The sequence below is a fragment of the Deefgea rivuli DSM 18356 genome (assembly GCF_000620145.1).
GTDB lineage: Bacteria > Pseudomonadota > Gammaproteobacteria > Burkholderiales > Chitinibacteraceae > Deefgea > Deefgea rivuli.
Map to the genome: position 1 here is coordinate 1 of NZ_KK211082.1, position 56,842 is coordinate 56,842.

Annotated in this window: 56 protein-coding genes and 1 tRNA gene; 29 read left to right on the forward strand and 28 right to left on the reverse strand. The window is 48.1% G+C overall.

Annotation, left to right across the window (positions count from 1 at the left end; translation table 11 throughout):
* Nucleotides 1-273 precede the first annotated feature (273 nt).
* The 4 genes from Q320_RS19780 to Q320_RS0112725 all read right to left on the reverse strand — a co-directional run bounded on the left by Q320_RS19780 (nt 274) and on the right by Q320_RS0112725 (nt 4,831).
* Nucleotides 274-1,428, reverse strand: coding sequence for a DUF4062 domain-containing protein (locus Q320_RS19780; protein ID WP_051534722.1), 1,155 nt, complete (start codon nt 1,426-1,428; stop codon nt 274-276).
* Nucleotides 1,429-1,666: 238 nt separating this feature from the next.
* Nucleotides 1,667-1,933 (reverse strand): site-specific integrase, encoded by a 267-nt coding sequence (locus Q320_RS0112700; RefSeq protein ID WP_027469313.1) that lies wholly within the window; start codon nt 1,931-1,933, stop codon nt 1,667-1,669.
* Nucleotides 1,934-3,242: 1,309 nt separating this feature from the next.
* Nucleotides 3,243-4,493 carry a type II toxin-antitoxin system HipA family toxin gene (locus tag Q320_RS19785; protein ID WP_051534723.1) on the reverse strand — a complete coding sequence of 417 codons (1,251 nt, stop codon included), beginning with the start codon at nt 4,491-4,493 and terminating at the stop codon, nt 3,243-3,245.
* Nucleotides 4,493-4,831 carry a helix-turn-helix transcriptional regulator gene (locus Q320_RS0112725; RefSeq protein ID WP_084282644.1) on the reverse strand — a complete coding sequence of 113 codons (339 nt, stop codon included), beginning with the start codon at nt 4,829-4,831 and terminating at the stop codon, nt 4,493-4,495. The genes Q320_RS19785 and Q320_RS0112725 overlap by 1 nt, the downstream gene beginning before the upstream one ends.
* A 736-nt stretch (nt 4,832-5,567) precedes the next feature.
* Here Q320_RS0112725 and dusA point away from each other — a divergent pair.
* From dusA to Q320_RS19800, 14 genes are all read left to right on the forward strand, one after another.
* On the forward strand, nt 5,568-6,581 hold the full coding sequence (dusA, locus tag Q320_RS0112735; protein WP_084282679.1) for a tRNA dihydrouridine(20/20a) synthase DusA: 1,014 nt from the start codon (nt 5,568-5,570) through the stop codon (nt 6,579-6,581).
* Entirely contained in the window at nt 6,562-7,218 is a 657-nt protein-coding gene (locus Q320_RS0112740; protein WP_027469319.1) for a retropepsin-like aspartic protease family protein, read from the forward strand. Before dusA ends, Q320_RS0112740 begins: the two co-directional genes overlap by 20 nt.
* Entirely contained in the window at nt 7,218-7,847 is a 630-nt protein-coding gene (rdgB, locus tag Q320_RS0112745; RefSeq protein ID WP_373277226.1) for an RdgB/HAM1 family non-canonical purine NTP pyrophosphatase, read from the forward strand. Before Q320_RS0112740 ends, rdgB begins: the two co-directional genes overlap by 1 nt.
* Nucleotides 7,848-7,878: 31 nt before the next feature.
* Nucleotides 7,879-8,106 carry a hypothetical protein gene (locus tag Q320_RS0112750; RefSeq protein ID WP_027469321.1) on the forward strand — a complete coding sequence of 76 codons (228 nt, stop codon included), beginning with the start codon at nt 7,879-7,881 and terminating at the stop codon, nt 8,104-8,106.
* A gap of 115 nt (nt 8,107-8,221) precedes the next feature.
* A complete protein-coding gene (locus Q320_RS0112755; RefSeq protein ID WP_027469322.1) occupies nt 8,222-8,764 on the forward strand; it encodes a hypothetical protein in 543 nt (180 codons plus the stop codon).
* A gap of 147 nt (nt 8,765-8,911) precedes the next feature.
* Nucleotides 8,912-10,084, forward strand: coding sequence for a radical SAM family heme chaperone HemW (hemW, locus tag Q320_RS0112765; RefSeq protein WP_027469323.1), 1,173 nt, complete (start codon nt 8,912-8,914; stop codon nt 10,082-10,084).
* 392 nt (nt 10,085-10,476) lie between these two features.
* On the forward strand, nt 10,477-11,046 hold the full coding sequence (locus Q320_RS19790; RefSeq protein WP_084282646.1) for a flavin reductase family protein: 570 nt from the start codon (nt 10,477-10,479) through the stop codon (nt 11,044-11,046).
* Nucleotides 11,047-11,075: 29 nt separating this feature from the next.
* Nucleotides 11,076-11,651, forward strand: coding sequence for a hypothetical protein (locus Q320_RS0112775; RefSeq protein WP_027469324.1), 576 nt, complete (start codon nt 11,076-11,078; stop codon nt 11,649-11,651).
* A 41-nt stretch (nt 11,652-11,692) separates the two neighbouring features.
* A complete protein-coding gene (locus tag Q320_RS0112780; RefSeq protein WP_027469325.1) occupies nt 11,693-12,073 on the forward strand; it encodes a Rid family detoxifying hydrolase in 381 nt (126 codons plus the stop codon).
* Nucleotides 12,074-12,075: 2 nt separating this feature from the next.
* The gene (locus tag Q320_RS0112785; protein ID WP_027469326.1) at nt 12,076-12,438 is read left to right on the forward strand and encodes a DUF3147 family protein; all 363 of its coding nucleotides are present in this window, start codon (nt 12,076-12,078) and stop codon (nt 12,436-12,438) included.
* A 433-nt stretch (nt 12,439-12,871) separates the two neighbouring features.
* The gene (locus tag Q320_RS0112790; protein WP_027469327.1) at nt 12,872-13,294 is read left to right on the forward strand and encodes a CoA-binding protein; all 423 of its coding nucleotides are present in this window, start codon (nt 12,872-12,874) and stop codon (nt 13,292-13,294) included.
* Between the two features lie 233 nt (nt 13,295-13,527).
* On the forward strand, nt 13,528-14,358 hold the full coding sequence (dapF, locus tag Q320_RS0112795; protein ID WP_027469328.1) for a diaminopimelate epimerase: 831 nt from the start codon (nt 13,528-13,530) through the stop codon (nt 14,356-14,358).
* 83 nt (nt 14,359-14,441) lie between these two features.
* Complete coding sequence (locus Q320_RS19795; RefSeq protein ID WP_035853712.1) at nt 14,442-15,125, forward strand: DUF484 family protein; 684 nt, start codon at nt 14,442-14,444, stop codon at nt 15,123-15,125.
* Nucleotides 15,122-16,123: a tyrosine recombinase XerC gene (locus Q320_RS19800; protein ID WP_211251229.1), complete on the forward strand. Its 1,002-nt coding sequence runs from the start codon at nt 15,122-15,124 to the stop codon at nt 16,121-16,123. Before Q320_RS19795 ends, Q320_RS19800 begins: the two co-directional genes overlap by 4 nt.
* Nucleotides 16,124-16,161: 38 nt before the next feature.
* On the opposite strand, the gene Q320_RS0112810 is transcribed toward Q320_RS19800, so the two are convergent.
* The 4 genes from Q320_RS0112810 to Q320_RS0112825 all read right to left on the reverse strand — a co-directional run bounded on the left by Q320_RS0112810 (nt 16,162) and on the right by Q320_RS0112825 (nt 22,638).
* A complete protein-coding gene (locus tag Q320_RS0112810; protein ID WP_027469329.1) occupies nt 16,162-17,001 on the reverse strand; it encodes a substrate-binding periplasmic protein in 840 nt (279 codons plus the stop codon).
* An 84-nt stretch (nt 17,002-17,085) separates the two neighbouring features.
* Nucleotides 17,086-18,642: a cyclic-di-GMP receptor FimW-related protein gene (locus Q320_RS0112815; protein ID WP_027469330.1), complete on the reverse strand. Its 1,557-nt coding sequence runs from the start codon at nt 18,640-18,642 to the stop codon at nt 17,086-17,088.
* Between the two features lie 16 nt (nt 18,643-18,658).
* On the reverse strand, nt 18,659-19,978 hold the full coding sequence (gene bioA, locus Q320_RS0112820; protein ID WP_027469331.1) for an adenosylmethionine--8-amino-7-oxononanoate transaminase: 1,320 nt from the start codon (nt 19,976-19,978) through the stop codon (nt 18,659-18,661).
* A gap of 59 nt (nt 19,979-20,037) precedes the next feature.
* Entirely contained in the window at nt 20,038-22,638 is a 2,601-nt protein-coding gene (locus Q320_RS0112825; protein WP_211251230.1) for a cation-translocating P-type ATPase, read from the reverse strand.
* Nucleotides 22,639-22,704: 66 nt separating this feature from the next.
* On the opposite strand from Q320_RS0112825, the gene Q320_RS0112830 reads away from it, so the two are divergent.
* From Q320_RS0112830 to Q320_RS0112840, 3 genes are all read left to right on the forward strand, one after another.
* Entirely contained in the window at nt 22,705-23,739 is a 1,035-nt protein-coding gene (locus Q320_RS0112830; RefSeq protein WP_027469333.1) for a threonine aldolase family protein, read from the forward strand.
* 236 nt (nt 23,740-23,975) lie between these two features.
* Entirely contained in the window at nt 23,976-24,494 is a 519-nt protein-coding gene (locus Q320_RS0112835) for a hypothetical protein (RefSeq protein ID WP_027469334.1), read from the forward strand.
* 102 nt (nt 24,495-24,596) lie between these two features.
* Nucleotides 24,597-25,388, forward strand: a complete 792-nt coding sequence (locus tag Q320_RS0112840) for a DUF4344 domain-containing metallopeptidase (RefSeq protein ID WP_027469335.1) — start codon at nt 24,597-24,599, stop codon at nt 25,386-25,388.
* A 104-nt stretch (nt 25,389-25,492) separates the two neighbouring features.
* On the opposite strand, the gene Q320_RS0112845 is transcribed toward Q320_RS0112840, so the two are convergent.
* Both Q320_RS0112845 and Q320_RS0112850 read right to left on the reverse strand, forming a co-directional pair.
* Nucleotides 25,493-25,984 (reverse strand): TlpA disulfide reductase family protein, encoded by a 492-nt coding sequence (locus Q320_RS0112845; RefSeq protein ID WP_027469336.1) that lies wholly within the window; start codon nt 25,982-25,984, stop codon nt 25,493-25,495.
* A 60-nt stretch (nt 25,985-26,044) separates the two neighbouring features.
* On the reverse strand, nt 26,045-27,580 hold the full coding sequence (locus Q320_RS0112850; RefSeq protein WP_027469337.1) for a methyl-accepting chemotaxis protein: 1,536 nt from the start codon (nt 27,578-27,580) through the stop codon (nt 26,045-26,047).
* 743 nt (nt 27,581-28,323) lie between these two features.
* On the opposite strand from Q320_RS0112850, the gene Q320_RS0112860 reads away from it, so the two are divergent.
* From Q320_RS0112860 to Q320_RS20940, 3 genes are all read left to right on the forward strand, one after another.
* Nucleotides 28,324-28,614 carry a co-chaperone GroES gene (locus Q320_RS0112860; protein ID WP_027469339.1) on the forward strand — a complete coding sequence of 97 codons (291 nt, stop codon included), beginning with the start codon at nt 28,324-28,326 and terminating at the stop codon, nt 28,612-28,614.
* Between the two features lie 73 nt (nt 28,615-28,687).
* Nucleotides 28,688-30,328: a chaperonin GroEL gene (gene groL / locus Q320_RS0112865; protein ID WP_027469340.1), complete on the forward strand. Its 1,641-nt coding sequence runs from the start codon at nt 28,688-28,690 to the stop codon at nt 30,326-30,328.
* Between the two features lie 298 nt (nt 30,329-30,626).
* On the forward strand, nt 30,627-31,526 hold the full coding sequence (locus tag Q320_RS20940; RefSeq protein ID WP_051534725.1) for an ankyrin repeat domain-containing protein: 900 nt from the start codon (nt 30,627-30,629) through the stop codon (nt 31,524-31,526).
* A gap of 52 nt (nt 31,527-31,578) precedes the next feature.
* Here Q320_RS20940 and Q320_RS0112875 read toward each other — a convergent pair whose 3' ends face one another.
* The 5 genes from Q320_RS0112875 to Q320_RS0112895 form a co-directional block, all read right to left on the reverse strand.
* Nucleotides 31,579-32,037, reverse strand: coding sequence for an acyl-CoA thioesterase (locus Q320_RS0112875; protein WP_027469341.1), 459 nt, complete (start codon nt 32,035-32,037; stop codon nt 31,579-31,581).
* Nucleotides 32,038-32,146: 109 nt separating this feature from the next.
* Nucleotides 32,147-33,154, reverse strand: a complete 1,008-nt coding sequence (gene lipA / locus Q320_RS0112880) for a lipoyl synthase (protein WP_027469342.1) — start codon at nt 33,152-33,154, stop codon at nt 32,147-32,149.
* An 18-nt stretch (nt 33,155-33,172) separates the two neighbouring features.
* A complete protein-coding gene (gene lipB, locus Q320_RS0112885) occupies nt 33,173-33,811 on the reverse strand; it encodes a lipoyl(octanoyl) transferase LipB (protein WP_027469343.1) in 639 nt (212 codons plus the stop codon).
* A gap of 45 nt (nt 33,812-33,856) precedes the next feature.
* The gene (locus Q320_RS0112890) at nt 33,857-34,156 is read right to left on the reverse strand and encodes a YbeD family protein (RefSeq protein ID WP_035853716.1); all 300 of its coding nucleotides are present in this window, start codon (nt 34,154-34,156) and stop codon (nt 33,857-33,859) included.
* Between the two features lie 6 nt (nt 34,157-34,162).
* Nucleotides 34,163-35,038, reverse strand: coding sequence for a D-amino acid aminotransferase (locus tag Q320_RS0112895; RefSeq protein ID WP_027469345.1), 876 nt, complete (start codon nt 35,036-35,038; stop codon nt 34,163-34,165).
* 151 nt (nt 35,039-35,189) lie between these two features.
* Here Q320_RS0112895 and Q320_RS0112900 point away from each other — a divergent pair, with 151 nt between their 5' ends.
* On the forward strand, nt 35,190-35,456 hold the full coding sequence (locus Q320_RS0112900) for an acyl-CoA-binding protein (protein WP_027469346.1): 267 nt from the start codon (nt 35,190-35,192) through the stop codon (nt 35,454-35,456).
* A gap of 159 nt (nt 35,457-35,615) precedes the next feature.
* On the opposite strand, the gene Q320_RS20945 is transcribed toward Q320_RS0112900, so the two are convergent.
* The 11 genes from Q320_RS20945 to gyrA form a co-directional block, all read right to left on the reverse strand.
* Nucleotides 35,616-38,678, reverse strand: a complete 3,063-nt coding sequence (locus tag Q320_RS20945) for a bifunctional diguanylate cyclase/phosphodiesterase (protein ID WP_051534726.1) — start codon at nt 38,676-38,678, stop codon at nt 35,616-35,618.
* A 391-nt stretch (nt 38,679-39,069) separates the two neighbouring features.
* Nucleotides 39,070-39,246: a DUF3460 family protein gene (locus Q320_RS21370; protein ID WP_211251231.1), complete on the reverse strand. Its 177-nt coding sequence runs from the start codon at nt 39,244-39,246 to the stop codon at nt 39,070-39,072.
* Between the two features lie 297 nt (nt 39,247-39,543).
* A complete protein-coding gene (hisC, locus tag Q320_RS0112920) occupies nt 39,544-40,641 on the reverse strand; it encodes a histidinol-phosphate transaminase (RefSeq protein ID WP_027469348.1) in 1,098 nt (365 codons plus the stop codon).
* Between the two features lie 36 nt (nt 40,642-40,677).
* Nucleotides 40,678-41,304 carry a GNAT family N-acetyltransferase gene (locus tag Q320_RS20950; RefSeq protein WP_156939065.1) on the reverse strand — a complete coding sequence of 209 codons (627 nt, stop codon included), beginning with the start codon at nt 41,302-41,304 and terminating at the stop codon, nt 40,678-40,680.
* On the reverse strand, nt 41,292-41,864 hold the full coding sequence (locus Q320_RS0112930) for an LOG family protein (RefSeq protein WP_027469349.1): 573 nt from the start codon (nt 41,862-41,864) through the stop codon (nt 41,292-41,294). Before Q320_RS0112930 ends, Q320_RS20950 begins: the two co-directional genes overlap by 13 nt.
* A gap of 243 nt (nt 41,865-42,107) precedes the next feature.
* Nucleotides 42,108-43,181 (reverse strand): prephenate dehydratase, encoded by a 1,074-nt coding sequence (gene pheA / locus Q320_RS0112935; RefSeq protein ID WP_027469350.1) that lies wholly within the window; start codon nt 43,179-43,181, stop codon nt 42,108-42,110.
* Between the two features lie 8 nt (nt 43,182-43,189).
* Nucleotides 43,190-43,393, reverse strand: coding sequence for a DUF6677 family protein (locus Q320_RS0112940; RefSeq protein ID WP_027469351.1), 204 nt, complete (start codon nt 43,391-43,393; stop codon nt 43,190-43,192).
* 4 nt (nt 43,394-43,397) lie between these two features.
* Nucleotides 43,398-44,483 carry a 3-phosphoserine/phosphohydroxythreonine transaminase gene (gene serC / locus Q320_RS0112945; RefSeq protein WP_027469352.1) on the reverse strand — a complete coding sequence of 362 codons (1,086 nt, stop codon included), beginning with the start codon at nt 44,481-44,483 and terminating at the stop codon, nt 43,398-43,400.
* A gap of 92 nt (nt 44,484-44,575) precedes the next feature.
* Nucleotides 44,576-44,992 carry a PaaI family thioesterase gene (locus Q320_RS0112950; protein WP_027469353.1) on the reverse strand — a complete coding sequence of 139 codons (417 nt, stop codon included), beginning with the start codon at nt 44,990-44,992 and terminating at the stop codon, nt 44,576-44,578.
* Nucleotides 44,992-45,456, reverse strand: a complete 465-nt coding sequence (locus Q320_RS0112955; protein ID WP_027469354.1) for a PaaI family thioesterase — start codon at nt 45,454-45,456, stop codon at nt 44,992-44,994. The genes Q320_RS0112950 and Q320_RS0112955 overlap by 1 nt, the downstream gene beginning before the upstream one ends.
* Nucleotides 45,457-45,464: 8 nt before the next feature.
* Nucleotides 45,465-48,131 carry a DNA gyrase subunit A gene (gene gyrA / locus Q320_RS0112960; RefSeq protein WP_027469355.1) on the reverse strand — a complete coding sequence of 889 codons (2,667 nt, stop codon included), beginning with the start codon at nt 48,129-48,131 and terminating at the stop codon, nt 45,465-45,467.
* Between the two features lie 358 nt (nt 48,132-48,489).
* Here gyrA and Q320_RS0112965 point away from each other — a divergent pair, with 358 nt between their 5' ends.
* The 7 genes from Q320_RS0112965 to Q320_RS0112995 all read left to right on the forward strand — a co-directional run bounded on the left by Q320_RS0112965 (nt 48,490) and on the right by Q320_RS0112995 (nt 55,104).
* Nucleotides 48,490-49,173 (forward strand): OmpA family protein, encoded by a 684-nt coding sequence (locus tag Q320_RS0112965; protein ID WP_027469356.1) that lies wholly within the window; start codon nt 48,490-48,492, stop codon nt 49,171-49,173.
* Nucleotides 49,174-49,249: 76 nt separating this feature from the next.
* The gene (gene lolA / locus Q320_RS0112970; protein ID WP_051534728.1) at nt 49,250-49,873 is read left to right on the forward strand and encodes an outer membrane lipoprotein periplasmic chaperone LolA; all 624 of its coding nucleotides are present in this window, start codon (nt 49,250-49,252) and stop codon (nt 49,871-49,873) included.
* The gene (locus tag Q320_RS0112975; RefSeq protein ID WP_027469358.1) at nt 49,866-51,182 is read left to right on the forward strand and encodes a replication-associated recombination protein A; all 1,317 of its coding nucleotides are present in this window, start codon (nt 49,866-49,868) and stop codon (nt 51,180-51,182) included. The genes lolA and Q320_RS0112975 overlap by 8 nt, the downstream gene beginning before the upstream one ends.
* Before the next feature lie 155 nt (nt 51,183-51,337).
* Entirely contained in the window at nt 51,338-52,627 is a 1,290-nt protein-coding gene (serS, locus tag Q320_RS0112980) for a serine--tRNA ligase (protein ID WP_027469359.1), read from the forward strand.
* Between the two features lie 113 nt (nt 52,628-52,740).
* A complete protein-coding gene (locus Q320_RS19820) occupies nt 52,741-53,166 on the forward strand; it encodes an NfeD family protein (protein ID WP_051534729.1) in 426 nt (141 codons plus the stop codon).
* A gap of 16 nt (nt 53,167-53,182) precedes the next feature.
* Nucleotides 53,183-54,142 (forward strand): SPFH domain-containing protein, encoded by a 960-nt coding sequence (locus tag Q320_RS0112990; protein WP_027469360.1) that lies wholly within the window; start codon nt 53,183-53,185, stop codon nt 54,140-54,142.
* A 29-nt stretch (nt 54,143-54,171) separates the two neighbouring features.
* A complete protein-coding gene (locus tag Q320_RS0112995; protein WP_027469361.1) occupies nt 54,172-55,104 on the forward strand; it encodes a DHH family phosphoesterase in 933 nt (310 codons plus the stop codon).
* A gap of 47 nt (nt 55,105-55,151) precedes the next feature.
* Here the strand turns inward: Q320_RS0112995 and Q320_RS0113000 are convergent, their stop codons facing one another.
* Nucleotides 55,152-56,048 (reverse strand): polysaccharide deacetylase family protein, encoded by an 897-nt coding sequence (locus Q320_RS0113000; protein ID WP_027469362.1) that lies wholly within the window; start codon nt 56,046-56,048, stop codon nt 55,152-55,154.
* Between the two features lie 142 nt (nt 56,049-56,190).
* The gene (locus tag Q320_RS0113005) at nt 56,191-56,553 is read right to left on the reverse strand and encodes a hypothetical protein (RefSeq protein WP_156939066.1); all 363 of its coding nucleotides are present in this window, start codon (nt 56,551-56,553) and stop codon (nt 56,191-56,193) included.
* 213 nt (nt 56,554-56,766) lie between these two features.
* Here Q320_RS0113005 and Q320_RS0113010 point away from each other — a divergent pair.
* A tRNA-Val gene (locus Q320_RS0113010) sits at nt 56,767-56,842 on the forward strand.

The window sequence follows — 56,842 nt, forward strand, 5'->3', positions numbered from 1 at the left end:
CCCTCAAACATTGATCGCAAAAACCCCGCCCCGTTTGTTCCTCGCTCGGCTTGACACAAGGGATCTCACGCAGCTCAACGATTTTTGTTCTTTTATCGATATATTGCCAGTTAGGCATTGTAGATAAAGGGCTGCAATCAAATACATCAATGCCGTAGGGCGGGTTAGCCGAAGGCGTAACCCGCCAATCTGATTCCAGCGTCACAAATTGCAATCAGCGCGGGTTGATAAAACTAACCCGGCCTACAAGGCTTACCCATTACCTAAATAGCGTTATGCAAACTCTTCGTCATCAGCCCTATCAGTGGAAACTTCTAAATTGTCACTTCCATAAGCTTCTTCGAACGTTCTCATAGATTTTCGGGCATACATAGGTCCTCTAGACGAACTTTCTGTAACAGCTTCGAAAATTGCACTTCGAGACTCTCGGCTTAATTCAATAAATGATGACCATTCCGCCATAAAATCTTGATATGTTGAATATGAAAATCTGGCCTCGTAAAAGGTGCGATCAGATAAGATTAGAATTAAGGCTGTTCCTCTAAGACCCTGCTTCGTTATAACCTCTTTAATCTCAACGATATCAGCAGCAATTAAAAGTTCTTCCCAGCTACTACCTGATAAGATCATTTGGTGCAAATCTATAAATCGAATCGAATTTAGAAAATCAATCACGCGTCTAAATCTTATCGCACCACTAGCTGTTTGGCGCAAATCAGGCGTTTGAATAGAACTCATTACCGCAGCCTTTAAATCTGCTATTTGACTTGCAAAATAGTCAATTTTCTTACTTTCAGATTCTATATTTCTCTGCTCATGAAGTAAGCGTTGAAATAACGATGACCATTGGGTACTTAAGTAATCATTAATATCTTCAACTTTAGAGAATGCATTAACACTATTCCCCTCAGTTCTGTGCCTGAGAAAGTTAATAAACTCAAATATAAATTTTGCTGTTTCTGGCTTCTCAATTGATGGAAATTTAATTTTATCAATTGCGTCACTAGCTTTATTAGCCTCATAAACTAAGTGATCGTGCATTACCCTGTCATCTACAAATGTAAATACTGGGATGCCATCTGATATTGCTTTACATATTTCCAACTGTGTTACAGAAAGCTTATCCTGACTTTGTAAAATGGCAGGACTTGCACTTTTCCCTTCAAGACCTAAAAAATCAATATCATTGAAAGCAGCAGGAACACCTTTACCGCCAAATCTTGAGCCAATAATTAAAATAGCAACGTCGCAACCTGATATTTCTTGTACACAACTTTTATGAGTATGTTCTCTCGGGTCATAAAGGACTTCCATATAATCACTCATTACAGGATCATGGCCCAGTAGTTTTATGTAACCCCTTACTTGAGATCTAACTGTGCTGAGGTCATAACAAGTAGAAGAAACGAATACTTTCAATTTTGCCATTTATTTATCCTTAATACTGAGGTGTACTACTAAATATGAACGCTAAACATGGGACAAAATCTACTAAAAATAAATTTTTAGATATCTGTCATTACCAAATTCCATAATTTTTTTAAGAAATCATCTTCTATCGGTCCGAGCCAAAATATCCGACATAGTTTTTTCAGAAACAATATCCCGATGTAAATCCGCCGCCCTTAGCTGCGTATACCTTGCCAAGTTTTTCCAGCTCTTATGCCTAGATACGAAGGCCACTTCTTGAATCTAGCTGCCCTTCAAACAAGCCACTAATGCCTTGATGGCGCAGATCGTGAAAAGTTAGGTCGGTAATCCCTGCCAACACACACAGCCGCTCAAAACGTGCCCTTACAATATCGCCATGATAAGGGAATATTCTCGCGTCAGCTCTAGGCTGCGCCTGAATAATCGCAAATGACTCACCCAATAAGGGAACTGTTTGATTATTGCCAAGCTTTTCTTGTGGGTCTTTGCGATCGCGGATCAACTCGTAAGCCGCAATCGTTCCGAATCCGATGCTATCGTAGGGGGCAATGAGCTTTAGCGAATTGCACCGGCTTTTGCGTAAATTGCACCTATCTTTTATCTAAATTGCACAATGCGTGAATTGAATCGTCTGCGGTGGCTGCTCCACGTTGGTTCGGCGCAATTCGCTTCGCTCATTGTCGCCCTACGGTTTGATGTATTTGATTGCAGCCCTTTATCTATAAAGCCTAGCTGGCAATACATCCACTTAATGACAAACCTCGTTGAGATGCGCGAGATCCCTTGTGTCAAGCCGAGCGAGGAACAAGCGGGGCGGGGTTTTTGCGATCAATGTTTGAGGGCGGCCGATGACTTTGCTTTTGAGGCCAACCGAGTTTTGAGCGCAACCGCCTCGATTGTCCGCAGCGAGGTGACGCCAAAGCTTAGCGGGGATGATTTTTTCGCCGCTTAGCGACGCGGGATGCAGAGCGCATCCGACGAAGTCGGACGCAGATACTAGGGCGGCCTTCTTTTGCTTACTTTTCTTGGCCGTTCAAGAAAAGTCAGTGCCGCGCGGCATTAGCGCGACTCAGCGTAAAAACATCTTGCAGTATCAATCGCTCGCTTCAGCAGTTTCGATAAGGTTTTTAGCGCATTTGACCTACGCAATCGAAATTTTGTCGAAGGCTAAAAGTGCTGCAAATGACCAACTCTTGAGCGAAACGGTGCAATTCGCGTAGCTTTTTACACCCTACGACACTGACGTATTTGATTACAGCCCTTTATCTACAATGCTTAGCTGGCAATACATCGACTTAATTGCAAACCTCGTTGAGCTGCGCGAGATCCCTTGTGTCAAACTGAGCGAGGAACAAGCGGGTCGGGATTTTTGCGATCAATGTTTGAGGGCGGCCGATGATTTTGCTTTTGAGGCCGACCGAGTTTTGAGCGCAACCGACCCGATTGTCCGCAGCGAGGTGACGCCAAAGCTTAGCGGGGATGATTTTTTCGCCGCTTAGCGACGCGGGATGCAGAGCTCATCCGGCGTAGCCGGACGCAGATACTAGGGTCGCCTTTCTTTTGCCTACTTTATCTTTGGCGAAGCAAAGAAAAGTAGGTGCCGCGCGGCATTAGCGCCGATCCCGCATTAAAAAATCACATCAGATTCAATCTATCGCTAAATTTCATGACGAGCGAAACGGTGCAATTCGCTTCGCTCAGTGCATCCTACGCAATCTTCGCAAAGCCTTCGCGGGCAAGCCCGCTGCCACGAGGGTTTCTGAGGCAGAACAGATTAAGGGTATACGCCGCTATCATTTAATTAATAAAGCCTATATCGCTTGATCCATCGCCTTCCACCGGGCATGAAGTGGATCTAGATGCGCCGCTAAATACCGCATATCTGCGTCGCTCATACCTGCATTAATAAATTTTTCTCGCCATTCCTGATTCACCGTTGCAATCAGCTCACGTACAACATTTCTAGCTTCTTCACTCTGATAGTGAAAATGATGCGCCTCCGCGAGCAACTGCTCCAGGCTAGGGGAAGCATTATCATTCACCAATGGCATGCCCATATATTGCAGATGCGTACCCTGTGGGTGGACATCATACGCAGGTGCTAGCCGGTATTTATTGTCACCAACATGTAAAAAACCATGATTTTTAATATGATCATCCGTGTTATCGATCAAAATATTGAACACCATTCGCCGAAACAATTCTTGGCAATCTTGCTTTGGATTAGCACCGAAGCGCGTTAAGGCTTGAGCCAATTCGACATAACTGCCTAGGCCTGATTCATAGGCCACATTCAGCAAACCAGCTGCTGATAAGAAATGGATGCGTTGCTCACCCTCAGGATTCGTTACGCGGTCAAACCTTTTAATCATGAAAATTGTGCTGTGATTAATTTCAACGCAGCGAAACTCAACGGTTTGGATGTTGCATATTTGCGCCAGTGCCATTGCGCCGGCTTCTGCCAATTCAATATTGAAAGGGTCTTCTCGCAGCGGGAACTTAGCCAGCCATAGCGCGCCTTGATCAGTGATGCTGGCTTTGGGTCTAGCCCCACCCAACGAGCCACCTTGCGTCAGCAAACGACGAATATCCAAAGGCACATCAAGGCCATATTGAATAGCCATCGCCATTTCATACAGTGCAGCCAATGACAATTGAGGCGCTTCAACCAACGATTGCGGTTCATCATGGATAACCACCAAGGCACCGATGCGATGCTGATTAGTACAAGACAACATCGCGTAGTCATCCAGGGCTGCACCCTGATTGGCAGCAGCCAAAACCAATCGCCCCCAGGCATCAGGCAGTGAATCTTTTAGATAAGGAGGCAATGCGCCGCCATCGCGTATCCTTTTGGCTGGCAAATGATTAATCGCCTGAGACAAAGCAGGATCGGGGTGAAATCGAAAATTGTGATTTTGCTGATATTGCCGCCCATAGCTGAGCGTGCCACTTTCAACAACGCCTTGCCGCTCTACTTTCAGCAAAGCAGCAGGCGTCGGCTGAGTAGCCTCAGGCAAATAGAGCCCCAATAGCAGACTGTAAAGACGAGAAGCTTCCATCAGAAATCAATCTCCTCATCCGTAGGCAGCGTTGGATTCACCTTGCGTACTCGTTTGCGCATGACTTCGGAATTGATGAGCGACTCTACTGGCACGGGTGCAACGGCGGATAAGCTATCCAAGACCCCCAGAATACTCAACGCATTCACCAACAGCCCGACTTGAGTCGTTGCTTCGCCCTTTTCCAGCGCAGAGTACGTGGACAAAGAACACTGGAGCCGCTGCGCCATTTGCGCCATCGTATCGCTACGCATAATACGCAGCGTCCTTAGCCGATTACCCAGTTCGGCTAGGGCTTGCTGACCCACATCATCAACAGGAAGAAGTTTTCTACTCATGCTATAGCAGTCATTAAGATCAATAAAAACTATTATAGTACGTATTACTATCTGTAGCGTTTAAATCCTACGGACTAAAAAACGTATCATTCCTGATTCTCAGCCAAGAAAAACGCTCACAAAGGTTCTGCGTTTTGGCTCCCCCACCACGCCTGCCAGCCCATCACTTGATTGCGCCAAAGCTCGCAGCTTTCGTAAGCCGAGAGCTTCGGCTTTGCCTGCCGCTCAAACTGACTCGGCTGTCCGACAAAGTCGGACACAGATACAAGGGCGGCCTTCTTTTTACCCATCTTGGCCGCTCAAGAAAACAAAGTTTCTACGAAGCTAAAGGTAAGCGCCGCGCGGCATGAGCGCGGCTCAGTTCATAAAAGTGCGCGGCGGTTTGAATCAAAGCAAATCTTAAAACGGGTTTAATCCGGTGTAATTCGCTTCGCTCAGTGCACCCTACGCAATATTCACAGAACCTTCGCAGGCAAGCCCGCTCCTACGAGGTTTTTCAATCATAAAATACCAAGGGTATATGCCGCTATAAATTAATTATCAAGCCCTACAAGAAGATACCCATCATCACTATAAACTCAGCAAATCCATCACCAACCTCATCACACCTCCCCCGCCCCCTCCAGTCGACTAAAACAAGCCAGCCTGCTGCCAAACGCGTAAAATGAGGCCGATTCAGGGCTAGCCCCTACACCACGATGAAATCAATACTGTAATGTCCGAAATCAATACTGCCATGTCGACCCCAAACACCCCTTCCCGCCGCTTTTGCATCGCCCCGATGCTGGATTGGACCGACCGCTATTACCGCCGATTTGCGCGAGAATTAAGCCAACATACTTGGCTGTATACCGAGATGGTCAATACGGGTGCAATTATCCATGGCGATAAAATGCGTCATTTGCGCTTTGATCCGGCAGAAAATCCGCTGGCTTTGCAATTAGGCGGCTCCGAGCCTGCCGATTTGGCTAAGTGCGCCAAAATCGCTGAGGAATGGGGTTATAACGAGGTGAATTTGAACGTCGGTTGCCCGAGCGAGCGCGTGCAATCGGGCTCGTTTGGTGCGTGTTTGATGCTGGAGCCGAGCTTGGTCGCCGAGGGCGTGAAGGCGATGCGGGATGCTTGCGATATTGATGTGACGGTGAAGCACCGCATCGGTATTGATAAGATGGAAGATTACAGCTTTGTGCGTGATTTTGTCGGCGTGGTGGCTGAAGCCGGTTGCAATACGTTTATTGTGCATGCGCGCAATGCGATTTTGAAGGGCTTAAGCCCGAAAGAAAACCGCGATATTCCGCCGCTGAAATACGATTACGCTTACCAATTAAAGCGTGATTTTCCGCAGCTAGAGATCATTATCAATGGCGGGATTACGACGCTGGCGGACAGCCAAATTCATCTGCAGCACGTCGATGGCGTGATGCTGGGGCGCGAGGCTTATCATAATCCGTGGATTTTAAACGAGGTCGATGCGGCGATTTATGGCACTGAGCAAATTGAAAAAACTCGCCGCCAAGCGATGGACAATCTGCGTAGCTTTGTTGAAAGCGAACTGAGTTCCGGTACGCCGATTCGCTATGTGGCGCGGCATATTTTGGGGCTGTATCAAGGCGTGCCTGGCGCGCGGCATTGGCGACGGATGTTGTCGGATGCGGCACTGCTGAAGAACGCCGATTGGCGCTTGATTGAAGAAGCGCTTAATATTGTCGAATCTCGTCAGGAACAACACCATGAAGCCCATTCGACCTAAATTAGCGCTCGCTGCAATTAGTCTGTGTTTGAGTGTCAGTAGTTTCGCCGAAGAAATCACTTTGCTCGCCACGATGGGCAGCAAGGCGGTGTTTCAAGTGAATGGGCAGAAAAAATCGCTGCAAATCGGCCAGCAAGTGGGCGATGCGAAGATTATTTCGATTGCCGCTGATTCGGCGGTGATTGAGACCAGTAATGGTCGGCAGCGTCGTCTTGGCTTGGGCGAAGGCTATGTGGCATCGATCCAAACACAAAGCGATGGCGATAGCAGCTTGGTGTTGTCGCCTAGCTATGGTGGGCATTATTTGGCCGATGTGTCGATTAATGGGCAAACTCAGCGCGGCGTGATTGATACTGGCGCGACGCATTTATCGATGTCGAGCAAAACCGCAGATGCACTCAACATCGACTACCGCAGTGGCATACAGGGACGATCACAAACGGCCAATGGCACGATCAAAGCATGGCTAGTTAAAGTGCCACAGCTCAGACTCGGTACCGTTACGCTGTATAATATTGACCTGAGCGTGCGCGACAGTAACGAGGCAGGACCGGTACTAATCGGCATGAGTACGCTGAACCGCTTTCAAATGAAGCGCGAACAGGATTTGATGATTTTAAGTAAAAAGGCTTACTGATGGTGACGACGGCAGCGACGGTGGAGAAGATGACCAAGCAGCGTATTGTGCTGGCCAGCAATAATGCGGGCAAAGTGAAAGAATTTAATCACCTGCTGGCGCCATTTGATTTTGAAGTCATTCCACAAGGCGAACTCGGCGTCCCCGAGTGCCCCGAGCCATTTGCCACCTTTGTTGAGAACGCACTCGCCAAAGCCCGCCATGCGGCTGAGTTCACTGGGCTGCCTGCCTTGGCCGATGATTCTGGCCTTTGTGTGCATGCACTGGGCGGCGCGCCCGGCGTGCTGTCGGCGCGCTTCGCGGGGGAACCCAAATCAGATGCGCGCAATAATGAAAAATTACTTGTCGAAATGCAGGATCAAACCGATAGACGCGCTTGGTACTATGCCGCTTTAGTGTTGGTGCGCTCAGTCAATGATCCGCAGCCTTTGATCGCCGATGGCGTGTGCACGGGTGAGATTATTCAAATACCGCAGGGCGACGGTGGTTTTGGTTACGATCCGCTATTTTGGCGCGCTGATTTGGGCAAAACCGTCGCGCAACTGAGTGCGATAGAAAAAGCGAGCATTTCGCACCGCGCGAAAGCACTACAAAAATTAATTACACAGCTCAAGGAAACCGGCTTGTGATGCAATTTACACAAGCACAAGGATACACAGCATGAGTCAAGATGAAAGCCGCTGGGCACGTTGGGTGCGCGATGATGGCTCGGTGGTATCCTGCACCGAGAAAGTCAAAGTGATGAATGAAAACCTCGATGAATTAATGCAAATGGCACAAGACCTGTTTGAAGACGGCCTGCTGATGGAAGTCTCCGAGACGCAAATGCGCGACGTGCTCATGCAAATGATGCATCGCCTACATAATCCCTACTCGCAAAATCGCTAGTCACACTAAGGATTTAGCGATAGAACTTTTGTACCAAGACCTGATCTACTGTAATAACATCACGCACACCGCAGCACTCACCCCTAATTCACTCCACTTTTTTAGAGTAAAAGCCATGTTAAAACACAGTCTGATTGCACTTGCCCTGATACTCCCAATCAGCAGCTATGCGGCACCGAAAGCCGAAGCCAAAACAACGAGCAACTCGCCCTTCACCAAAGCGCGCAATCAAGCCGCAGGCAATCTGAGCACCAGCATTGTGACAATGCAAAAAATGGTTAATCTCTGCGCCAATAATAGTAATCGCGAAAAAATTAAAACATCGACGTCTGATTGGCAAACTCGCAATAAAGCATTTTTAAAAATGCATTATGGCTATGTCACCGCTTTGATTGAATCGGTTCAAGAAACTGCAAGTGAAGAAGAGCTTAAAAAATTCAAAGAAAATCTAGTCAAAGTGAATAATGAAAATGCGAATACCATTATCAAAACACTGGTCGACAAAGATGGTCAAGAATTAGCTTGCGAGAAATATTTCACCTACCTTGATGGCGGTGAAATGGATATCAAACAAGGCAAACCTGATTATGCAACGCTGAAAGAAATGCTCGATTTTGCGAATAAAACCCCAACTGAAAAACCAGCGAAGAAGAAATAAATACTTCATCTGCTGCCTTAACTTTTAGTTAATTTCTCTGCCCGCAAGAGCCTGCCAGCCTCTGAACCTATCTTTTTCCGTGGCCTAGCTACTGAAAAATTTGGGTTTAAGCGCTGCACCGGGCTCTTGAACTTTTTTAGCGACACCATGCAAACTGTTTCCTTCTCGCAATCAGGCCTCACCGCCCTGCCGCCACTCGCACTGTATATTCACTTTCCGTGGTGCGTACGCAAATGCCCGTATTGCGATTTTAATTCGCACGCGGTCAAAGAAGGCATCCCCGAAGATCGCTACATCGATGCGCTAATCGCCGATTTAGAAAGCAACTTGCCGCAAGTTTGGGGCCGTTCGGTCAGTAGCATTTTCATGGGCGGCGGCACGCCGAGCCTGTTTTCAGCGGCCAGTATGGATCGATTGCTTGATGGTATTCGTGCGCGGATTAAGCTCAATCCCGATGCCGAAATCACGCTGGAAGCCAATCCAGGCACGTTTGAAATTGAAAAATTTGCTGGTTACAAAGCCGCTGGGATTAATCGGCTATCAATCGGCATTCAAAGCTTTAATGCCGAGCATTTAACTGCGCTCGGGCGAATTCATAACCGCGATGAAGCGCTGCGCGCAATTGAAATCGCCGCGAAACATTTTGATAATTACAATCTCGATCTGATGTATGCGCTGCCTAAGCAAACGCTGGCGCAGGCCGAAGCTGACATCGATCAGGCCATTGCCTGTGGCTCGACGCATCTATCGGCCTATCATTTAACGCTAGAACCCAATACGCTATTTCACCGCTACCCGCCTGCGCTGCCCGATGATGATCTCGCCGCTGATATGCAGGAAATGATAGAAGCCAAACTCGCCGCAGCGGGGTTTGAGCATTATGAAACCAGTGCATTTGCTAAACCCAATAAACGCAGCCAACACAATTTAAACTATTGGCGCTTTGGTGATTACCTCGGCATCGGCGCTGGCGCGCATGGCAAAATCAGTTTTCACGATAAAATCATTCGCCAAGCGCGCTTTAAACAGCCCAGCGAATATTTAACAAAAATGACAGCAGGTTCGGCGATTCAGACTGAAGAAATTATCGAAAAATCAGCCTTGCCGTTTGAATTTATGCTCAATACACTGCGCTTGACTGAGGGCTTTCCAATTGCACTATTTACCGAGCGCACTGGCCTGCCAATGACCAAAATCATCCACGAAATCGAGCGCGCCTGTAGTGAAGGCTTGCTAGAGCGTGATTTGCATCACGTCAAACCCACGCTGAAAGGCCAGCGCTTTTTGAATGTATTGATGGAACGGTTTTTGCCGGAATAAAAATAGATCACGAAAAACACGAAATAAAGTCAAAAAAGCACGAAAAAATAGCAATTTCAGATTCGATGTTGATGCCGTGCCACGATGGTTGGGCTGGGGCTTAAAAATCCCGTCCAAGCACACCGAGTGAAGGAGAGAGACGAACAGTTTTATCGTTTGGCTCACGACTGACCGAGGGCATCGGGGACCGATGTGCGCCCGGGTCGCCTTTCTTTGCTTCTTTCTTTGGCGAAGCAAAGAAAGAAGTCCTCGTCGCGGATTGCGACTGTAAAACACTGTGCCGTAGGCACTTAAAACCATCAACACGTACTCTGAATAAAACCCTTTATTTAAGGGTATACAAATATAAGTATCAATAAATAATGGCTACAGCCATATACCTACTGGATTAAATGATGGAATGGCCTGTCTCTGCGCTCACCGCAAGTGAAAAATACACCCTGATCACCGATTGCGTCGTGCCGCGCCCGATTGCTTGGGTGAGCAGCGTCGACCTGCTCGGCAAGATCAATATTGCGCCGTTTTCTTACTTTAATATTGTGTCCAGCGACCCGCTGATTGTGTCGCTGAGCGTCAATCGGCGACAAAGCAACGACGGCAGCTGCGAGCAAAAAGATACGGCGCTCAATCTACTCAATGGTGGCGATTGCGTGATTCATATTCCGTCGCACGATCACGCACCCGCCGTGCACGCCACGGGTTCGGGCACGCCACCGAGCGACGCGCAAATCGATGCGCTCGGCCTGCTGTTCTGCGCATCGCAAGCGGTGAAAACCCCGCGCATCCAAAACTGTGCCGTCGCACTGGAAGGCCGTTTATTGCAAAATATCGAAGTCGGCAATCCCATCGTCGCCGACCTGATTTTGGTCGAAATCGTGCATATCTTCGCCGCTGATGATCTGATGCACAACGGCCATGTTCATCCAGAGCCGTATTCGATTAATGCGATGAAACGCCCTTAAATTAGAATTCAAACTCAGAAAAGCTAATTATGTTAAAAAAAATATCATCTATTTCATTAATCCTGCTTCTGTCTGCCTGTGCAGGACAAATGAGCCAAGTAAAGAAAACTCAACCGCAAAAGAAATACAGCAGCATTTATATTGAAACTAATACAGCGGAATCAAGCAAATTAAAAATCACAAAAAACAAATCAAGCGATGATAATTTTACACGCGAATCACTAAGACAAAGTAATGCTGGATTCATGCACAGAGTGAAATTTGAAATACCTGAGAAATTGAGTTCAATATATCAAGCTAACGATATCATCGTTACTAATAATAAAAATCAAGCTGACTTGGTCTTTACTCTTAAGACGCCGACAACGCTTGAGGTCATGTGCCAGATACTTTGGTGTGCGACTAGCACAGATACTAATTTTTTTATCACTGATGCGAATACAAGCGAAAAAATATATTCAGGTAAGGTACTAATTTCAAGTGGCGTTTACTGGAATAACGAATACGCAAAAAAGAAAGGCTTAACTAATGGTAAAGATGAAAAAGACCTCGCTCTTGAAATTGCCAATAAATTTTTCGACGACACCAAATCATTCTTTAAATAATTCACGCGGTTATCCTGCATTTCATTCAGAGGACTAAATTCATGAGCAAAGAAATCATCCATTCAGACAATGCACCAAAAGCCGTTGGTACCTACTCGCAAGCGATTAAAGTCGGCAATACCGTGTATTTATCCGGCCAAATTGGTCTTGACCCAGTGACGAATGTGTTGGTCGAAGGTTTTGAAGCGCAAACGCATCAAGTGTTCCAAAACTTGCGTGCGGTGTGCCAAGCGGCGGGCGGCGATTTATCTGACATCGTAAAACTCGGCGTATTCGTCGTGGATTTGGCTAACTTTGCCAAATTGAACGAAATCATGGGCGAATACTTCACCGCGCCCTTCCCTGCGCGCGCCGCAGTACAAGCCGCCGCCTTGCCCAAAGGCGCGATTGTTGAAGCCGATGCGGTGATGGTGCTGGCCTAAGTATGAATATCAGCGGCTATTTGATTGCCAAATACCTGATCACTGCGGCGCTGGTGGTCGGGATTTCTGAGATCGCCAGCCGCTACGAGCGAATCGGCGGCCTGCTCGCCGCCTTGCCGCTGGTTACCTGTTTGACGCTAATTTGGCTCTACGTCGAAAAACAGCCGCAAGACAAAATTGCTGCGCATGCGTGGTATACGTTTTGGTATGTGCTGCCGACTTTGCCGATGTTTTTAACTTTCCCACTGCTACTTGCCCGCTTTGGCTTTTGGCCTGCGCTGGGGATTTCAACATTGGGAACGGTTGCGTTGTTTTTTATTTATGCCCAAGTATTAAGCCGATTTTTTCAGATTCAGTTGCTGTAAATTGGATAATGCACAGATTTGGTGTTGATAGTGTGCCGCGATGATTGATCTGGGGCTTAAAATCCCTTGTATCAAGCCGAGCGAGGAACAAGCGGGTCGGGGTTTTTGCGATCAATGTTTGAGCGAGGCCGACGTTTTTGCCTTTGAGGCCGAACGAGTTTTGAGCGCAACCGACCCGATTGTCCGCAGCGAGGGAATCCGGCGCAGCCGGACGCAGATACTAGGGTCGCCTTTCTTTGCTTACTTTCTTTGGCGAAGCAAAGAAAGTGAGTGCCGCGCGGCACGAGCGCGACCATGCTGAGTAGAAAATTGATGCCTTCATTTAAGCGAGATGCTGATCCATACCGAATTTCAATACGCATTTTAATGGCGATGTATTTACCTCCAAGCATTGAAATATAAGTCCTCGCAGGTAATACCCAAAGGATAGACAATGACTTTTCAAAATCCATCAGATGCTGAAATCAAAAGCATGCTTGAAGCGACCCATCGTATCGCCGTAGTCGGTTTATCTGATAAGCCCAATCGCGCCAGCCATGGCGTCAGCAAGTTGATGCAACAGTGGGGATTTAAAATCATACCGGTCACGCCCAAACCGCAGGCTGAGATTTTGGGTGAGAAGGTCTATGCAGATTTGGCCAGCGTACCGGGTGAGATTGATCTGGTGAATGTATTCCGCCGCAGCGAAGAAGCCGGCGCAGTGGTCGATCAGGCCATTGCCCGTGGTGCGAAGTTTATTTGGCTGCAATTGGGAATTAGCGACGAAGCCGCTGCTGAGCGCGCTCAAGTAGCAGGCATTCCGATTGTGATGGATCGCTGCTTGATGGTGGAATACGGTCGCTTGTTCAACGACTAATCCGCAGCAACAATACGCGATGCAAAACGCAAACAATCGCCAGAAACCGTGGCTTTCGCAGCATTTTATCGACGCACTATCGACGGCGCTTGCCCTGATTTTGCTCAGGCGTTAGCCTAGTCCATTCGCCTTGCTGATGACATAAGTAAAGCTAGGCAAGCAATCAAATTTATCGTTTTACCTATCTAATTGACTCTGCTTCAATTGGCCATCTTCTCTAACTAGATCGAATCATGAAACTCAACTTCAGCAAAATGCACGGCCTTGGTAACGATTTTATGGTCATCGATGGCGTGCGCCAGACGGTGGCACTGAGCAGCGAAACCATAGGCCAGCTCGGCCATCGCCAATTTGGCATTGGTTTTGACCAACTCTTGCTGGTCGAAGCCAGCCACACGCCGGGCATCGATTTTCGCTATCGAATTTTTAATTGCGATGGCTCTGAAGTGGAGCAATGCGGCAATGGCTCGCGCTGTTTTGCGCGTTTTGTATTCGATCAGGGCCTCACCGACAAAACCGAAATTTCTGTGGAAACCGCCAAAGGCGTGATTTATCCGCGCCTTGAAAGCAATGGCCTTGTCACAGTGAATATGGGCGCGCCGCGCTTTCATCCGAGCGAGATCCCGTTTGAAGCGCCGAACGAAGCGATTATTGATCCGCTGATTGTCGACGGCCAAGTTTATGATATTTCAGTGGTGTCGATGGGCAATCCGCATGCGGTTCAAGTAGTCGATTCAGTCGATACCGCCCCCGTAGCGCTGCACGGCGCTTTGATTGAAAATCACAAACGCTTCCCACAAAAAGTAAATGCAGGTTTTATGCAAATCCTTGGTCGCAGTGAAATTCGCTTGCGCGTGTTTGAGCGCGCAGCGGGTGAAACGCTGGCTTGCGGCACGGGCGCTTGCGCTGCCGTCGTCGCTGGTATTCGCCGTGGCATGCTTGATGCAACGGTACTGGTACATACGCGCGGTGGTGATTTGACGATTTCTTGGGCAGGTCATGATGCCCCGGTCATGATGACAGGCCCGGCTGTGACTGTTTTTGAAGGCAGTATTGAAGTGTAGAGCTTGCAAAACATCGGCTTAAGAGTAATACCTCAGCTAAAGTTTTGCGCTAATCCAACTCCTTATTACAGGGAAACTCAAACATGCAAGCCAATGAAGTGGTGCTGTGGTTAAAACAAAATCCCGAATTTTTTGATGTTTTCGCCGATGATTTGGCGGAAATCTATGTGCCGCACAATCATCGTGGCCATGCGGTTTCTTTGGCGGAGCGACAATTACTGACCTTACGCGATAAAAATCGCACGCTTGAAGCGCGTTTGGGCGAGCTGCTGCAATTTGGCGTCGAAAACGACACAATTTCCGACATGCTGCACCAGCTCACCGTGGGCTTAATGCAGGCCAACGATTTGCCAAGCATTATTGGCACGCTCGAATACCACCTCAAAGAAAAATTCGCCGTACCCCACATGGCGCTGCGCCTGTGGTTGCCCGATGTGCAATCGAATTTGCGTGAGTTTTCAGCGGTGGATGAAAGCATTCATAAACTGGCGGATAACTTAGCAGCGCCCTACTGCGGCCCGTATGTGACCGACGATATTCTGAACTGGTTTGCACTCGAAACCGGTGAACTCAAATCCTTTGCGCAGTTTGCACTGCGCACTGGCGACACGCCGTTTGGTATTTTGGTTCTGGCCAGTCCCGATGCAGAGCGTTTTTATCCAGAGATGGGTACGCTGTATTTGCAACGACTTTCGGATTTGGTGTCGGCAGCGGTGCGCCGCGTTGTGCCGTTAACGCTGCCCCTCGCTGAACTAGAAACCGTTTGAAAGCCAAGTCATCCAGCACCGAAGTGCCAGCAAATCCGATGCATCCACAAACGGAGCAGCACTTCGCGCATTTTTTCCGCTATTTGCATGGCGAAAAAGCCGCTAGCGCGCATACGCATGCCGCGTATCAGCATGATCTGCAACGCCTTTCTGTATCTGCAGGCGACAAAGACCTCGCGCTGCTTAATCCGCTGGAAATTCGCGGCTTTGTGCGGCAGCTTTCTAGCCAAGGTTTATCAGGACGTTCGATTGCCCGCATTCTGTCGGCATGGCGCGTTTTTTATCGGCTGATGTGCCGTGATTTTCATTGGCCGCTCAATCCAGTGGAAGGCGTCAAAGCGCCTAAAATCATCAAAGCGCTGCCTGCCATGCTGAATTTGGATGCGGCGGTCGGTTTTTTAGAAAATATGCCGGATGGTGAATCGCTAGAAGCGCGCGATAAAGCGATTTTTGAATTGGCTTACTCATCCGGTTTACGCGTGAGCGAGCTGGTGAGCCTGAAGCTTATCGAAATCGATTTAAGACAAGGCCTCGCCACCGTCACTGGTAAAGGCAATAAAACCCGCATCGTTCCAGTGGGAAAAATGGCGCTCGAATCGATCCGCCGCTGGCTATTGATTCGCCCGCAACTCGCTCATCCCAATGCGCTAACGGTATTTGTGAGCAATAAAGGCACGCCGCTCACCACGCGCGCGGTGCAATTGCGGCTGCGGCAATGGCAGGAAAAACTCGGCATCACCGAGCCACTGTATCCGCACAAATTACGCCATAGCTGCGCGACGCATTTATTGCAATCTTCTGGCGATTTGCGCGCAGTGCAAGAATTCCTCGGCCACGCCAGCATCGCCACCACGCAAGTTTATACGCATTTGGATTTTCAGCATTTAGCAAAGACTTACGATGAATTCCATCCGCGCGCCAATAAAGAGAAGAAAAATAACCAAGGTATTGGCCTATACCCCTTATTGGACAAAGCCAACCTACCAATACCCAAGTAAATAATATCTAAGCTTGCCATAAGCCAAGAATTTTCCCGTCACAGTTTTTGCGAGCCATCCATATAGCGCTGCAATAAGCGCTGTGTTTCATTACTCGTTTTTAATTCCATCAATGCCTTTGCAAACTGGCCAGCAAGCGAATCGGGGCTTACCAGCATCGGCAAATTACTGGCTGATGGCGCGAGCTTGCTGTTGTAATTTGGATTGGGGATTTCAGCGTAATGTTCTGAGGAACGAGAAAAACCGACGAGTAATGGATTGGCTTGCGGTAAACAATTGGGATGAAGTTTCAAACCCAACACATCCAGCGATGCGATGCGATTTTTATGTAGATAAAACTGCAAGGGTTCTTGCTCAATAATAAACAAATCGCCACGACGTCCTTTTAGCGCTTTGATGGCTTTATTTGCATCAACGCCGCCGCCGAGTACTTCTGCCGTGAGCGCAGGGTAGCGAGAATGAATACTGGCTTTGCTACTACCCAGTTCAGTGATCACTCGCAGTGGTGGTGTCTGATTTAAATCAGTAATGGTCGCTAAATCAATTCGGCTTAAACAGACTTCCTTACTCACCAAGCCATAAGGAAACCAATTAAGACTATCCGCCCGTTCCAATGAAAATGAGCCCGGCGTAAAATCAACCTTACCTTTGTGAATTTCTTCATATAAGCGTTTTTTCGGGAAACGAACGATTTGGAGTTTAAAGCCAATTTTTTGCGCTGCGCGTGAAAATAAATCATTGAAAAACCCTTGATTACTCGGGCTTTCAGCAATAAATGGCTCTTTTTCACGCTCGATATAGCCCATGATCAAGATATTTTCTTTGGCAAACGCAACATTTAAGCTCGCCACCAAAAGAACGAACAGTAGTCCTCGCATTATTCGCCTCCACAGATTCAACTATCACTTAAATTTGCGCGTAGCGCCTGACTCAAGGAATCCCAAACACGAAGAAGCTCGATGCTAGTCTGATGTGTACTCAAATAAATCGTAGCCCATTTGCTGTTCGATCAATTTTGCGCAGCGAATTTTGCTTTCTTCACCATTGCTATTAAGCACAGTAAATTCGCGCAGCGGGGTGTAAAGTCCTTTGGCAGTCACAGCGCGCTGCGATTGCTTGAGTGCTGCAATGCTGGGCAGCAGCAAAGCGGGCAGAAAATCGAGTTCGGCGTTTAGGCCAATCGGCCGCAATAACACGGGCTGCGCTTTGGCGCTCATCACCTGCAAACCCATTTCAGTCGCACCATCGTAGCGCTGCTGTAACCAGCGAATCGACGCCACCATCCAGCCTGCATCGCTTGCCGCACGAATCGCCACCACTTCGCCGGGGCGAGCTTGCTCGCTGGGCAAATCACGCGCCAGAATCGCATAGCCGCCAGGGCTTTCATTGATCACTTGCCAAGGAATCGACTGAGCCGACGTTAATGCATCCAATGCCGCTGCGATGCTCTGCTCCGGCATCATCAGCGGCATACCGCCATTCAGTTGCAATACCGCCTGCGGCAAGCCCAATACCACTTCCACCGAGGCTTGCGCCGGAATCCGCTGATACAAGCGCTGTGGCGAAATGCTCCACTGCCGAATCACGCGGCGCAGAATTTCCAGCCACATTTGCACTTTTTGCCTGTCATTGGCCAATGGCACTTTGGACTCGACATTGCTTTCGGCTTTATGCAGTTTTTTAGCCAGTTCAATCGTGTCAAATAGCAGCGATTGACCCGGTAAATGATCTAAGGAGCGATTGCCAACAAACTGCGGCGGGCGATCAAACTCCAGTTCAATCAGGAAAAATCCTGCCGAAGAATTGAGTTTACTCACGGGCTGAAAATGCGCGTACGACGCATAGCCTTCGATGATTTCTAAGATTTTATCCAGCTCTGGACCAGAAAAGCGCTGCGGATCGGCCAAAGCCAATAAGAGCATCTGCTTGTACACAGTCGCAATTGAGCGTGAGGCTTTTTCTTTTGGATTGTCGCTTTTGCGTTCATCAAGAAATTTATTCTCCGCAGCATAACGGAACACCTGATGAATCTCGCCCCACATCCCACTCGGCAAAGGCTGAAACAAACGTGTGCAGACTTGATAAGTGCGCCAAAAGCTGTAAACAACCGCTTGCAGTAAAATTGGCACCATTTTGGTCGATGTGAAAAAAGAAAATTTCTTATCGACCTTATCCATCAATGCTTGCTTCCAACCCAAAGTCATTTCGACCCATAAATTGAGCGCCAATTGCGCGGCAAGTCGCGCGCTCTCTTTCATGGGTAAACCGGGTGATGCATAAGCCGATTCAAAAGCACCGGTCAGCATCTCAAGTGAATTTTGGTACTCGTCCAAAAGTTTGACGCGCTCTTCGGCTTCTAATTTCACGCGGTTTAAGGTCGACAGCGCATCGAGCAACATGCGCCCTGCTTCCATCACATTTCCGGTCGGCAAGCCAATCAGCCACTCGCGCAAATGCAGTGGATTGGTTTCAACCGAACGGGCTAAATTCGGATCAGGATCGGGTAAGGTTAATCGCATCGGTTTCGCAGTGTATTTACCAGCAATTGCTTAGCGCACTCATCGTGCCTGCCAGCAAAAATTGAGCTTCTATATCAGTCAGACTGTAGGGTGGCATAAAATAGAGCGTATTGCCGATGGGGCGCAACAAAATTCCTTCTTTTAAGGCTTCAACAAAACACTGCGTCGCAAACTGCGGCGGTGCATCGCTGATTTCAAATGCCCAAATCATGCCGCAATGTCGCCAGTTTTTCACCCGAGGGTGCTGCGCTAAAGGCGAAAAAATAGCACTAAAGCGAACGGCTTTTTCGCGATTAGCCGCAATCACCGCGTCATCTTTAAAAATGGCCAAGGTCGCCAAGGCCGCCGCGCAAGCCAGCGCATTGCCAGTATATGAATGAGAATGTAAAAAGGCTCTGGCGGTTTCATCCGAATAAAAGGCAGTATAGACCGCTTCGCTACAGAGTACAGCGGCCAGCGGCAAATACCCCCCAGTAATCCCTTTTGAAAGACAGATTAAATCAGGTTTAATCTCTGCCTGCTCGCAAGCAAACATCGTTCCAGTGCGGCCAAAGCCCACCGCAATCTCATCGGCAATCAGCAAAACTTGATATTGATCGCAGAGTATACGCGCCTGAGCCAGATAGATCGGGTCATACATCGCCATACCTGCTGCACCTTGCACCAGCGGCTCAACAATCAGCGCAGCAATTTCATGCTGATGCGCGGCCAGTACGCGTTCCAAATCTTGCAGCGCCCACAGCGCGACGTCTTTCGCCGTTTGCTCGCCCTTGGCTTGGCGGGAATCTGGGCTTTGCACTGCAAAGTTCTCACGCACCAAGGGCGCGTACGCCGTGCGGAAAATCGGCACATCAGTGACCGATAGCGCACCCATCGTTTCGCCGTGGTAACTGTCTTGCAAATAGACGAAACGATTTTTTTCCGGCAGCCCCAAATTGCGCCAATAATGCGCCGCCATTTTCAGTGCGATTTCAGTCGCCGAAGCGCCGTCTGAACCGTAAAACGCATGACCTAATCCGGTTAATTCTGCCAGTTGCTCAGACAACTCCACCACGGGTTGATGCGTAAATCCAGCCAGCATCACGTGTTCAAGCTGATCCATTTGTGCTGAAATCGCCGCTTTGATGCGCGGCTGATTGTGGCCAAATAAATTCACCCACCAGCTTGATACCGCATCCAGATAGCGATTGCCATCCATGTCGTACAACCACACGCCATCGCCGCGCGCGATGGGAATCAGCGGCAGCGTTTCATGGCGTTTCATTTGCGTACACGGATGCCAAACCGACGCCAGACTACGTGTTAACCACGTTTGATTTTGAGAGGCTTGATCCATCAACTCTTATCCATTGCAACAATCGGCTTATCTTACAGAACTTCGCGCTGCGGCTGTAGTTAGCATTTTTCCAACTCAACAATCGCCGCAGTCAGCAGCGCCCCCAAGACGATCCACAGCCAGTAACTTGCCGGGATCGGACTCGAAGCGAATAAGCGATTCATGGGCGACCAGTAAGTAAATAAGCATTGCAGCACCAGCATCATCGCGCTGCCAAACCACACCCACGGGTTACTCCACCAGCCCAAAGTCCAGCAAGCCCCCGTTAAAGAGCGACAAGTAAATAGATAGGCAATTTGCGCAACGACAAAAGCATTCACGGCAATCGTTCGGGCTTCAATTAAAGGCACTTGCTGCGCCAGCGCCCAGTGAAATAGTCCAAACACCAAGAGTAAAAATAAGAATCCGACCATCAGCATCCGAATCACCAGCGTTTTGCCGAGCAAGGGGCTAGCAGGATCGCGCGGTGGCTGCTGCATCACGGTGGGCTCAACCGGCTCAAATGCCAGCATCATCCCTAACAGCAGCGCCGTACTCATATTGATCCACAAGATTTGCAGCGGCGTCACCGGCAGCAGCGTGCCGCTTAAAATCGCCACCAAAATCACGCAGCCTTCGCCAATATTGGTCGGCAAAGTCCAGGTAATAAACTTCTGCAAATTGGCGTACACGCCACGGCCTTGCCGCACGGCGGCGACCAAAGTGGCAAAATTATTATCCGTCAGCACCATAGCCGCAGCTTCTTTAGCAACTTCCGTGCCGCCCTGCCCCATCGCGATGCCAATCTCTGCCGCTTTGAGCGCGGGCGCATCGTTCACGCCATCGCCGGTCATCGCAACGATTTCGCCATTGGCCTGCAAAGCACGCACCAATTCCAGCTTTTGCTCAGGCGCTACGCGTGCAAATACCGCGACATTGCGCACAATGTCTTGCAATTGCTCGGGGCTATTTTTGGCTAATTCTTGCCCAGTGAGCACGGCATCATCGGCTTGCATCAAACCCAATTGCGCCGCAATCGCCACTGCTGTCACCGGATGATCGCCGGTAATCATTTTGATGCGGATGCCAGCGGCTTGGCATTGTTCAATGGCCGCTTTCACTTCTGGGCGCGGCGGATCAATCATGCCCATCAAGCCTAAAAAGCGCCAAGGCCCTGCTGCATTCGCGCTTAAATCCAGCTCCGGATCCAGCTTTTCAGCGTCATTGTCTTTGGCGGCAAACGCCAGTACGCGCAATCCCAGCGCTGCCATCTCGCTGACTTTACTGGCGACTTCATCTCCCATTGCGCACAAGGGCAAAATCACTTCTGGCGCGCCTTTAATGTAATGCTGCGCGACGCCGCCCTCTGTTGCTTCATGTAGCGTTTGCATGCTTTTTCGCTCGGCGGCAAACGGCAAAGCATCTCGCCTTGGCGCTTGCTGGCGAACTTGTTCCACATCCATACCCAATTGCTGCGCCAACAGCAGTAGCGCGGTTTCGGTGGGATCGCCGCTCAATGCGCCATCAGCCAGAACAGTCGCATCATTACACAGCACTGCAGCTTCAATTAATTTCTCGACCGATGTATCTTGATGCAGATCTTTATTATCAATGCCTACATCGCTATACCTCAGATTAATAATATCTTGCTCTAGGTACAAAGCGGTGACTGTCATGCGGTTTTCAGTCAAGGTGCCGGTTTTATCCGAGCAAATCACCGTAGTGCCGCCCAAAGTTTCGACGGCCGGTAAATGCCGAATAATCGCGCTTTGCTTGGCCATTCTCGCTACGCCAATCGCCAGCGTGATCGTCACTGCGGCAGGCAAGCCCTCGGGAATCGCGCCAATCGCCAAGGCCACGGCGGCCATAAACATTTCATACGCACTTTCGCCACGCGCCATACCCACCACAAAGGTCAGCACCGCCAGCGCCATGATGATCCATAAGAGTTGGTTGGCAAATTGGGCAATTTGCCGCGTCAGCGGCGTGATCATGGCATCGGTTCGCAGCAAACTGGCCGCAATTTTTCCGGTTTCGGTATTCAAACCCGTCGCGACGACGACGCCTTTAGCGTGCCCCCGCAAGACCATCGTGCCGCCAAACACCATATTGCCGCGCTCAGCCAATTGCGTGGCGGCATCGAGTACCGCAATATGCTTATCAACGGGCAAGGATTCCCCCGTTAGCATCGCCTCGTGTGCGGCCAGCTCATTTACCTGTAATAGCCGCACATCAGCGGGAACTTTGTCCCCGGCCGCCAAATGCACCACGTCGCCTGGAACAAGTTCTGCTACAGCCAGCCGCAGCGCCTGCCCCGAACGCACGGTATGAATGTCTTGCCCCAGATGTTCGGCCAAGGCCAGCAGCGCTTGCTCAGCACGGCCTTCTTGAATCAAACCCACCGCAGCATTAATGACGACAACGCCAAAAATCACCGAGCTATCCACCCATTCACCCAAGACCAAGGTGACTGCACCCGCCAAAATTAGCACCAGCACTAAGGGTTGCGAGAGTTGATCCCAAACTCGCCGCCACAGCGGCACCACCGCAGCAGCAGGCAGTTGATTTTTGCCATATTCAAGCAGCCTTGATTGCGCCACGGCATGACTCAAACCTTCTTCAGGATGTGACTGCCAGTGCGCCAAGACTTCATCGGAACTCATTTCATGCCAAATCTTCACAATCGGCCTCCATAGGCTGAAATGCTGCATTTAGTTTAGACTGCAAAAACCCATAAAGGAGCCATCATGGACAGCATACTCGACCTACGCAGCGACACCGTTACCCAGCCCACACACGCGATGCGCGCAGCAATGGCCAATGCCATCGTTGGTGATGATTGCTATGGCGACGATCCAACGGTGATTGAGCTGGAACAACAAGCTGCGGCGAAACTTGGCAAAGCCGCTGCACTATTTGTACCGAGCGGCACGCTGGGCAATCAATTGGCGATTTTTACGAATTGCCAAGCCGGTGATGAAGTGATTTTGGGCGACGACTGCCATATTGTGTGCCACGAAGTGGGCGCGGCGGCGGTGATTAGCGGTGTGCAATTGCGTACGCTAGAAAGCAATAACGGCGCGCTGGATGCAGCAAAAATCCACAGTAAGATCCGCCACGGCATTGATATCCATGAGCCCAAAACCGGTTTGATTTGCATCGAAAACGCGCATTCGAATGGCCGCGTGATTCCGCTGGCGACGATGCAAGCCATTTGGCAAGTGGCACAAGCTGAAAACATACCGGTTCATTTAGACGGCGCGCGCGTATTTAACGCCGCCACGCATTTGAATGTCGACGTGCGCGAAATCACGCAATATTGCGATACGGTGATGTTTTGCCTGAGCAAAGGCTTAGCAGCGCCGATTGGCTCGATGTTGGCAGGCAGCGAAGCGTTTATTGCCAAAGCGCGCAAAAAACGCAAACTGCTCGGCGGTGCTCTGCGCCAAGTCGGCGTTTTAGCCGCACCCGGACTGCTTGCGCTGAACGACATGCCGCAGCGTTTGCTTGAAGATCACCAGAATGCACAAGAACTCGCCCGTCAGCTCGCCTGCATTGATGGCATTGAAATCGATCTAGATTCAGTACAAATTAATATGGTGTGGCTACGTTTTACACGCGACATCGACGTCGATGCCCTGATGCACGCACTGCACAACGCCGGTATCAAAGCCAATCCACCCGAACATGGCTGGATGCGATTGCTGACGCATTGGCAAATTAAGGCTTCCGATATCGCCCATATTGCGCGAACAATTCAAACTGAGATAGCACAGCAGTAACACAAAACACTAAGGTCAAAGCCATGCTAAAAGCATAAAATATGTGTAGTTTTACATCGCTGCAATACGTATTTGTTCACGGTTTCAGAAAATAATTTACATTAACCTTCACTCAACGCTTCTTAATAACTTGCTCTGATGTAATTGATACAAAAGCATATTGTTTTTTTGCGTTACTCAATAATTCGCTTATAGTAAACAGCGATTTCTATTTATGCATCTAAGGGGTTTATTTTATGAAAAAACGTTCAATTCTTGCAGCAGCCATCTTATCTCTAGCTAGCGTAACGGCAATCGCTGCAACGGCCAGCGCGCCAATGAAAGGCGAAGGTGGTAACGACAAAGCTACTGCACCAATGAAAGGCGAAGGCGGCAATGACAAAGCAGCTAAACCAATGAAAGGTGAAGGCGGTACCGCAAAAGCAGCTAAACCAATGAAAGGCGAAGGCGGCACTGCTAAAGCAGCTAAACCAATGCACGGCGAAGGTGGCAACGACAAAGCTACTGCACCCATGAAAGGTGAAGGCGGCAACGACAAAGCGACTGCCCCAATGAAAGGTGAAGGCGGTAACGACAAAGCTACTAAACCAATGAAAGGCGAAGGCGGCAACGACAAAGCTACTGCACCCATGAAAGGCGAAGGCGGCACTGCTAAAGCGGCTAAACCAATGAAAGGCGAAGGCGGCACAGCGAAAGCAGCTAAACCAATGAAAGGTGAAGGCGGCGACGATAAAGCAGTTGCACCAACGAAATAATAAAATTGAAAAATGCTGCGAAAATGACAAACTCTAGTTGCAGCATACTCATTTAAAGTAAAGGGTGGCCAAGTGCCACCCTTATTCTATTGGGAGTGGAAAATGCGAAATATCGTTCATTTTGTTTCAACAGCATTATTTTCTGCAACATTAAATGTCGCTTTCGCTGCACCGCAAGTGATTGTCACTTATACGCCACCTGTAGATGAAAACTTAAAACCCTACTATGAGTTTTTAAAATCACATAAAGCACTCGAATCAGCAGCAAAAACCGCCGAACTATTAAAGTGGCCAACGCCAATCACACTCGAAACCAAGCAGTGCGATGAAATAAATGCAATGTATGTACCTGGTGAAGCTCGCGTCATCATGTGCTACGAAATTTTTAAAGATTTAGTAGAAAAAGTTGAAGCACAACTAGGCCATCACGACCAAAACTATCGCAACGATATCAAAAAAAACGCGGCTATTTTTCTATTCCGGCATGAACTAAGTCATGCCATCTTTGATATTTTTAAAATTCCACTGATTGGCAACGAAGAAATAGCCGCAGATGCAGTGGCATTTCACTATTCACTAGAGCAAAAAAATATCGCAGAAGTCAAAAAAGTTTTGCAAGGCGCAAAGTTTTACTTCATGCGTAGAAATGAGAAGTTTGGCGAAGCAACACAGTATGATTTCGGCGCATTTTCCGATATCCATCCGTTATCTGAACAACGCTACTTTAATATGCTGTGCTACACCTACGCAAAATACCCTGAACAGGCCGAATTTCTGGTTAAACAGGAGTTATTGCCACAAGGACGTGCTGACTACTGCCCTCGCGAATGGACTCAACTACAAGATGGAGTCCACCGTTTAATTGGTCCTTACGTCTTAAAGCCAAAAAAATAATACGATCAACAGTGTAATATCGTTAACTATAAGAAAAAAGCCTCGACTTCTAGCGAAGAAGTCGAGGCTTTTTTATGGTTCTCAAGTCGTGATTCTAAAAATGATTACGAAGCATTATTGACCAATTGCACCAACTCCGCCTCACTCAATTCGCCAACGATTTTCTTCATCAAGCGGCCATCTTTACCCAAAATATAGGATGTTGGCGTCAGCTGTACTTCGCCGAAGGCTTTGGCGATTTCACCACTTTGGTCGTGCACCACTTCAAACGGCAATGGCACTTTGGCTAAATAATTCTGAATATATTCTGGATTGTCGTAGCTCATTGCCACGGCAATCGTCGCCAATTTATCCTTACCCAGCGCGTTCTGTGCTTTGACCAGGCCCGGCATTTCAGCCATACAACCCGAACAGCTGGTTGCCCAAAAATTGACCAACACCACTTTGCCTTTGAAATCATCAATTTTGATGTTTTTACCCGCCAGCGTGGTCATCGCTTGCGCGGTCGGCATGGGCGCTGCTTGACTGACATACAACCAAGCCGCTACGCCGACTGCGACCACCGCAGCCAAGGCGATTTTTATTCCTACTTGCATTACTGATGCCCCTCAAAATTTTCGCTACGATAACATACCCAATCCGAGGATGCAGCTGCATCAGGCTTTCAATTTGGTCACATTAAACATCAACATTTCATCTTTTAGATCTTGCACCACCAATTTAATCTCTAATGCATATTCAGTTGATTTTTGGATCAACTCATCATTCATCGAAGCCCCAGCAGAAACTTCATCCACTTGCTGACTAATCGCATCTGTCGATTGCGCCTGAGCACGAATGGACTGAGAAATTTCCCCCACCGTCGTCGCCACCCGACCTGAATAATCCGCAATTTTAGCAATCACCGTGCCGGTTTGGCTCGCCAAGGTCACATTCTCGCCCATGCCAATGACTAATTCATTCATGCTCAGCAGTGCTTTTTCTTTGCTTTCGGTAATTAAGGCAATCATCTGATTGATTTCCAATGTCGATGCGGCTGTTCGCTCCGCGAGTTTTCTCACCTCATCGGCCACCACGGCAAAACCACGTCCCTGCTCGCCCGCACGCGCGGCTTCAATCGCCGCATTGAGCGCTAGTAAATTAGTCTGCGCCGCAATGTCACCAATCACTTGTACGATGTCTTTGATTTTATCGCTGCGTTGCCCCAGTGTTTCCAAATCATTCGCTGTGCGACCGATGGTCGCGGCAGTGTGCTGCAAATCATTCACAGTGCGCTGCATCAATATCGCGCTATTGGCCGCCTCCGTAGCTGATTCACTGGATAAACGCGCGCCTTCGGCAGTGTTGTCGCTCACTGAGCCAAAACGCGTTTGCAAGGAACGAACCTCATCGGCGATTTGATTCGCCGCATTGGTTTGCGTCGAGGATTGCCGCGAGACCTGAAGTGTCAGGCCATTAAGATCTTCTAAATGCTGATGAATTTTCTCGGTGTCTTCTTGCAATTTACGCATCAAACGGCGAAAGCGCGTTTGCATATCCACCACAGATTCAAAAATCGGCGTGGTTTTACCGTCCATTTGAATTTGCGTCGCCAAATCACCTTGCGCCATCGTGCTGGATAACACCAAAATCCCCGCCGATTCAACAGCCTCTTGGCGCATTTTGATCGCAATAAAAATCAACACCATGGTTTCCATCACGACAAACAAGGCGTGCACGATCACCACCCAAAACTCTTTCACACTGGGATAAGCCCAAATGCCAACTTGATTGCGCTGTAAATAAAAAAACAGAATATGGTGAACGGCAATCAGTACCGCAGCCAGCAAAATCGGCTGCCAATCGCGGTAATAAATTAAAAAAGCCAGAAAACAAAAAATCGCAAAATGCATTTCCAGCATGCCGCGACTTTGATGAATAAAGAGCGCCGAAAAAAACATCAATGAAGCGGCCACAGAGAGCCGCACCAACAAATGCCCAGCAGGAAAGAAGCGATAAATCAAAAATGGCCCCAATGCCGCTGGCAAACCAATCAGCAAGGCCGCCCACCATGTATCGTACCAAGTCGCGAGCAAGAGAGAGGCCAGCCATAACACCGCCAGCAAAGGTTGCATCATTCGATCGACATCCGAGCGCAAGCTCATCAAATGACTTTGAATCGTAATCGTGGCTTGGGCAGGTTTAGTTAACATTTATTTCGCTCCTGTGCTGACATTGCTAAAACAAAAACTCGCTTCGGGCGTTGCTTGGGTCAGTAAATAAGTCGTCGCGACAAGGCAATAAATAAACCAGCAAAAAACCGCAGCAAACAGGCCCCATTTTGAAATAGGTTTAGGCGCCAGCACCTGCTGTGGCGTGTGTTTCAGAGCATGTTCCATCGCTTCACCCCACCCATTTTCAATTCAAAAACTGACTCATTCGCAGTGTAGTGCATGCATCCATAAAAACGCATGAACTTACAAAAATCAGCGCCAATCGGACGTACATCTAATAAATGTCCAGCAACTGCGCAAAACCAAGTGAACTTCAGCGCAGAAAAGTAAATCAAGCTCACTTCGCTACAGATCGACTGCTAAAGCCATAAAATATTGGTATATCTTTGTAGCTATTGATAGATAATACACAGGCGGCAATACCCTCTATTTTTATAAAAAAAACACCCTCTTCACTTAAGAAAATAATATTGAACTCCACTTGAAAAAAAGCACTCTCGCCCCTACTATTTAGCACTCAAGCCAGTCGAGTGCTAAATCAGTTCATAGTCCGAACTCACTCGCTAGCGAAATAATTTAAATTTGAAGTGCCAGTGCAAAAATTTTATGGCAAGGCAGCCAAGCCTAGGCAGTACATTGAGTACGACAAGGCAAGGCAACGATGCAAGAAAATTTTTGCTTAACTATTTAACGACTGTTCAATCCTCAGGAGTTTTACACCCATGAAAATTCGTCCATTACACGACCGTGTTGTTATCAAACGCGTAGAAGCTGAAGAAAAAACTGCATCTGGCATCTTGCTTGCAGGTAGCGCGGCAGAAAAACCAGATATGGGTGAAGTGGTTGCAGTGGGTACGGGCAAATTACTCGACAGCGGCGAAGTTCGCGCTTTGGCCTTGAAAGTTGGCGATAAAGTGATTTTCGGCAAGTACAGCGGCCAAACTGTGAAACTAGACGGTAACGAATTACTCGTTATGCGCGAAGAAGACATCATGGGCGTGGTTGAGGCTTAAGCTTCCCCGTGCATTGACGGTGGGTTCATCCCACCCTACATCATTTAATTTCATGAATTTGGAGATTTAAAAAATGGCTGCAAAAGAAGTAATCTTCGGCGATAGCGCCCGCGCAAAAATGGTTGCTGGTGTGAATGTTTTGGCAAACGCAGTAAAAGTAACCCTCGGCCCTAAAGGTCGCAATGTGGTACTTGAGCGTTCGTACGGCGCACCAACGATCACCAAAGACGGTGTTTCTGTTGCCAAAGAAATCGAATTGAAAGACAAATTCGAAAACATGGGCGCGCAAATGGTGAAAGAAGTGGCATCAAAAACTTCTGACATCGCGGGTGACGGCACCACAACTGCGACTGTATTGGCACAAGCCATCGTGCAAGAAGGCATGAAATACGTTGCTGCTGGCATGAACCCAATGGATTTGAAACGCGGTATCGACAAAGCTGTGATTACTTTGGTGGCTGAGCTGAAAAACATCTCTAAACCTTGTACGACTAGCAAAGAAATCGCGCAAGTTGGCTCAATTTCGGCTAACTCAGACGAAATCATCGGCGAAAAAATCGCTGCTGCGATGGAAAAAGTCGGTAAAGAAGGCGTGATCACCGTTGAAGACGGCACTGGCTTGGAAGATGAATTGGATGTCGTTGAAGGTATGCAGTTCGACCGTGGCTACTTGAGCCCGTACTTCATCAACAACCCAGAAAAACAAATCGCGCTGCTCGACAATCCATTCGTATTGTTGTTCGACAAAAAAATCAGCAATATCCGTGACTTGCTACCGGTATTGGAAGGCGTAGCAAAAGCTGGCCGTCCATTGTTGATCGTCGCAGAAGACGTTGATGGCGAAGCGCTGGCAACTTTGGTTGTGAACAACATCCGTGGCATCTTGAAAACTGTAGCCGTTAAAGCCCCAGGCTTTGGTGACCGTCGTAAAGCCATGCTCGAAGACATCGCGATCTTGACTGGCGGTACTGTGATCGCTGAAGAAGTGGGCTTGACGCTGGAAAAAGCTGAATTGTCGATGCTCGGCCAAGCTAAACGCATTGAAGTGGGTAAAGAAAACACCATCATCATCGACGGCGCAGGTCAAGAAGACGCAATCAAAGCGCGCGTAGCAACGATTCGCCAACAAGTTGAAGCTTCAACCAGTGACTACGACAAAGAAAAACTGCAAGAGCGCGTAGCCAAATTGGCTGGCGGCGTTGCGGTCATCAAAGTCGGCGCAGCAACTGAAGTTGAAATGAAAGAGAAAAAAGCCCGCGTTGAAGATGCATTACATGCAACTCGCGCAGCGGTTGAAGAAGGTATCGTTGCGGGTGGTGGCGTTGCATTGCTCCGCGCTCGCTCGACGATCACTGAATTGAAAGGCGCTAACGCTGATCAAGACGCGGGTATCAAAATCGTATTGCGTGCAATCGAAGCGCCATTGCGTCAAATCGTACAAAATGCAGGCGACGAGCCAAGTGTTGTTGTGGCTAAAGTATTGGAAGGCAAAGGCAACTTTGGTTACAACGCGGCCACTGGCGAATACGGCGATATGGTTGAAATGGGTGTTCTCGATCCAGCTAAAGTTACGCGCTCTGCATTGCAACACGCCGCTTCGGTTGCGGGCTTGTTGTTGACCACCGATTGCATGATCGCTGACCTGCCAAAAGACGACGGCCCTAGCATGCCAGATATGGGCGGCATGGGTGGTATGGGCGGCATGGGTATGTAATTCCAATGATGAAATTCAAACCTGACTTTGTCGGCATCACCTTGCCGTGCTAGAGCACTGCCTGCGGTTCGCCTTCGCGTCATCTTTGATTCATCACTGGAATAGACCAAGCCAAAACATCGGCTTTCCCGCAAAAAAAAACGCCACCGATTCGGTGGCGTTTTTTTATATCAAATCAATAAATTGCTTTTGCCTAAGGTATACAAGGTAAATTCAATTGCCTGCTCCACCCCCATCCTGTAAGCTTTACATCGCCGCTTGAGGCCGTAAATAATAAATCTGAACGAGTGGACCCGCTGTGAATTCGCAACTCCTTAATTTACTCAATGGTGATGCAACGCTCTACCCGCATCGCTTAGAAGAGCTGCATCCACGCGTGCTGGAAATGATTATTGCGTCTTGTGGCAGTACCGAATTTGATAGCTATTTACGCACTTTGATTCTCGATGATCGCGGTGGTCGGCAAGGATTCTGCTCGGAAGTCATTTCTGAAATTTTCGCCCTGATTCAAGCCTATGAGCAAAGACAGCTTGGCTACTCCGATGATGAAAAAGACATCTGGGGCCATGTTAAACAAGCTCGTGAACACCTAGAACAAAGCGGCATTACGTTTAATAAAGAAGGTTTTTTTTCCGCAGCCGAGCGCGGTGAAACACTGAAATTAGTGCTGTTTTTAAAAGCCGGTATGCAAATCAATACCATCGACAACCATGGAAAAACACCGCTCATTTGGGCTTCGTCATTTGGCCAACTGCCCTGTGTCGGCTTATTGCTCGCCAATCAAGCACATACTGAAATCAAAGATTCAGGCGGTTATACCGCATTACATTGGGCTGCTGCCAATGGCCATGCTGAAGTCATTAGCCTCCTGCTGGAACATGGTGCCGATGCCAATAGCGTCAGTAAAACCGGCCGAACACCGCTAATTCAAGCCGCTGCGCGTGGCCAGCGTGATGCATTAATGACGCTGATGGAAGCGGGTGCAAAAATTAATCAGCAAGATGAGGAAGGCGAAACCGCGCTACACAAAGCGCTGCATCAAGGCCATGTGCACGTTTCGCAGGCGCTGATTAATCACCATGCCGATGTCGACCTCACAAATAAAGCGCAGCACAACGCCTATTCCATAGGCTTGCAACATAATAATTTAGCGATTCGTAAATTGCTGAGTGAAAAACGCTTTATCAGCGGTAAATAAAAAACCATTCCAAGTGCGCTTGAGCACAGATTAATTTCTGCGGCTTGAAAGCTTATTTTTTCAGCATCAAACGAATATCCCGCCGCGCTTCAGCCTGCACCCAACGTATCACCGCGTCTTCATCTTGCGGCACCAAAGGTTCGACCTCCAGCGACTTACCATCTGCTGTCATCGCCACCATCGTGAAATAGCAACTATTGGTATGCCGCTCAGTTTGCTCGCGAATATTTTCCGCCACCACGCGAATGCCAATCTCCATCGACGTTCGGCCGGTGTAATTCACACAGGCCAAAAAATGCACCAACTCGCCGACAAAAATAGGCTGCTTAAACGTCACTTGATCGACTGAAAGCGTCACCGCATACGCGCCTGCGTAACGGCTAGCACAGGCGTAAGCCACTTGATCGAGCTGCTTAAGCAACGCGCCACCATGTACCTTGCCAGAAAAATTGGCCATATCCGGCGTCATTAACACCGTCATATTCAATTGATATTTGGGTAAATCATGCATGTATTATCTCCATAGGGTATTTGACTGTAGCCCACGTTAAATAAGTTCTACAATTAAATACCACATAAAAAAACGGAGCCATTGGCTCCGTTTTTAAATTCAGAAAAAATCAAACGCCAGCGTTATGCGCCTGCTGATCTGCATGATAACTCGATCTAACCATTGCGCCCACCGCGGCATGTTTAAAGCCTAGCTCATACGCGCGATTTTCAAAGACTTTGAATTGGTCTGGATGCACATAGCGCAGTACTGGCAAATGGCCGTTCGATGGCTGCAAATACTGGCCAATCGTGATCATATCAATGTCGTGCGCGCGCATGTCTTCCATGACTTGGAACACTTCTTCATCCGTTTCGCCAAGACCCACCATAATGCCGGACTTGGTGTTTACGTGCGGATAAAGGCGTTTGAATTCTTTGAGCAAGTCGAGCGAATGCTGGTAATCCGAACCCGGACGCGCTTGTTTATACAGGCGTGGCGCAGTTTCCAGATTGTGGTTCAGCACATCCGGCAAAGCTTCTTTAAAGATCGACAGCGCAATCTCCATGCGGCCACGGAAATCCGGCACCAGCACTTCGATTTGCGTTGCAGGGCTCAATTCACGCGTTTTCTGGATGCATTCCGCAAAGTGCGTCGCACCGCCGTCGCGCAAATCATCACGATCCACTGACGTAATCACCACGTATTTGAGTTTCAGCGCAGCAATGGTTTCGCCCAAATGGCGCGGTTCATTTTCATCGAGCGGATTCGGGCGGCCATGGCCGACGTCACAGAACGGGCAACGACGCGTACAGATGTCCCCCATAATCATGAAGGTCGCAGTACCCTTGCCAAAACATTCGCCGATATTCGGGCAAGAGGCTTCTTCGCACACGGTATGCAGCTTTTGCTCGCGCAAAATTTCTTTGATTTCGTAGAAACGGCTGTTATGGCTCGCCGCTTGCACGCGTATCCATTCTGGTTTTTTTAGCTTGGTTTCAAGCTGCACGATTTTAATTGGGATACGCGCCGTTTTCGCTTCGCCTTTCAGCTTCACACCGATTTCTTTTGAGGCTGGCTTAGTGACGGGCTTAACGATTAGCGTTTCCGCTGCAACTTCTTTGATTTGATCTGTCATATCGTCCGAATCAACCCCCTATTTAAACGGGATGTGATTGATTTGTTGAAGAATTTTGTCTGCCATTTTACCGAACAAATCAGCGGGTGTCTTGTTAATGCCAAGATCGCTCATCCGCGTCACTTGCAAACCTTGGTAACCACAAGGATTAATCAAAGCAAATGGCGCTAAATCCATGCTGACATTGAGAGCGAGGCCGTGATAACAACAGCCATTTTTAATCCGCAAACCCAAGCTAGCGATTTTGGCTTCAAATTCACCTAACTCAGTTTTTCGATGTATATACACGCCAGGAGCATCTACCTTGCCATAGGCGGTGATACCCTCATCAGCGAGTACACCAATGACGCTGTCTTCGAGCAGTCGAACTAAATCTCGCACGCCCAATTTGTGTCGGCGTAAATCCAGTAAGAGATAGGCAACCAATTGCCCCGGGCCGTGATAGGTCACCTGCCCGCCGCGATCAATTTGGACAATCGGAATCTCGCTGCTTTGCAGAATATGTTCCGGTTTACCGGCCAGCCCTTGCGTAAACACCGGCGGATGCTCCAACAACCAGAGTTCATCCGGCGTCGTTGCATCGCGTGCCACAGTAAACGCTTGCATCGCTTCAAACGTCGGCAAATATTCAACTTGCCCCAGCTGCTTGACGATCACATCCGCCTTTACATGCGTATTCAAATCAGTCGTCACATCAGTCACTTAAAGCACCATACGCACCATCGGATGCGCGCGCAGGGCAGCATCAAGGGCGTGAACTTGTTCGATATTGGCAAAGGTAATCATTAAGGTCAGCGCGTGATAATTGCCGCTACTGGATGCACGGTGTTCAATCAGCGCTTCGGTAAAATCAACAATATGCACTTGCGTTAACGCTAAAACTTCAGCAGCAAATTCAGTATGTGTAATGCTTTTGTGGCTGACCGCCTTCACTGGAATCAACACCGGAAACGTCACTAAATCTTCGAGTTTTTGACTCGGAATATCGGTAAAACCCGCCATAATTACTTACTCCAATCCACGGCGCATCACCGCCGTTTTAAATTCTTGATAAAAACCCAACATTTTCTTATATATGGGGCCAACTTGGCCATTTCCTACTGCCTGCCCGTCCAACAATACAATCGCCAGAATTTCTTTCGATGATGACGTTAACCAGACTTCATCGGCTTGCCGCAGCATCGCCTCTGTCACCTCGCCCAACTGCAAAGGCAATCCATTATGCCGCGCTAGTTCAATCAGCAAATCATAGGTGATTCCCGTTAGCATCAATGGCGATGGTGCTGGCGCATAAATTACACCGTTTTTGACGATAAAAATATTGCTGGCAGCGCCTTCAATCAACAAGCCATCGCGCAACAAAATCGTTTCCGCCACGCCCGCATCAGCGGCCTGCTGCTTTGCCAAGACATTCGCGAGTAATGAAATCGCCTTAATATTACAGCGCAGCCAGCGAATATCATTCGTCGTGATCGCACTCACGCCTTGCTGCACTAGATCGCTAGCTGGTGGATCAAGTACATCGGCGAACATAAAAACCGTTGGCGTCACGATAGCGGGAAAAGCATGATTGCGCGGATACGCTGGACCACGCGACACTTGCACATATACCGATTGATCAGCAAAACTTTGCTGTGCGACTAAAGCGCCAATAATCTCACGCCATTGCGCTAGCCCATAAGGATTTGGGATGCGCAGCTCGGCGAGATTGTGTTCCAGCCTCGCCAAATGTTCATCCAAGCGAAAAATAAATCGATCGTACACCGGAATCATCTCATACACGCCGTCGCCGAACAAAAAGCCACGATCCAGCACCGAGATTTGTAGCTGATCTAAAGGCGCAAACTGACCATTTAAATACGCTATCAAATGAGGTAATTGCATGATTTCCCTCCTGAAATAAGAACGAACTGATGCAGAAAAGGCGCCAGATAAGCCATTGTAAAACGACAGAATAAATGGCGCTTGGAAAGTCAGTGCTTCTCAGTCTATACTAAACACGCAATTTCAAACGAACGTTTTAAAAGGTGAGTATATGAGTGATTTATTGAGTCGTTTCAAAGCCGCGCAAGATGAAGTAGTGAACCTAAACGACGCGCCAAATGTACAAACCAAGCTACGCTTATATGCGCTCTACAAGCAAGGCAGCGAAGGTGATGTCAGCGGCGATCGCCCTTCGGCGATTCAATTTGTTGCGCAGGCCAAATATGATGCGTGGGCCAAGTTGGTCGGCACCAGCAGTGAAGCGGCAATGAATGGGTATGTTGATTTAGTTGAAGAACTAAAAGCCAACGACGCCTAATAGAGCGTTGAAAAACGGTTGCGAGACTCAAAATCTGCGCTACAAAATGGCTCAAAATCCTCGCTTACTCGCTGTAAACTACGGTTTTTCGCCATTTTTTGCCTTGTCTTTGAGTCACTCGCCACTTTTCAATGGACGATAAAGCAGTGCTCCCTCCCCTCACTGCGGTAGGATTAGCACCTTTTTTTGCTCTTGCATCAGCTGGAACTGCGCCGCTGCAATCGGGCGACTAAAGAAATAACCCTGAATTGAATCCGTACCAGCAGAACACAAAAACTCTAGCTGTGGCTGAGTTTCAACGCCTTCAGCCAAGACCGACATCCCTAGCGTTTTGCCCAAACCAATAATCGCCATCACAATCGCTGCATCATTTGGGTCAGTACTAATATCGCGAACAAAGCTTTGATCTACTTTCAGCTTATCAAATGCAAAGCGTTTCAAATATGCCAAACTTGAATAGCCCGTTCCAAAATCATCCAAAGACAATTTCACTCCCAAACGCTTGATGCCTTGCAAAGTGAGCATCACTTGTTCGACTTCTTGCATCACCACCGATTCAGTCACTTCAATTTCTAAATACTTCGCCGCCAGCCCTGCATCATCTAATGCATGTTGAATCAACTCCAACAAATTGGCCTGATGCAATTGCAATGGCGACATATTCACTGCAATCGTAATTGGCGCTAAACCAGTTTGCTGCCATTGTGCCGCCAAGCGGCAAGCTTCTTGCATCACCCAATTACCAATCGGCACAATTAAACGTGACTCTTCTGCAATCGGAATAAATTTAATGGGCGAAATTAAACCTTGCTCGGGGTGATTCCAACGAATTAATGCCTCTGCTCCCAAAATACAGCCAGTACTTAAACTCACTTGCGGCTGGAAATAAAGCTCAAATTCATTATTGTCCAGTGCTTTACGCATACTAGTTTCTAAAATTAAACGCTCTGAAGCGCGAGCATTCATATCGGCGGTGAAATACTGATAATTATTGCGGCCATTGGCTTTGGCTTGATACATCGCAACGTCAGCATTCTTAATCAATACATCTGGATCACGGCCATCATCGGGAAAAACACTAATCCCAATTGACGTCGACGTAGCGAAATTACCTGCCTCCAGAGAGAATGAGTCATGAAATGAAGATAAAATACGATCGGCAATATTACCCGCAACTAAAGGATTGGGTAAATCGGCCAATACCAGCACAAATTCATCGCCACCTAAACGCGATAAAATATCTTGTTTACCGACAATTTGCCGCAAACGGCCTGCAACTTGTGCCAAGACCATATCACCCGCTGAATGACCTAATGAATCATTAATCGTTTTAAAGCGATCCAAATCTAAAAATAATACCGCCAATTGCGTGCTGTGTTTTTCGGCATTCGCCAATGCCAAGCGTAATTCATCACGCAATAAATTACGATTCGCTAAACCAGTCACCGTATCAAAATTAGCTAATTCAGTAATTCGATCTTGTGCTTCTTTACGCTCAGTAATATCAGTCATTGTGCCGATTAAGCGACTTGGCTTACCACGCGAATCAAAATCAACAAACTTACCGCGTGTTTGAAACCAGCGGAAATCACCGAGTTTAATTTTACGGCGAAATTCAACAGCAAATTGTGCCGAATTACCAACGTAATAATCACGATAAGCAGAAACTGCTTGTTCTCTATCGGTAGGATGAAGCTGGTCTTTCCACTTATCAAAAGTTTCAACCAATTCACCCGGCTGATAACCCAATAATCTATCGTACTCGGGGCTCGTAATTGCAGTGCGGCGGCCATCGAGTGGCATATCAAACAAGCCAGTGCTTGAGGCCTCTAATGCCAAACGAAGCTGTTGCTCTGATTTAACAATCGCTTCTTCTTGCATTCGGCGCTCAGAAATATCCCGAACTACGGCACAATTATATTCTTGACCCTTAAATAAAATATAATTGGAATGCACTTCACATGGGAACTCCTCACCAGTGCGTGTTTTTAAAATAATTTCGTCAAATAAATGCCGATGCTGGCGCAATAAGCTCCAGAATTTAGGCCAACTTTCAGGTTTGAAATTAGGATTAATATCGCGAAAACGCATCGCCAATAAGTCTTGCTCGGAATAGCCAAAACGATGACAGGTTGTCGCATTAATATAACGAATATGGCCTGCAGGATCGAGCCAAATCGCCATATCTGCGCCATTCTCAATTGCTACCTTAGTGAGATATAAGTCAGCCTCGGTTCTTTCTAAACGGCGCAATTGCCGCAACACATAAAATAATAAAGCTGAACCACCCAATAAAAGCGTCATAGCCATACCGATGGTAATAAATGTTTCTTTCCACCACGGTGCTAATACATCATCTCGGTTTACGCCAACAGAGACGCCTAATGGCCAACCTTCAACACGCCGCCAACCATAAATTCGCGTAATATTATCGACTTTGCTAGTTTCATAAAAAACACCGCTTTCTGTACCACTAGAAACTCGCTCAAAGAATTCTTTATGCGAAATATCACGGCCAATTTCGTCATCCAAACGCGGATAACGCGCCAATGAAATACCATCATCACGAAATAAACGAATTACTACGTCGCGATTATTGCTAATTGAGGTATAAAATTTTTGGAAATACTCTGGATTTAATCCCGCAATAATTACACCAGAGAAATTAGCTTTCTTATCCAATACACCCGTCACAAAAGGAATAATAGATTCTGTTCCTGTTGGATCATATTGTTGTTCAGCAATATAGAAAGGTGCTTGCGGGCGAGAACGCGCCACGCGGAAATATTGCGTATTCGATAAATTATGCGGTTTGATTGGATAGAGTAAACTTGAAGCGGCTAAATCACCATTTTCATAAGCTAAACCCATACTACTGAGCTGCGAATAGCGGCCCACAAAACGCAGCATATAAGCGTGCAAACACGCCGCGTCTTGAACCTGAACACAAGATTGAAAAACTTCATCTTGCTCAATTGTATTGAGCGCCGACATTGTGCCTTCCATCGTACGGCCAACATGCTCTTCAAACGTGCGCGCCAGCAAGAGCATTTCTTGCTCAGCTTTGGCTAAAGTGGCTTGATAGCTACGCCATGTCGAAACGCTTTGAATCACTAAAGCGGCGACAAACACACAAATGAATAAAAATACGAGGACTTTACGAATCCAGCCAAAAGAATCACCCGATTCTTCGTGATGCTGATTAGAAAGGTTATTTGACACGCAGTCTTTCTCTTATGATCGATGAAGTTGGCTTTCCCAACGTTTGGGATTGTCCTTTATTCTGAAGGTAAAAACACCAACTACCCTCATTTAGTGATTTTTTTCCAAAAGATTGCTGCACTAATTGGACAGTATAGTGCGGCAATCTTTTTTATAAAGCAAAGCGGTGCTTCCAATCAATATTAGTACTTTTCAATATTTAATCTAAGGCCAACCTCGATGCACTAAGGCAAAGAAGCAGCTTTCTCTTTACAAAAATCCAAGCAATATTGATGATATTTTCAGACAGCATCAGCCAGAGGCAATAGCGCACGATTTATTCAAACGATACGCCGCTCCACCACAAAAAAACCGCCAAATCTGGCGGTCTTTTTAACTTCATCGAATCGACTTATTTGCTTGTTGTTGACGCATTATTGCGGCTACGCTCATCCAGATTGATGGGCTCTTTATCCCATAACAGCGCACGACCATCGATTTGGCCTTGTTTGAGTTCTGGATCTTTTGCCAAAACACCTTCGATAAATTTCGTGTATTCAGAAACATAACAATTGTCTTTGCCGAACATGATGCTCTCCTAGATTCTAATTTATTGCGCATTATAACCGATGCGGCGCAAAGCCGATGCCGCGCTTGGCAGCAAACGTTTTAAAACTGCTGATTCACGACAGCTATGCCACCGAAAAAATACCCTCGGAGTACAAAATCATTCGACAATAAGGTCGTTGTACTTCAAGCCGTTTTAAGCTGAACATGCAAGTAATACACACGCGATGATTGCATTTCAGCACTGCATACTAGTTTAATATGTATTGACATGTAGCCATTAAAAATAAAAGCCTACATAGCAATACCCTTAGAAAAACTACGCCATCGCCTCTTCTAACACTTCAATAAACCGCGCATTCTCAGCTGGCAAGCCAATCGACACACGCAGGCTGTTAGCCATGCCGTAGCCCGCGAGTGGCCGCACAATCACGCCGCGCTCGAGCATAAATTGATTGAGCATTTTGGCGTCGCCGCAATGGAAAGTCACAAAATTCCCGCTCGACTCAATAAAACCCAAATCAAGACGGCGCAGTGCGTCGGTGATTTGTTGCATGCCTTCGTTATTCACGCGTACCGATGCTTGCAGGAATTCCAAATCATCCAGCGCCGCGCAGGCTGCGGCTTGCGCGAGGCTATTCACATTGAATGCTTGGCGCACGCGGTTCAGCATATCGATGATGTCGCTGCTGGCCAGCGCAAAACCAACGCGCAAACCGGCTAAACCGTAGGCTTTGGAGAATGTCCGCACCACGATCAGGTTCGGAAACTGTTTTAACCAAGCTATCGAATCACTGCGTTTGGCTGCCGGTAAAAACTCGGTATAAGCTTCATCCAAAACGACAATCACATTTTTAGGGCACAGCTCCAAAAATTCAATCAAATCACCTGGCCGCGCCAAAGTGCCGGTTGGATTATTCGGATTCGCGATCCAAACGATTTTGGTCGTTGCGGTAATCGCCGCGCGCATTGCATCTAGATCGTGGCCGTAATCAACAGCCTTCACGCAAATCCCAGTCGCGCCCATCGCTTGCGTTGCGAGTGGATACACAGCAAACGCGTATTCGGAATACACCGCCGAATCACCCGCTTGCAAAAACGCGTGCGAAATCAATTCCAGCACATCGTTTGAGCCATTACCCAATACAATTTGATTGAGTTCAACTGAAAATTTCTGTGCTATTTTGGCTTTCAGCTCAAAGCCATTGCCATCGGGATAACGCGCCAATTCAGCGATTTCTTGCTCTACCGCTGCACGGGCTTTTGGCCCCATACCGAGCGGATTTTCATTCGATGCCAATTTAACGATATCGGCTGGATTTAAACCCATTTCGCGCGCCAATTCAGATACCGGTTTACCCGGTTGATACGGCGCAATCGCGCGAATGTATTCGGGAGCAAGGGAAGTCAGTGACATAAGACGAAATCCTGAGTTTGCTGCTAGAGCAACGTTTTAAGAATGAGTTAAACGATTGAGTATTTTGACGAGACGCAAACTGGCGGCGAGCTGGAATCGTGCCAGTTGCTGCACGTTTGATTCAACCAGCACTTCAAATCCATGCCGGATATAAAAGCGCAGCGCGGCGGTGTTGCAGCTATCCACATCCACGTGCAAGCTGGCGTAGCCCGCTTCACGGGCGGCGTAGCAGACTTGCGCCAGCATTCGATCACCCAGTTTGCGATTGCGATAGTCTTCGTGAACGGCGATGGTGCGCAAATACCATGCATTTTTAGGCACATGCGGAAATAAAAAATCGAGCTGATATTGGCGCTCGCGCAAAATCCCAACGTCCAATGCAAGGGTACCGACCTCAAAGTCATCACTCATCTGCAGTTGCGCGCCATACCCTGCTGAATAATGAAAGACTACAGCGATCAGCTCATCATCGCCATTGCGCAGCACTTGCGCATTACGATAGCTATAACTACCCGCATCACACTGCCAAAGCTGCGCCAAATTGACTAAGACCAATTCAGGCGGCAAAGCAAACCAATAGTCGTAAAAAGGGGCGTCGGACTGATAAATCAGTGCCGCCGCCCGCTTCGCATCACTAGCGAGTGCTAGACCTAAGTTTTCCACCACTCACCTGCGCTGCTAGACGGTTTTTGCTGCAAAAGCGCCAGCAAATCATGTGATTCATTGGCGCAAAGTAATTTGGCCGCATCACTCTCTTTTACAAAACCTTCATTCACCGCTTGCGCGACCATGGCGCGGAGCGGTACAAAATAATCGGCGGTATTCAGCAGGCCAACTGGTTTTTCATGCAGACCGATTTGACCCCAAGTCAAAATTTCAAATAATTCGTCAAACGTACCAAAACCACCCGGCATGGCGATAAAGCCATCGGCCAATTCAGCCATACGTGCCTTGCGGGTATGCATCGAATCGACAACTTCCAATTGACTGCAAGCGCCATACCCCAGCTCACGCTCAACCATAAATTGCGGAATGACGCCAATCACTTTGCCACCGGCATCAAGGCAGGCTTCAGCGACTGCGCCCATCAAACCAACATGCCCGCCACCATAAACGAGCGTTACCTCGCGCTCGGCCAGCTCGCGACCCAATTTTTGCGCCGCGTGGCGATAGATTTCTTTGGTGCCAAAGCGTGAACCGCAAAATACAACAACTGATTTCATTGAGTTTTCCACATTTTAGAGTGCTGATTTTTAGTCCACGAAAAACACGAAAGGCACGAAATAAACCCAAAAAGCAAAACAACACTTAATTCACTTTGCATTCCGCAGGTGGGCGCAAAGAACGGATTCACTAATAAAGAAGTGTTTGCCGTTTTTCGTGCCTTTCGTGCTTTTCGTGGACTCCCGTTTTAAAGCTGTTGCTTTACACCCCAGCAAAGCCATTAAACGGTGTGAACATCACAATTAAATGACAGCTTGCGGATACGAGCCTAAAACCTTCACAAATGCTGCAACGTCTTGCAATTCCTTCAGCGCAGTTTGCAAATGGGCATCCTCGACAAAGCCATCCACATCCGCAAAAAACACGTATTCCCACAGACCCGTTCGGCTTGGCCGCGATTCAAATTTACTCATCGACACGCCATTGCGCGCCAGCGGTTCAACCAAAGCGTGCAAAGCGCCGGGACGATTCGGTGCTGAAATCACCAAAGACGTTTTGTCTTTACCCGAACGCGCTGCATTTTGGTAACCCAGCACGAGGAAACGCGTCGTATTATTCGGCTCGTCTTCGATATTTTCAGCCAGTTTATTCAAGCCAAATTTTTCTGCCGCCGAATCACCGGCAATCGCCGCGCTCGTTGGATCTAGGCTAGCCAAACGCGCCGCTTCGGCATTGCTCGCCACGGAAATTCGCTCGACAGTATCTGGTAAATTTTTATTCAACCATTCGTGGCATTGCGCCAAGCTTTGCGCATGTGAATACACCCGTTTTACACCATTCAAACCTTCGCTGGCGCGCAAAAAATGATGATGAATTCGCAGTACCACTTCGCCGCACACTTGCAAGGGCGTCGTCACCATCAAATCTAAAGTTCGGCCTACTGCGCCTTCGGTCGAGTTTTCGACTGGTGCAACGACATAATCTGCACCGCGCGCTTCAACCACGCGAAATGCTTCATCAATCGACGCACAGGCATGTGTTGCTGCTGCATGACCAAAATGCTTGATTGCCGCAGCTTGGCTAAACGTGCCTTCTGGCCCCAAAAACGCAATCGTTAACGGGCGTTCCAGCGCCAAACACGCCGACATAATTTCACGGAATAAACGCGCACAGGTTTCACCGGACAAGGGGCCAGGATTGAGTTCTTTAATCCGCGTCAGCACTTGCGCTTCGCGCTCAGGGCGATACACCACCCCGCCGCCCTTGATTTCACCAATCGTACGCGCGTGCTCCGCGCGTTGATTAATCAGCTGCAACACTTGCTGGTCGATGGCATCAATCGCATCGCGATGCTGTTTTAACAAATCATCAGACATGAATAAGCTCAATTATTGGGTTTGAATAAGGCAGCGTCGACAATCGACCAAAGATGAATAATCCAGCCCATTAGAATCCACCATAACACCGCGGCAGAGATAAACATCAGCGCAGCTTTGAGCACGCGCCCTTGTAGCAACTGCCCTAAGCCAGGAATGAAAAAACTCGCCAGTGCGGCAATGACATTGCCGCCAGATCCTTGTCCCGCCATGATCTTAACCTTTTGTCCGTGCAAATTCGTTCATATAGTCAGCCAGCACTTGGCAGCCTTGCAGCGACATCGCGTTATAAATCGACGCGCGCATGCCGCCGACCGAGCGATGACCTTTGAGCTGCAATAAATGCCGCGCTTCAGCGCCAGCAAGGAATTCTTTATCCAAGTTGCTATCAGCCAGCGTAAATGGAATATTCATCCGTGAGCGATTCGCTGCTGCCGTTGGGCAATGATAAAAGCCGTTCGATGCATCAATGGCCGAATAAATCACATTGGCTTTGGCGATGTTTTTTTGCTCCATCGCCGCCAAACCACCTTGCTTCAACACATATTTAAAAATGAGGCCGGCAACATAAATTCCAAACGACGGTGGCGTGTTGTACATCGAGCCATTATCAGCATAGGTTTTGTAGTTCAACATCGTAGGTGTATCGCTGCGCGCCTTACCCAGCAAGTCCTCACGAACAATACTCATTGCCACGCCGGATGGTCCCATATTTTTTTGGGCGCCAGCATAGATCATGCCGAACTGGTTCACGTTCACTGGACGCGACAAAATATTACTCGACATATCGCAAATCAGTGGCACGCCGTTCGATTCTGGAATGTGGTTGAACTCGACGCCGCCAATGGTTTCATTACTGCAATAGTGCAAAAACGCCGCATCGGGCGTGCGCTGCCAAGTGGCTTCATCCGGCACATAACTGAAGTTTTTATCTTCGCTGCTCGCGGCAATATTCACATTGGCATAGCGGCTCACTTCTTTGATTGCCACTTTGGACCAATGCCCGGTATTCACAAAATCAATCGTGCTATCCGCTTGCGCAAAATTGAGCGGCAACATCGCAAATTGCAAATGCGCGCCACCTTGCAAAAACAGCACTTTGTAATTTTCAGGAATGGCCATCAAAGTGCGCAAATCGGCTTCAGCTTCAGCCAAGATTTGACCAAATTCAGGTCCGCGATGGCTCATTTCCATCACACTCATGCCTGAACCATGCCAATCGAGCAACTCGGCTTGCACTTGTTGCAATACTTCCAATGGCAAAACGGCGGGGCCTGAGGAAAAATTAAATACTTGAGTCATGGGCTATCTCGAAAAAACATGATGCTTAAAAATAGTAGAAGCAAGCCGAGCTGCGAAGCAAGACAACGCCGTCTCCTACGATAAAACTGAAATTAACTTAATAAGAAATGCGCGCGGGCGGTGGCGACGGGTTGGGTTTCATCGTCTTGCCATGCCGTCATCAACACATTGGCGACGCGTTTACCTTGGCGAACGATTTCACAGCGCGCATGTAAATCCAAAGCACGAGCTGAGCGCAGGTAATCAATCGAAAAATCGACAATACGCGGAATGCCGCTGGATTCTTGCGCCCACATCAGATGCAACACGGCGGCGTTTTCTAAAAAGCCACCAATCACACCGCCATGAATCGCTGGCAATAAGACATTACCAATATTGTGTTCAGCAAACGGCAAATAAAATTGTGGCTGGCCATGACGCTCAATCGCTTGAATCCCTAGCAATTTTGCATAGGGTATTTTACCCAAGGCCTCGTTGATACTAGCAAAGCAAGCAATACCCTCGGCCATTATGCAGACTCCTTGGTCGATGCCATCCGTGCAAATGTAGAGACAGAATGCGCAACTGGCTTATCAGGATCGGCTTGATACGCCGTGGCGCGCATAAATGCAATCGACTCGGTCAAGCGATAACATTCGGCGGTGCAATAGAGGGGTAAATCAGGCTTAGCGGGGCGCAGGTAATCGATGCGCAAATCCAGCGTCGCTGCGGCTTCAGGCTGATCGAGCAAGGTATAGAGCGAAATGCCGCTGGCAGTGTCAATCAATGAAGTGACGACGCCGCCATGCAAAACGCGCGTTTCGGGGTTGCCGATCAGCGCGTCTTTAAATGGCAATTTCAGCGTGACTTTACCGCGTCCTGCGGTGACCAATTCCAAGCCCAAAGTTTTGCAATGCGGCAGCGCCATAAACCACGGCGCTACTTGGGCAAAAAAATCAGGGTGTGCAACTGGTAACCACAGTCCGCTGCTCATATTCGCCTTTACTCTTCGCTAGGGGTTTCGTCGGCGGCTGCATCAGGAATGATAGCCGCATCATTGACTGCTACGCCTGCTTCAGCACCTTCTTCAGCGATGACTTCAGCTTCGTCAACTTCTGGCTCGTCGACTTCGGCGACTTTTTGTAGTCCCGACAGATGCTCGCCGTCATCCAGATTAATCAGACGTACACCTTGTGCTGAACGACCCGTTTCACGAATTTGATTCACTTTGGTGCGAATCAACACGCCACCGGTAGTAATCAACATCACGTCGTCAGATTCTTCAACCAAACTGGCTGCAACGAGTTTCAGGCCGGTTTTATCCGTCAAGTCCATCGCGATCACGCCTTGCGTGCCACGGCTGGTATGGCGGAAATCGCCGACTGGCGTGCGCTTGCCGTAACCGCCATCGCTGGCCGTCAACACCATTTGCTCATCCGAATTAGCCACCAGCAATGAAATCACTTTCTGCCCTTCGGCCAATTTCATACCGCGCACACCGGCAGCAGTACGACCCATCGCACGAACATCATCTTCAGCGAAACGTACTGATTTACCCGCATCAGAGAACAACATCACTTGATCAGTACCATTGGTGAGCGCAACGCCAACCAGATAATTACCTTCATCCAAATTAATCGCAATGATACCGTTGCGTTTAGGACGAGAGAAATCAGCCAATGAGGTTTTCTTCACCGTGCCATCCGCCGTCGCCATAAAGATGTAATGATCTTCAACGAACTCTGCAACTGGCAATACCGCATTGATTTTCTCACCCTCTTCCAGCGGCAATAAATTCACAATCGGTTTACCACGACTGGTACGGCCACCTTGTGGCAATTCATACACTTTCAGCCAGTAAACACGACCACGCGAGCTAAAGCACAGGATGTAATTGTGCGTATTTGCAACAAACAAACTATCGATAAAGTCGTCGTCTTTAGTGGCTGCCGCTTGCTTACCGCGACCGCCACGTTTTTGCGAGCGATATTCTTCGACCGGCGTGGCTTTCATATAGCCGCCATGTGTCAACGTTACGACCATGTCTTGCGGTGTGATCAAGTCTTCAAGACACAGGTCTTCACCATGCGCGATGATTTCTGAACGACGCGCATCACCATAGTTCGCTTTAACTTCGAGCATTTCATTACGGATGATTTCTGTGACGCGTTCATCTCTGGCCAAGATATCGAGCAAGTCGAGAATTTTCTCAACGATCTCTTTATATTCAGCAATGATTTTGTCTTGCTCAAGGCCGGTCAAACGTTGCAAACGCAATTCCAAAATCGCTTGGGCTTGCACATCAGAAAGGCGATAACCCTCATCTGATAAACCGTAGCAATCAAGCAAACCTTCTGGACGCGATGCGTTCGCATCAGCACGGGCGAGCATTTCACCCACCAAACCTGATTTCCAAACTCGGCTCATCAAGCCGATTTTCGCTTCAGCAGGCGTTGGCGCCGCTTTAATCATCGCAATGATTTCATCGACGTTCGACAATGCAACGGCCAAACCTTCGAGTACATGGCCACGGTCACGCGCTTTACGCAGTTCAAACACCGTCCGGCGCGTGACAACTTCGCGGCGATGTTTCAAGAAGCACTCTAAGACTTGTTTCAGATTCAACAGGCGCGGCTGGCCATCGACCAAAGCCACCATATTGATACCGAAGCTGTCTTGTAACTGTGTGTGCTTATAGAGATTATTCAGAACCACGTCGGCCATTTCGCCGCGTTTCAGTTCAATCGCCACGCGCATACCGGATTTATCCGATTCATCGCGTAGATCAGAAATCCCTTCGATGGTTTTCTCACGCACCAATTCAGCAATACGCTCGAGCAAGCGCGCTTTATTCACTTGGTACGGCAATTCATCGACGATAATCGCTTGGCGATCACCATTTTTACCACACTCTTCAAAGTGGGTACGCGCGCGCATTACGACACGACCACGGCCAGTGCGATAGCCTTCACGCACACCATGAATGCCGTAAATAATACCGGCGGTTGGGAAATCAGGCGCAGGGATGTAGTCGATCAATTCATCAATCGTCAGCTCGCTATTATCTAATAGCGCCAAGCTGGCATCGATCACTTCATTGATATTGTGCGGCGGAATATTCGTCGCCATACCCACGGCGATCCCTGACGATCCGTTCACTAATAAGTTAGGAATCCGCGTCGGCAATACCGTTGGTTCGAGCTCTTTTTCATCGTAGTTGGGTGTGAAATCGACGGTTTCTTTGTCGATATCAGCCAGCAACTCACTCGAAATTTTTTGTAAACGGCACTCGGTATAACGGTAAGCCGCAGCGCGGTCACCGTCGATAGAACCAAAGTTACCTTGACCATCGATCAAGGTGTAACGCAGCGAAAAGCCTTGCGCCATCCGTACCAAAGCTTCATATGCAGCAGAATCGCCATGTGGGTGGTATTTACCCAACACATCACCGATGACACGCGCGCATTTGACGTAAGGACGATTCCAAACATTACTACTTTCATGCATCGCAAATAAAATACGGCGGTGTACGGGTTTCAAACCATCGCGTACGTCAGGCAGAGCGCGTCCTACGATAACGCTCATGGCGTAATCTAAGTAGGAGTGACGCATTTCCTCTTCGAGGCTGACGGGGATCGTTTCTTTGGCAAAGCTGAATTGTTCGAGCATTGATAAGGCCGGTGAGTGAAAAACAGAGGGACTATCAAAGCCAGTACTGAAATGGATTCAGACTAGCGGACGTTACGGTAATTTTGAAACTTTGTTACAAATAACACTAACGAGTCACATTTAACTATTCTATAGTGATGGTGAAGTTTACCACGCAGAAGCATTCGAACCAATTTTTGCGTATATCGGTGAATCAAGGAGTTGTACAATGTTACAATTCCTTTAAGTTGTTACTGCACTAGCTTTTTATTTGCGTCATATTTGCCTAAGACAGTAGAATACGCCTTGGGACATATTTAGTGTTTATGTAACGCCCAGTAAGTTACATTCATTTTGATTTTATAAACGGGGAATACACATGCTGACAATCAAGCAAACTCTGACATCATTCGCTATCGTTGCTGCTTTTGCTGCAGCTGGCGCTCAAGCTGCTACAGAGATCTACGTAACAAACGGCACTAACGTTTCAGAAGCCAACCCAGAAGGCGCGGTTAAAATTTCTGACGGCACTTGTGTTCAAACAGGTTCTTGGAATGCAGAAGCAGCGAAAAGCGTTAAAGGTTGCCAAGGTTATGTAGCTCCTTCTACTCCTGCTGTTGTTGCTCCAAAACCAGCCGTTGTTGTTCCAGCTCCTGCTAAAACTTCTAAGAAATTTGAATTGAAATCAGACGCTTTGTTTGCTTTCAACAAATCTGATCTTAAACCAGCTGGTAAAGATGCTTTGGATGCGTTGTATGTTGAAGTTCAAGGCATGAACCCAACTGATGGCGTTGCTGCTGTTGTTGGTTTCACTGACCGTATCGGTTCAGCTAAATTCAACCAAGCATTGTCTGAGCGTCGTGCTAACACAGTACGTGATTACCTAATCAGCAAAGGTGCACCAGCTGACAAAGTAACTGCAGAAGGCCGTGGTATGGCTGATCCAGTAACTGGCGACACTTGCAAAAACGTGAAACCACGCGCTAAATTGATCGAATGCTTGGCTCCAGATCGTCGCGTTGAAGTAACTGTTTCTGGTACTGCAGTCGTTATCAAAAACTAATTGAACTTCAATTAGTCAGAAGCCCCGCCATGGCGGGGCTTTTTTATTATCACGCATAACGTCGTGGAGCGAACAATTGCCCAACTTTATTCGTCAGATTTGCATTGGTTTTGTTGCTAGCTTTCTAACAGCTACACCTGCACTAGCCAACAATGTAGCCAAATTACAACAATATTTAAACGAAACCCAATCGTTGCAAGCCTCGTTTGTTCAGCAAGTGAGTGGTAAAAATAACAAAACTCAAACCTCAACTGGCCAAGTCAGCCTTGTCCGCCCTGGTAAGTTCCGCTGGATTTACAGCAAACCTTATCCACAAGAAATTATTAGTGATAGTAAACAAGTCTGGCTTTACGATGCCGACCTCAGCCAAGTCACCATCAAGCCCGTTGGCAAAGCGCTCGACGCAAGCCCTGCAGCGATTTTGGCGGGCAATAACAAGCTGGATGCAAGCTTTAATAGTAAAGACCTCCCCATCAAAGATGGCTTGAACTGGGTTGAACTCAAACCCAAGCAACAGGACAGCAGCTTCGCAAGAATTCGTATTGGTTTTAATAATAGCAATCTGTCGCGCATGGAACTCGACGATCAATTTGGCCAAACCACACAGATTCAATTTAACCAAGTGATTCGCAATAAAGCGATTGATCCCAAATTGTTCACCTTTACTCCACCCGCAGGAACGGATGTCATTCGTGAGTGATCTTTTTGCCCGCAAGCCAGTACAGCCGCTTGCCGAACGTCTGCGCCCTAAAAACATCAGCGATGTCGTTGGTCAACAACATCTACTCGCAGCCGGCAAGCCACTGGCGCTCGCACTCGCCAGCGGTAAAGCGCACTCAATGATTTTTTGGGGGCCGCCCGGTGTGGGTAAAACCACGCTGGCGCGCTTATTAGCCGATGCGTTTCATTGCGAGCTGATCGCGCTCTCTGCCGTTTTTTCTGGCGTCAAAGACATTCGTCTCGCGATGGATCAAGCTGAACTCAATCAGCAACTGGATCGGCGTACTATTTTATTTGTCGACGAAGTTCATCGATTTAATAAAGCCCAGCAAGATGCTTTTCTGCCTTTTGTAGAATCTGGCCTCATTACTTTTATTGGTGCAACGACAGAGAACCCATCATTTGAAGTCAACGCCGCGCTTTTGTCGCGCGCACAAGTGTATGTATTGCATTCACTCGGCGAAGCGGATTTAAGCCAACTGATTGCGCGTGCCAAAGCGCAGTTTGATCCGCCGATTGAGATTGCGACTGATGCGATTCCTGCGCTGATTGATCTAGCTGATGGCGATGGCCGCCGCTTACTGAACTTAGTTGAGCAAGCCACACAAGCCGCCCAAGCCAGCGATCGTACAGAAATCGACGCGGCATTTTTAGCCGATGCACTCAGTATTGGCAGTCGCCGCTTTGATAAAGGTGGCGATCATTTTTACGATCAAATTTCGGCGCTACATAAATCCGTGCGCGGCTCGAATCCTGATGGCGCACTGTATTGGTTAGTGCGAATGCTCGATGGCGGTGCTGACGCGCGTTATTTAGCGCGTCGCATCGTGCGTATGGCGTGGGAAGACATTGGCCTAGCCGATCCACGTGCGATGCAAATCGCCAACGATGCGGCGACGACTTTCGAGCGGCTCGGTTCGCCCGAAGGTGAATTGGCGCTCGCCCAAGCCGTGATTTACCTTGCCGTTGCACCCAAATCGAATGCTGGTTATTTGGCTTTCAAAGCCGCCAAAGCACTCATCAAACAAGATCAATCGCGCGAAGTGCCGCTGCATTTACGCAATGCGCCGACCAAATTAATGGCCGAACTCGGCCACGGGCATGACTATCGATATGCACATGACGAACCTGAAGCCTATGCAGCAGGCGAGACTTATCTGCCCGATGGCTTGACCGATGTGCAGCTTTATCAGCCAACTCCGCGTGGATTAGAGCAAAAAATTGTGCAAAAAATGACACATCTAGCTGAACTCGATGCAGAGTGGCAAAAACGGCAGCGCAACAAGTAAATTAAATGCAGGTATAGCCCTCTGTAGATTACTCAACAATGGCTACAAGGCGATACCCATAAGGACCTCATTTTTAACTCAATAGATACCGAGCCGCGACGGCCTTGGTGTAAAATCTCCTTATCCATTAATACAAGCCTCCACGACAATCTACTATGCTCGATATCCAACTCCTTCGTACCGACCTCGCCGCTGTAACCGCCCGCTTGGCAGAGCGCAAATTCGTGCTTGATGCGAGCGCTTTCCAAGCGCTTGAAAACGAGCGCAAAGTATTACAAACGCAAATGCAAGATCTACAAGCCAAACGCAATAGCAGCTCCAAGCAAATCGGTGCGGCAAAAGCGAAAGGTGAAGATGTTAGCGCTATCATGGCTGAAGTCGCTAATTTGGGTGATGAACTGAAAGCCGCTGAAACGGCATTTGCACAACTGGATGAGCGCATCAAAGCTTTGCTGCAACACATCCCGAATCTGCCAAGCGATGACGTTCCTTTTGGCAACGATGAAAGCGGTAACGTAGAAGTCAGCCGTTGGGGCACACCGCGCAATTTTGATTTTGCCATCAAAGATCACGTCGACCTCGGTGCACCATTGGGTTTAGATTTTGAAACCGGTGCCAAGCTTTCCGGTAGCCGTTTCAGTGTTTTGCGCGGCCCAGTCGCCAAACTGCATCGCGCTCTAGCCCAATTCATGCTCAATACACACAGCAATGAACACGGCTACGAAGAAATGTACACGCCATATATTGTGAATGACACCGCGCTTTTTGGTACTGGCCAATTGCCTAAATTTGCCGAGGACATGTTTAAAGTCACGCGTGGTGGTGGCGAAGAAGGCGATGTTGATCAATATCTGATTTCAACGTCTGAAATCACACTGACCAACACCGTCGCTGGCGATTTACTCAAGTTAGAACAACTGCCAATTAAACTCACCGCGCATTCGCCATGTTTCCGCTCAGAAGCGGGCTCTTACGGCCGCGATGTGCGTGGCCTGATTCGCCAACATCAATTCGACAAAGTCGAAATGGTGCAAATTGTTCATCCAGAGCAATCGACTGCGGCGCTAGAAGAACTCGTTGGCCACGCAGAGAAAATCCTGCAATTGCTCGAGTTACCTTATCGCAAAGTTTTACTCTGCACTGGCGACATGGGCTTTAGCAGCCAAAAAACTTACGATTTGGAAGTTTGGTTGCCAGCGCAAGACACTTTCCGTGAAATTTCGAGCTGCTCGAATATGGGCGCCTTCCAAGCACGCCGCATGCAAGCACGCTTTAAAAATGAAGCAGGTAAGAATGAATTGGTACACACCTTAAATGGTTCAGGTTTGGCAGTCGGCCGCACTCTAGTAGCGGTACTAGAAAACTATCAAAATGCGGATGGTTCAATCACGGTGCCAACGGTATTGCGTAGCTACCTTGGTGGAGCAGAAACGCTCAGCGTTTAAACTTCAGCGGCAGTGAATTCACACACAAGCGCACCTGAGGGTGCGCTTTTTTTGCGCCTCAGACTGTAGTCAGCTACGCTAGACCGGTGTTCAACCTCAAGACAGGCCGCCTTATGTCCTCAAGCACCATTTGGCTTATCCTTGCCGCAGTGATCATCTCCTGCGAGATTTTCACGACCACCTTTTATCTCCTCGCGATTGGTATCGCCTTTTTGATTGCCGCCGCAGCCGCTAGTCTCAACCTCAGCCTAGGCATTCAATTCGGAATTTGCGGCTTCGTCGCCTTGATTGCGGTACTCGGCGTTCGCCAATGGAAAATCAAGCATCCACGCCCCATCATTCCAGCCGATGCCGACGACATCGGCCAGCGCGTACAAATCGAAACGTGGAAAGACCCGCAGCATGCTCGCGTCAAATACCGAGGCAGTCACTGGGATGCAGTCTTAGCGCCCAACGCTCAGCAGAACGACAACGAATATTGGTATATCAGCGCTCGTCATGGCGCAATTCTTGAAATTTCACCGCAAGCCGCGCAATAACAGTCCAGGAGGACGTATGTCATTTGAATTTATGCTCGCTTTTTTAGTTGTTGTTATTATTTTTGTCGCCAAAACTTTCAAAATCGTGCCACAGCAAAGTGCGCTCATTATTGAACGACTTGGCCGTTTTCACGCCGTGCTCGCACCCGGTCTCAGTATTGTGATTCCTTTTATCGACCGCGTGGCTTACAAGCATTCACTCAAAGAAATCCCGCTCGATATTCCTAGCCAAGTATGTATCACGCGTGACAACACACAGCTTCAAGTCGATGGGATTTTATACTTCCAAGTTGTAGATCCACGCATGGCTTCTTATGGCAGCTCTGATTTCGTCATGGCGATTAGCCAACTCGCGCAAACCACGCTGCGCTCAGTGATTGGCAAGCTCGAAATGGATAAAACCTTTGAAGAGCGTGATGAAATTAATCGCGCTGTCGTAGCGGCACTTGACGAAGCCGCAGCCAGTTGGGGGGTGAAAGTATTACGTTACGAAATCAAAGACCTCACGCCACCGCAAGCCATTTTGCATTCAATGCAACAACAAATCACGGCAGAACGTGAAAAGCGCGCCTTGATTGCACAATCTGAAGGTGTGAAACAACAGCAAATTAACTTGGCAACAGGTCAACGCGAAGCGGCGATTCAAAAATCACAAGGCGATATGCAAGCCAATATCAATCAATCGGAAGGCGAGCGCCAAGCACAAATTAACCGTGCTACGGGTGAAGCTGAAGCCCTACGATTGGTCGCTCATGCCACAGCAGAAGCCGTGCAAGCGGTCGCCACCGCGATTCAAACGCCAGGTGGCATTGAAGCCGTTAACCTAAAAGTGGCCGAGCAATATGTCGCTGCATTTGGCAATATCGCCAAAACAGGCAATACGATGCTGCTCCCAAGCAATGCGGCCGATGTCGCTGGTATGGTCGCGACAGCAATGAGCGTAGTGAAATCAGCAAACTTGCCAAAAACCAACTAAAGTAAATGCACTAACGCAGGAGCTTTCCCATGGCAGATCAAAAGTATCGTTTGGTAACTCGCAGTGATTTTGATGGATTAGTATGCGCGGTACTACTTAATGAACTCGATTTAATCGACGACATTTTGTTTGTTCACCCCAAAGACATGCAAGATGGGAAAGTTCCAATTACCGATCGCGATATCACTACCAACCTACCTTATGTGGCAGGTGCTTATTTAGCTTTCGACCATCATTTATCCGAAACGATCCGCAATGAGGCCAAGCTCGATAATCATATTATCGATCCAAAAGCGCCATCCGCTGCGCGCGTTGTATTTGACTATTACGGCGGTAAAGAACGATTCCATGATATTAGCGATGACATGATGCTGGCGGTTGATAAAGCCGATTCTGCTGAATTTAGTCGTGATGAAATTTTAAATCCCAAAGATTGGGTTTTACTTAATTACCTGATGGATGCACGAACTGGACTGGGGCGATTTAGAAGTTTTCGAATTTCTAACTATCAATTAATGATGGATTTAATTAAATATTGCCGCCATCATGGTATTGACGATATTTTAAAACTGCCCGATGTCGTTGAACGAATTGAACTGTATATGGAGCACGCACCACTGGCTAAAGAGCAAATCCAACGTTGCAGCCGAATTTATGACAATTTAGTTGTCTTGGATTTACGTGATGAAGAAACGATTTATGCAACTAATCGCTTTATGATTTATGCGCTCTACCCACAATGCAATATCTCCATTCATGTCATGTGGGGATTACAAAAGCAAAATACGGTCTTTGCAACTGGAAAATCAATTATCAATCGATCTTCACAAACCAATATTGGCGAATTAATGCTGCAATATGGCGGCGGAGGCCATGAAAATGCGGGCACCTGCCAGATTGAAAACAGTAAAGTCGATGAGGCCTTGCGCGCACTAGCCCTAAAAATTACATCTGATGGTTAAGTTCTACCCATCCTGATCTATAAAAAATGCCGCAATTGCGGCATTTTTTAATTGGGGAAACGTCGCCCTTGCGTAGCCAAAAGTCCAACCCGACCTTCATGCGGCTGGTATTCGACCTCATGATAAGCAATGGCAGTCGCATCAATGTGGCGATATAATTCGCCAAGGGCAACGATCTGATAGCCCTGAGCCAACCAGCCATCCAACAAACGCGCAAAATCATCGCTCGCCTGCACACCTTCAAAATCAGCCGCCGCATTGTAAACATGACCAAAGGGCATCTCATTCAGCGTTTTCGCCAAGATAGCATCCACTCGATCCAGCCCCGAATACGGCAGTATTTCTTCTAGCATTGGCAAAGTCACAGGCAGCTGCATACAGCGTGACACTTCAGCATTCACCACTGGCCAAAAAGGTGAAATTCCACGGGTATCACTAGCAAAGCTCCATCCAGAAAGCTGTTCAGAGCGATACACTGCACGGTTCGCCTGCCATGACTTAGCAGAAAATGCGACTGGTACACTCCCCGTTAGACGAGTAAATTGCGCTAAGTCCTCGGAGATCAAACAAGAAGTCTCATCCGCTGGCAAAGTTACAATCCGCTGTTGCCATTGATAGTTTTGTGCCGGACGTAAACCATGCTCAAATTGTGGCAAATCCTTAAGCGCCAAAAGCGCTAGTTTACTCAGCGATGCAGCAGGCCATAAGCTGCCACGGCACAAAGCTTTTGCACCAAAACGTGCACGCAGTGCTAACTGCCCAGCGCCGGAAAAACGGCGCAAACCCCGCGCGGGCAGCATACAGATGCCATTTTTTTCCCGCCCTAGCGACCAAAAAAAGCTAGCGCCACATTGCCGTTCCAACAAAATTTGCTGTAACCGTGGCACACCCAGCTCAATGGCCGCTAAATTATCGACATCAATCTTTAAAGCAATTAGTTTCATTTGGGATTCAGAAATAGACAGGGCAACAAGCACGCCGCAGCGCACCTCTAGAATTTGTCGGCTAGTGTACTACGAGAAACACGATAGAACTTGCATCGCATCGGTCAATTGCATGCCGAATTAACCAAAAAGAAACGAATTGCTAATTATGGACTTGGATAATTTCTAAACCCAGCTCAAACAAGGAACAAGATTCTATTTGATGACTGCGCTTTACGCGTACACGGGCAGAGAAAGGCTCACTACGTAGTGCATGCGTCTGCGCTGGCATCACATAAATATCAAACTCTTCTTCGGGGCGCGGTACGTAACTGGTTTTTACTGTCATACCTGTGACGCTTAGATCAGTGCATTCGCCATAAAACGGCAAACCCAAATCCATCGGACGAATTTTTACTTTGCAAGAAACCTGCATGCGTAACGCACCACGCTGGTCTTGCTCGCGCATCCCTACTTTCATAACAAGACCTTGTTCAGCGACATTCAATAGCGCCAATGAATTCAAATTGAAGCATGAGAGCTTAAAGTGCCAGCACATAATTGCAAAGAGCCGATCATCAGCCGACCCGCAACCAAACGCATCTCACAGTTAATAATCTGATTCCTAAGTACTTTCTACCCCATCACCGTGTGCAAAAGCGAAAGAAGTGGTTTTTTTATTGTAAAACTGTTGACGGCGTAATCGGGAAATGATTTAATTCGGCCTCTCTCGAACGAGGGGTCGTTAGCTCAGTTGGTAGAGCGCCTGCCTTACAAGCAGGATGTCGGCGGTTCGACCCCGTCACGACCCACCA

What these genes read in the sequence shown, in the direction of transcription:
- Q320_RS19780 (WP_051534722.1), bottom strand. Translation starts at nt 1,428, where the DNA reads ATGGCAAAATTGAAAGTATTCGTTTCTTCTACTTGTTATGACCTCAGC.
- Q320_RS19785 (WP_051534723.1), bottom strand. Translation starts at nt 4,493, where the DNA reads ATGGAAGCTTCTCGTCTTTACAGTCTGCTATTGGGGCTCTATTTGCCT.
- Q320_RS0112725 (WP_084282644.1), bottom strand. Translation starts at nt 4,831, where the DNA reads ATGAGTAGAAAACTTCTTCCTGTTGATGATGTGGGTCAGCAAGCCCTA.
- dusA (WP_084282679.1), top strand. Translation starts at nt 5,568, where the DNA reads ATGTCGACCCCAAACACCCCTTCCCGCCGCTTTTGCATCGCCCCGATG.
- Q320_RS0112740 (WP_027469319.1), top strand. Translation starts at nt 6,562, where the DNA reads ATGAAGCCCATTCGACCTAAATTAGCGCTCGCTGCAATTAGTCTGTGT.
- rdgB (WP_373277226.1), top strand. Translation starts at nt 7,218, where the DNA reads ATGGTGACGACGGCAGCGACGGTGGAGAAGATGACCAAGCAGCGTATT.
- Q320_RS0112750 (WP_027469321.1), top strand. Translation starts at nt 7,879, where the DNA reads ATGAGTCAAGATGAAAGCCGCTGGGCACGTTGGGTGCGCGATGATGGC.
- Q320_RS0112755 (WP_027469322.1), top strand. Translation starts at nt 8,222, where the DNA reads ATGTTAAAACACAGTCTGATTGCACTTGCCCTGATACTCCCAATCAGC.
- hemW (WP_027469323.1), top strand. Translation starts at nt 8,912, where the DNA reads ATGCAAACTGTTTCCTTCTCGCAATCAGGCCTCACCGCCCTGCCGCCA.
- Q320_RS19790 (WP_084282646.1), top strand. Translation starts at nt 10,477, where the DNA reads ATGATGGAATGGCCTGTCTCTGCGCTCACCGCAAGTGAAAAATACACC.
- Q320_RS0112775 (WP_027469324.1), top strand. Translation starts at nt 11,076, where the DNA reads ATGTTAAAAAAAATATCATCTATTTCATTAATCCTGCTTCTGTCTGCC.
- Q320_RS0112780 (WP_027469325.1), top strand. Translation starts at nt 11,693, where the DNA reads ATGAGCAAAGAAATCATCCATTCAGACAATGCACCAAAAGCCGTTGGT.
- Q320_RS0112785 (WP_027469326.1), top strand. Translation starts at nt 12,076, where the DNA reads ATGAATATCAGCGGCTATTTGATTGCCAAATACCTGATCACTGCGGCG.
- Q320_RS0112790 (WP_027469327.1), top strand. Translation starts at nt 12,872, where the DNA reads ATGACTTTTCAAAATCCATCAGATGCTGAAATCAAAAGCATGCTTGAA.
- dapF (WP_027469328.1), top strand. Translation starts at nt 13,528, where the DNA reads ATGAAACTCAACTTCAGCAAAATGCACGGCCTTGGTAACGATTTTATG.
- Q320_RS19795 (WP_035853712.1), top strand. Translation starts at nt 14,442, where the DNA reads ATGCAAGCCAATGAAGTGGTGCTGTGGTTAAAACAAAATCCCGAATTT.
- Q320_RS0112810 (WP_027469329.1), bottom strand. Translation starts at nt 17,001, where the DNA reads ATGCGAGGACTACTGTTCGTTCTTTTGGTGGCGAGCTTAAATGTTGCG.
- Q320_RS0112815 (WP_027469330.1), bottom strand. Translation starts at nt 18,642, where the DNA reads ATGCGATTAACCTTACCCGATCCTGATCCGAATTTAGCCCGTTCGGTT.
- bioA (WP_027469331.1), bottom strand. Translation starts at nt 19,978, where the DNA reads ATGGATCAAGCCTCTCAAAATCAAACGTGGTTAACACGTAGTCTGGCG.
- Q320_RS0112830 (WP_027469333.1), top strand. Translation starts at nt 22,705, where the DNA reads ATGGACAGCATACTCGACCTACGCAGCGACACCGTTACCCAGCCCACA.
- Q320_RS0112835 (WP_027469334.1), top strand. Translation starts at nt 23,976, where the DNA reads ATGAAAAAACGTTCAATTCTTGCAGCAGCCATCTTATCTCTAGCTAGC.
- Q320_RS0112840 (WP_027469335.1), top strand. Translation starts at nt 24,597, where the DNA reads ATGCGAAATATCGTTCATTTTGTTTCAACAGCATTATTTTCTGCAACA.
- Q320_RS0112845 (WP_027469336.1), bottom strand. Translation starts at nt 25,984, where the DNA reads ATGCAAGTAGGAATAAAAATCGCCTTGGCTGCGGTGGTCGCAGTCGGC.
- Q320_RS0112850 (WP_027469337.1), bottom strand. Translation starts at nt 27,580, where the DNA reads ATGTTAACTAAACCTGCCCAAGCCACGATTACGATTCAAAGTCATTTG.
- Q320_RS0112860 (WP_027469339.1), top strand. Translation starts at nt 28,324, where the DNA reads ATGAAAATTCGTCCATTACACGACCGTGTTGTTATCAAACGCGTAGAA.
- groL (WP_027469340.1), top strand. Translation starts at nt 28,688, where the DNA reads ATGGCTGCAAAAGAAGTAATCTTCGGCGATAGCGCCCGCGCAAAAATG.
- Q320_RS0112875 (WP_027469341.1), bottom strand. Translation starts at nt 32,037, where the DNA reads ATGCATGATTTACCCAAATATCAATTGAATATGACGGTGTTAATGACG.
- lipA (WP_027469342.1), bottom strand. Translation starts at nt 33,154, where the DNA reads ATGACAGATCAAATCAAAGAAGTTGCAGCGGAAACGCTAATCGTTAAG.
- Q320_RS0112890 (WP_035853716.1), bottom strand. Translation starts at nt 34,156, where the DNA reads ATGGCGGGTTTTACCGATATTCCGAGTCAAAAACTCGAAGATTTAGTG.
- Q320_RS0112895 (WP_027469345.1), bottom strand. Translation starts at nt 35,038, where the DNA reads ATGCAATTACCTCATTTGATAGCGTATTTAAATGGTCAGTTTGCGCCT.
- Q320_RS0112900 (WP_027469346.1), top strand. Translation starts at nt 35,190, where the DNA reads ATGAGTGATTTATTGAGTCGTTTCAAAGCCGCGCAAGATGAAGTAGTG.
- Q320_RS21370 (WP_211251231.1), bottom strand. Translation starts at nt 39,246, where the DNA reads ATGTTCGGCAAAGACAATTGTTATGTTTCTGAATACACGAAATTTATC.
- hisC (WP_027469348.1), bottom strand. Translation starts at nt 40,641, where the DNA reads ATGTCACTGACTTCCCTTGCTCCCGAATACATTCGCGCGATTGCGCCG.
- Q320_RS0112930 (WP_027469349.1), bottom strand. Translation starts at nt 41,864, where the DNA reads ATGAAATCAGTTGTTGTATTTTGCGGTTCACGCTTTGGCACCAAAGAA.
- pheA (WP_027469350.1), bottom strand. Translation starts at nt 43,181, where the DNA reads ATGTCTGATGATTTGTTAAAACAGCATCGCGATGCGATTGATGCCATC.
- Q320_RS0112940 (WP_027469351.1), bottom strand. Translation starts at nt 43,393, where the DNA reads ATGGCGGGACAAGGATCTGGCGGCAATGTCATTGCCGCACTGGCGAGT.
- serC (WP_027469352.1), bottom strand. Translation starts at nt 44,483, where the DNA reads ATGACTCAAGTATTTAATTTTTCCTCAGGCCCCGCCGTTTTGCCATTG.
- Q320_RS0112950 (WP_027469353.1), bottom strand. Translation starts at nt 44,992, where the DNA reads ATGGCCGAGGGTATTGCTTGCTTTGCTAGTATCAACGAGGCCTTGGGT.
- Q320_RS0112955 (WP_027469354.1), bottom strand. Translation starts at nt 45,456, where the DNA reads ATGAGCAGCGGACTGTGGTTACCAGTTGCACACCCTGATTTTTTTGCC.
- gyrA (WP_027469355.1), bottom strand. Translation starts at nt 48,131, where the DNA reads ATGCTCGAACAATTCAGCTTTGCCAAAGAAACGATCCCCGTCAGCCTC.
- Q320_RS0112965 (WP_027469356.1), top strand. Translation starts at nt 48,490, where the DNA reads ATGCTGACAATCAAGCAAACTCTGACATCATTCGCTATCGTTGCTGCT.
- serS (WP_027469359.1), top strand. Translation starts at nt 51,338, where the DNA reads ATGCTCGATATCCAACTCCTTCGTACCGACCTCGCCGCTGTAACCGCC.
- Q320_RS19820 (WP_051534729.1), top strand. Translation starts at nt 52,741, where the DNA reads ATGTCCTCAAGCACCATTTGGCTTATCCTTGCCGCAGTGATCATCTCC.
- Q320_RS0112990 (WP_027469360.1), top strand. Translation starts at nt 53,183, where the DNA reads ATGTCATTTGAATTTATGCTCGCTTTTTTAGTTGTTGTTATTATTTTT.
- Q320_RS0112995 (WP_027469361.1), top strand. Translation starts at nt 54,172, where the DNA reads ATGGCAGATCAAAAGTATCGTTTGGTAACTCGCAGTGATTTTGATGGA.
- Q320_RS0113000 (WP_027469362.1), bottom strand. Translation starts at nt 56,048, where the DNA reads ATGAAACTAATTGCTTTAAAGATTGATGTCGATAATTTAGCGGCCATT.